Origin of the sequence: Marinimicrobium sp. (assembly GCF_002695945.1) — a bacterium.
Taxonomy (GTDB): Bacteria; Pseudomonadota; Gammaproteobacteria; order Pseudomonadales; family Cellvibrionaceae; genus Marinimicrobium; species Marinimicrobium koreense.
In genome coordinates, this window is sequence record NZ_NZQP01000026.1 from 1 (window position 1) to 57,671 (window position 57,671).

General features: G+C 60.3%; 41 protein-coding genes and 3 pseudogenes (1 of these 44 running past the window's edge). 22 read left to right on the forward strand and 22 right to left on the reverse strand.

Annotated elements, in window-relative coordinates:
- Positions 1-63: 63 nt before the first annotated feature.
- The 3 genes from CMG77_RS06355 to CMG77_RS06365 form a co-directional block, all read right to left on the reverse strand.
- A complete protein-coding gene (locus tag CMG77_RS06355; protein ID WP_286903805.1) occupies positions 64-849 on the reverse strand; it encodes a DUF4062 domain-containing protein in 786 nt (261 codons plus the stop codon).
- A 384-nt stretch (positions 850-1,233) separates the two neighbouring features.
- Complete coding sequence (locus CMG77_RS06360; protein ID WP_286875016.1) at positions 1,234-2,511, reverse strand: ribonucleotide-diphosphate reductase subunit beta; 1,278 nt, start codon at positions 2,509-2,511, stop codon at positions 1,234-1,236.
- A 150-nt stretch (positions 2,512-2,661) separates the two neighbouring features.
- Entirely contained in the window at positions 2,662-5,616 is a 2,955-nt protein-coding gene (locus tag CMG77_RS06365; protein ID WP_286806952.1) for a ribonucleoside-diphosphate reductase subunit alpha, read from the reverse strand.
- A 484-nt stretch (positions 5,617-6,100) separates the two neighbouring features.
- On the opposite strand from CMG77_RS06365, the gene CMG77_RS06370 reads away from it, so the two are divergent.
- On the forward strand, positions 6,101-6,994 hold the full coding sequence (locus CMG77_RS06370; RefSeq protein ID WP_502691769.1) for an AEC family transporter: 894 nt from the start codon (positions 6,101-6,103) through the stop codon (positions 6,992-6,994).
- 86 nt (positions 6,995-7,080) lie between these two features.
- Complete coding sequence (locus CMG77_RS06375; RefSeq protein WP_286903807.1) at positions 7,081-7,941, forward strand: formyltetrahydrofolate deformylase; 861 nt, start codon at positions 7,081-7,083, stop codon at positions 7,939-7,941.
- Positions 7,942-8,002: 61 nt separating this feature from the next.
- Here CMG77_RS06375 and CMG77_RS15815 read toward each other — a convergent pair whose 3' ends face one another.
- Together CMG77_RS15815 and CMG77_RS15820 are read right to left on the reverse strand one after the other, a co-directional pair.
- Entirely contained in the window at positions 8,003-8,614 is a 612-nt protein-coding gene (locus tag CMG77_RS15815; RefSeq protein WP_353743460.1) for a NapC/NirT family cytochrome c, read from the reverse strand.
- A 14-nt stretch (positions 8,615-8,628) separates the two neighbouring features.
- Positions 8,629-9,270 carry a c-type cytochrome gene (locus CMG77_RS15820; protein ID WP_353743461.1) on the reverse strand — a complete coding sequence of 214 codons (642 nt, stop codon included), beginning with the start codon at positions 9,268-9,270 and terminating at the stop codon, positions 8,629-8,631.
- Between the two features lie 319 nt (positions 9,271-9,589).
- Here CMG77_RS15820 and CMG77_RS06380 point away from each other — a divergent pair, with 319 nt between their 5' ends.
- From CMG77_RS06380 to CMG77_RS06430, 11 genes are all read left to right on the forward strand, one after another.
- Positions 9,590-11,749, forward strand: coding sequence for an OmcA/MtrC family decaheme c-type cytochrome (locus tag CMG77_RS06380; RefSeq protein ID WP_414673703.1), 2,160 nt, complete (start codon positions 9,590-9,592; stop codon positions 11,747-11,749).
- 25 nt (positions 11,750-11,774) lie between these two features.
- Complete coding sequence (locus CMG77_RS06385; protein WP_286806958.1) at positions 11,775-12,668, forward strand: DmsE family decaheme c-type cytochrome; 894 nt, start codon at positions 11,775-11,777, stop codon at positions 12,666-12,668.
- A gap of 13 nt (positions 12,669-12,681) precedes the next feature.
- Complete coding sequence (locus CMG77_RS06390) at positions 12,682-14,811, forward strand: MtrB/PioB family decaheme-associated outer membrane protein (protein WP_286806959.1); 2,130 nt, start codon at positions 12,682-12,684, stop codon at positions 14,809-14,811.
- Between the two features lie 96 nt (positions 14,812-14,907).
- A complete protein-coding gene (locus CMG77_RS06395; protein WP_286806960.1) occupies positions 14,908-15,819 on the forward strand; it encodes a transporter substrate-binding domain-containing protein in 912 nt (303 codons plus the stop codon).
- Positions 15,820-15,946: 127 nt separating this feature from the next.
- On the forward strand, positions 15,947-16,540 hold the full coding sequence (locus tag CMG77_RS06400; protein WP_024460739.1) for a TetR/AcrR family transcriptional regulator: 594 nt from the start codon (positions 15,947-15,949) through the stop codon (positions 16,538-16,540).
- 355 nt (positions 16,541-16,895) lie between these two features.
- Positions 16,896-17,924 (forward strand): lipid A deacylase LpxR family protein, encoded by a 1,029-nt coding sequence (locus CMG77_RS06405; protein ID WP_286903808.1) that lies wholly within the window; start codon positions 16,896-16,898, stop codon positions 17,922-17,924.
- Positions 17,925-17,999: 75 nt separating this feature from the next.
- Positions 18,000-18,416, forward strand: a complete 417-nt coding sequence (locus CMG77_RS06410; RefSeq protein WP_286875042.1) for a hypothetical protein — start codon at positions 18,000-18,002, stop codon at positions 18,414-18,416.
- Positions 18,417-18,527: 111 nt separating this feature from the next.
- Positions 18,528-20,468, forward strand: coding sequence for an Lcl domain-containing protein (locus tag CMG77_RS06415; protein WP_286806963.1), 1,941 nt, complete (start codon positions 18,528-18,530; stop codon positions 20,466-20,468).
- A 6-nt stretch (positions 20,469-20,474) separates the two neighbouring features.
- Positions 20,475-21,197, forward strand: coding sequence for an ABC transporter ATP-binding protein (locus CMG77_RS06420; RefSeq protein WP_286806964.1), 723 nt, complete (start codon positions 20,475-20,477; stop codon positions 21,195-21,197).
- An 801-nt stretch (positions 21,198-21,998) separates the two neighbouring features.
- Positions 21,999-23,564, forward strand: coding sequence for an ABC transporter permease (locus CMG77_RS06425; RefSeq protein ID WP_502691770.1), 1,566 nt, complete (start codon positions 21,999-22,001; stop codon positions 23,562-23,564).
- A gap of 60 nt (positions 23,565-23,624) precedes the next feature.
- Positions 23,625-24,815 (forward strand): efflux RND transporter periplasmic adaptor subunit, encoded by a 1,191-nt coding sequence (locus CMG77_RS06430; protein ID WP_286903810.1) that lies wholly within the window; start codon positions 23,625-23,627, stop codon positions 24,813-24,815.
- A 10-nt stretch (positions 24,816-24,825) separates the two neighbouring features.
- Here the strand turns inward: CMG77_RS06430 and glgP are convergent, their stop codons facing one another.
- From glgP to ppsA, 5 genes and pseudogenes are all read right to left on the reverse strand, one after another.
- Complete coding sequence (glgP, locus tag CMG77_RS06435; protein WP_286903811.1) at positions 24,826-27,339, reverse strand: alpha-glucan family phosphorylase; 2,514 nt, start codon at positions 27,337-27,339, stop codon at positions 24,826-24,828.
- Position 27,340: 1 nt separating this feature from the next.
- Positions 27,341-29,689 (reverse strand): annotated as a pseudogene (locus tag CMG77_RS06440) (cation-translocating P-type ATPase).
- A gap of 129 nt (positions 29,690-29,818) precedes the next feature.
- Positions 29,819-29,961 (reverse strand): annotated as a pseudogene (locus CMG77_RS15825) (cation-transporting P-type ATPase); the annotation flags it as partial.
- A gap of 164 nt (positions 29,962-30,125) precedes the next feature.
- Positions 30,126-31,073, reverse strand: a pseudogene (locus tag CMG77_RS06445) (2-hydroxyacid dehydrogenase); the annotation flags it as partial.
- The gene (gene ppsA, locus CMG77_RS06450; RefSeq protein ID WP_286903812.1) at positions 31,070-33,457 is read right to left on the reverse strand and encodes a phosphoenolpyruvate synthase; all 2,388 of its coding nucleotides are present in this window, start codon (positions 33,455-33,457) and stop codon (positions 31,070-31,072) included. The pseudogene CMG77_RS06445 and the gene ppsA, both read right to left, overlap by 4 nt.
- Positions 33,458-33,693: 236 nt before the next feature.
- On the opposite strand from ppsA, the gene CMG77_RS06455 reads away from it, so the two are divergent.
- Positions 33,694-34,860 (forward strand): endo-1,4-beta-xylanase, encoded by a 1,167-nt coding sequence (locus CMG77_RS06455; RefSeq protein ID WP_286903813.1) that lies wholly within the window; start codon positions 33,694-33,696, stop codon positions 34,858-34,860.
- A 67-nt stretch (positions 34,861-34,927) separates the two neighbouring features.
- Here the strand turns inward: CMG77_RS06455 and wrbA are convergent, their stop codons facing one another.
- Complete coding sequence (gene wrbA, locus CMG77_RS06460) at positions 34,928-35,530, reverse strand: NAD(P)H:quinone oxidoreductase (protein WP_286903814.1); 603 nt, start codon at positions 35,528-35,530, stop codon at positions 34,928-34,930.
- Positions 35,531-35,713: 183 nt separating this feature from the next.
- Here wrbA and CMG77_RS06465 point away from each other — a divergent pair, with 183 nt between their 5' ends.
- On the forward strand, positions 35,714-36,709 hold the full coding sequence (locus CMG77_RS06465; RefSeq protein ID WP_286806971.1) for a GGDEF domain-containing protein: 996 nt from the start codon (positions 35,714-35,716) through the stop codon (positions 36,707-36,709).
- A 29-nt stretch (positions 36,710-36,738) separates the two neighbouring features.
- Here CMG77_RS06465 and CMG77_RS06470 read toward each other — a convergent pair whose 3' ends face one another.
- Positions 36,739-37,107 (reverse strand): ElaB/YgaM/YqjD family protein, encoded by a 369-nt coding sequence (locus tag CMG77_RS06470; protein WP_024460726.1) that lies wholly within the window; start codon positions 37,105-37,107, stop codon positions 36,739-36,741.
- Positions 37,108-37,219: 112 nt separating this feature from the next.
- On the reverse strand, positions 37,220-39,646 hold the full coding sequence (locus CMG77_RS06475; protein ID WP_502691766.1) for a heavy metal translocating P-type ATPase: 2,427 nt from the start codon (positions 39,644-39,646) through the stop codon (positions 37,220-37,222).
- On the opposite strand from CMG77_RS06475, the gene CMG77_RS06480 reads away from it, so the two are divergent.
- A complete protein-coding gene (locus CMG77_RS06480) occupies positions 39,609-40,367 on the forward strand; it encodes a substrate-binding periplasmic protein (RefSeq protein WP_286903816.1) in 759 nt (252 codons plus the stop codon). The genes CMG77_RS06475 and CMG77_RS06480 overlap by 38 nt on opposite strands.
- Positions 40,368-40,372: 5 nt before the next feature.
- Here CMG77_RS06480 and CMG77_RS06485 read toward each other — a convergent pair whose 3' ends face one another.
- The 3 genes from CMG77_RS06485 to CMG77_RS06495 all read right to left on the reverse strand — a co-directional run bounded on the left by CMG77_RS06485 (position 40,373) and on the right by CMG77_RS06495 (position 43,149).
- Positions 40,373-40,780 (reverse strand): NIPSNAP family protein, encoded by a 408-nt coding sequence (locus CMG77_RS06485; protein WP_286903817.1) that lies wholly within the window; start codon positions 40,778-40,780, stop codon positions 40,373-40,375.
- An 87-nt stretch (positions 40,781-40,867) separates the two neighbouring features.
- On the reverse strand, positions 40,868-42,559 hold the full coding sequence (locus CMG77_RS06490; RefSeq protein WP_286903818.1) for a GMC oxidoreductase: 1,692 nt from the start codon (positions 42,557-42,559) through the stop codon (positions 40,868-40,870).
- A 2-nt stretch (positions 42,560-42,561) separates the two neighbouring features.
- Positions 42,562-43,149, reverse strand: a complete 588-nt coding sequence (locus tag CMG77_RS06495; RefSeq protein WP_286806977.1) for a gluconate 2-dehydrogenase subunit 3 family protein — start codon at positions 43,147-43,149, stop codon at positions 42,562-42,564.
- A 328-nt stretch (positions 43,150-43,477) separates the two neighbouring features.
- Between CMG77_RS06495 and CMG77_RS06500 the strand changes: the two genes are divergently transcribed.
- The 5 genes from CMG77_RS06500 (at position 43,478) to CMG77_RS06520 (ending at position 48,424) form a co-directional block, all read left to right on the forward strand.
- On the forward strand, positions 43,478-44,833 hold the full coding sequence (locus tag CMG77_RS06500; protein WP_286806978.1) for an MBL fold metallo-hydrolase: 1,356 nt from the start codon (positions 43,478-43,480) through the stop codon (positions 44,831-44,833).
- Between the two features lie 71 nt (positions 44,834-44,904).
- Entirely contained in the window at positions 44,905-46,203 is a 1,299-nt protein-coding gene (locus CMG77_RS06505) for a ferredoxin reductase family protein (protein ID WP_286806979.1), read from the forward strand.
- A gap of 22 nt (positions 46,204-46,225) precedes the next feature.
- Positions 46,226-46,600, forward strand: a complete 375-nt coding sequence (locus CMG77_RS06510; RefSeq protein WP_123637814.1) for a cytochrome b5 domain-containing protein — start codon at positions 46,226-46,228, stop codon at positions 46,598-46,600.
- A gap of 126 nt (positions 46,601-46,726) precedes the next feature.
- Positions 46,727-48,052 (forward strand): sensor domain-containing diguanylate cyclase, encoded by a 1,326-nt coding sequence (locus CMG77_RS06515; protein ID WP_286806980.1) that lies wholly within the window; start codon positions 46,727-46,729, stop codon positions 48,050-48,052.
- A 3-nt stretch (positions 48,053-48,055) separates the two neighbouring features.
- On the forward strand, positions 48,056-48,424 hold the full coding sequence (locus CMG77_RS06520; RefSeq protein WP_286806981.1) for a DUF6164 family protein: 369 nt from the start codon (positions 48,056-48,058) through the stop codon (positions 48,422-48,424).
- A gap of 44 nt (positions 48,425-48,468) precedes the next feature.
- Here CMG77_RS06520 and CMG77_RS06525 read toward each other — a convergent pair whose 3' ends face one another.
- Together CMG77_RS06525 and CMG77_RS06530 are read right to left on the reverse strand one after the other, a co-directional pair.
- Positions 48,469-49,272: a general secretion pathway protein GspB gene (locus tag CMG77_RS06525; protein WP_286806982.1), complete on the reverse strand. Its 804-nt coding sequence runs from the start codon at positions 49,270-49,272 to the stop codon at positions 48,469-48,471.
- Positions 49,272-50,990, reverse strand: a complete 1,719-nt coding sequence (locus CMG77_RS06530; protein WP_123637810.1) for an ExeA family protein — start codon at positions 50,988-50,990, stop codon at positions 49,272-49,274. Before CMG77_RS06530 ends, CMG77_RS06525 begins: the two co-directional genes overlap by 1 nt.
- A 273-nt stretch (positions 50,991-51,263) precedes the next feature.
- Between CMG77_RS06530 and CMG77_RS06535 the strand changes: the two genes are divergently transcribed.
- A complete protein-coding gene (locus CMG77_RS06535) occupies positions 51,264-53,381 on the forward strand; it encodes a methyl-accepting chemotaxis protein (RefSeq protein ID WP_286903819.1) in 2,118 nt (705 codons plus the stop codon).
- A 201-nt stretch (positions 53,382-53,582) separates the two neighbouring features.
- Here CMG77_RS06535 and CMG77_RS06540 read toward each other — a convergent pair whose 3' ends face one another.
- The 4 genes in view from CMG77_RS06540 to CMG77_RS06555 are tightly spaced (at most 39 nt apart) and all read right to left on the reverse strand, a layout consistent with a single transcriptional unit that may run on beyond the window.
- Positions 53,583-53,795 carry a YgaP family membrane protein gene (locus tag CMG77_RS06540; RefSeq protein ID WP_123637808.1) on the reverse strand — a complete coding sequence of 71 codons (213 nt, stop codon included), beginning with the start codon at positions 53,793-53,795 and terminating at the stop codon, positions 53,583-53,585.
- Positions 53,796-53,834: 39 nt separating this feature from the next.
- Positions 53,835-55,127 carry a hypothetical protein gene (locus CMG77_RS06545; protein ID WP_286806985.1) on the reverse strand — a complete coding sequence of 431 codons (1,293 nt, stop codon included), beginning with the start codon at positions 55,125-55,127 and terminating at the stop codon, positions 53,835-53,837.
- A 13-nt stretch (positions 55,128-55,140) separates the two neighbouring features.
- Positions 55,141-55,938 carry an outer membrane lipoprotein-sorting protein gene (locus CMG77_RS06550; protein ID WP_286806987.1) on the reverse strand — a complete coding sequence of 266 codons (798 nt, stop codon included), beginning with the start codon at positions 55,936-55,938 and terminating at the stop codon, positions 55,141-55,143.
- A gap of 20 nt (positions 55,939-55,958) precedes the next feature.
- Positions 55,959-57,671: the 3' portion of an efflux RND transporter permease subunit gene (locus CMG77_RS06555; RefSeq protein WP_286806988.1), read on the reverse strand. Its footprint extends 807 nt past the window's final position; the window shows 1,713 of its 2,520 coding nt (coding positions 808-2,520); its start codon lies off the right edge, out of view — the gene reads right to left on this strand; the stop codon is at positions 55,959-55,961.

A 57,671-nucleotide genomic window follows, 5' to 3' on the forward strand; every position in this document is an offset into this window, starting at 1 on the left:
AACAACAGATCGGGCCTTATACCGCCCGAAAATAGCCGGAAATTCCGATTTTTCGAGTACACATCAAATTGCGCTGCGATTAATCAGAGTTTCCTTAAGCAATAACCGGAGTGCAGACTCCCATTTAGCAACAACCCTCCTGCTCTGGTCGTCAATCAGGTTTTTACCGTTCGTTTGCAGATCTGTACCACCCATGTGACGGAGGTGCATGATCGTTCCATTGTCGTCTAAGCTTGCCTCTTTAAGCAGGGTCTTAGCTTCTTCTGATAGCTCAGGAATCCGAGAATCCGGAGATAGAGAAATCGGACCTACCAACTCTGCGCCATCTATAGAAGTAAACATTTGATGCTCATTCAGCTTCAACTGCAGGTGCCGATAGAAATTTTCCTTGAATTGAGAGTGGCTGTCATACACCTCGTAAAGCCCTCGATCTTTACAGGAAGCTTTAAACCTCTTCAATTCTTGGTATTGCTTGTCATCAACACTATCAAGTCGCGCTGGCTGATCTGAGAAGTACAACATTGCAGGCTTGCCAGATGATATGTGCCGCTCTATTTCCTCCACAGTTCCGCTAGCATAGTCTTCGGTTTGCGTGCCGATGCGAGTCCAGAATACGCCAACTAGAAGGTCACCTTTATCAAGAATCTGGTCATTAATTATTGATTGAGGTGTATTTCCCATTTCTGGAGAAGAGTGCGACTCCCAGCCAGTCGGGAGCATAACTATCCCGCGAGCCGCAGAATGCACAGCATTCCATTCTGCAATAACCTCGCGAACGATAGATCGTTCTGAAGCAACATCCCCCGGTGACGCGATCATCACGTTAAACACGGTGGTTTTATAGCTCATACCGACTCCATCTATTTAAAACATAGCAGCGTATTCAACGTCGAAGCGACGCAATTAATCACGTTACATCGACGTGTTTAAATGCGTCGATGTAACGTATATCCCCGGAAAATGTTAAGACTTCTGCTCTTAACATTGGTAATCCGCTGGTTGTTCTGTTTCTTTCCTGAGTCTGGTCTGGGTGTTCAACAAGGTGTGCGTAATCCATAGCCGTAATTTTCCTGTTACCTATCCTCTGCCTGTATCGCGAGGGGCGTCCAATGCTGGGAGTACTGCGAGCGGGAGGCTCACTCGGGGAGGGCGCCACTGTTGTGGTTCATGTTCATGCTGGGGTGGCCCTCCCTGGCCGGTATTTCGGGGTTGGTTCTTGGAGCTGAACGGGATTTAATCCCAGCTCAACGCACCACCGGTCTGATACTCAATCACGCGCGTCTCAAAGAAGTTCTTCTCCTTACGCAGGTCCATGATCTCGCTCATCCAGGGGAAGGGGTTCTGGGCGCCGGGGTACTGCTCTTTCAGGCCGAGCTGCGCGAGGCGGCGGTTGGCGATGAAGTGCAGGTACTCTTCCATCATGCCGGCGTTCATGCCGAGTACGCCGCGGGGCATGGTGTCGCGGGCGTAGGCGATTTCCAGTTCGGTGCCTTCCAGGATCATCTGGGTAACTTCCTTCTGGAATTCCGGGGTCCAGAGGTGCGGGTTTTCCAGTTTGATCTGGTTGATGACGTCGATGCCGAAGTTCAGGTGCATGGACTCATCGCGCAGGATGTACTGGAACTGCTCGGCCACGCCGGTCATCTTGTTGCGGCGGCCCATGGACAGGATCTGGCTGAAGCCGCAGTAGAAGAAGATGCCTTCGGTGACGGCGTAGAAGGCCACCAGGTTGCGCAGCAGTTCCTGGTCGGCTTCCGGGGTGCCGGTGTTGAAGGTGGGGTCGCCCAGGGTCTGGGTGTGCTTGAGGCTCCAGGCGGCCTTGGCGGCCACGGAGGGCAGCTCGCGGTACATGTTGAACACTTCCGCTTCGTCCATGCCCAGGGATTCGATGCAGTACTGGTAGGCGTGGGTGTGAATGGCTTCTTCAAACGCCTGACGCAGGATGTACTGGCGGCACTCCGGGTTGGTGATCAGGCGGTAGATGGCCAGCACCAGGTTGTTGGCGACCAGGGAGTCGGCAGTGGAAAAGTAGCCCAGGCTGCGCATGATGATGCGACGCTCGTCGTCGGTCAGGCCGTCGCGGCTTTTCCACAGGGAAATGTCCGCGGTCATGTTCACTTCCTGGGGCATCCAGTGGTTGGCGCAGCCGTCCAGGTATTTCTGCCAAGCCCAGTCGTATTTGAAGGGTACGAGCTGGTTGAGGTCGGCGCGGCAGTTGATCATCATTTTGTCGTCAACTTCGATGCGCGAGGCGCCCATTTCGAGTTCTTCGAGGCCGGGGGCGACGTCGAGGTGTTCGAGGGATTCGCGAGCCTCGGCGACGGCGTCGGAGACGTTGCCGTTGCTCTGGGTGGCTTCGGCGGCGGCCGCGGCCTGGGCGGGGGCGCTGTCGTAGCTGGCGGCCGGTTCCTGGACCTTGGGCTCGGGTTCCGGGGCGCGCGCGGGTTGCGGGGCCGGTTTGGCTTTCTGCGGGGTTTCTTCGGCGGCGTCGAAATCGTCCCAACTTAGCATGGCGCTTTCCTCTGTTGTTTGGTTTTGCGTCACGGTTTGGTGGCGCGTTGAGTTTGGGTTACGGCGGATGCGGCCTTTGGCCTTATCCGCCCTACGCGGGGTTTGGGAGCGAGTATCGGTCGGTCCCAAACCCTGCGTCGGTCATTGCCGTTACTGGCAGGCTTCGCAGTCTGGGTCGTCCAGGGAGCAGGCCTTGGGTACTGGTGCGGCTTCGCCATTGGTGGCGGGGGCTGCTGCACTGGCACCTGCGGCGCTGGCGGCTGCTACGCCGCCGCCACTGGAGGACACGGCGTTGTGCGTGCCGGTGGTGATGGTGGATTTTTCGGTGGTGCTGGCGGCCAGGGCACGCAGGTAGTAGGTGGTTTTCAGGCCACGGAACCATGCCATGCGGTAGGTGATGTCCAGCTTTTTGCCGTTGGCGCCGGCGATGTAGAGGTTCAGGCTCTGGGCCTGGTCGATCCACTTCTGGCGGCGGCTGGCGGCGTCCACGATCCACTTGGGTTCCACTTCAAAGGCGGTGGCGTACAGCGCTTTCAGGTCGTCCGGTACACGGTCGATGGGCTGTACGGTGCCTTCGTAGTATTTCAGGTCGTTGACCATCACGTTGTCCCACAGGCCGCGCGCTTTCAGGTCGTGCACCAGGTAGGGGTTCACCACGGTGAATTCGCCGGACAGGTTCGATTTCACGTACAGGTTCTGATACGTGGGTTCGATGGACTGGCTCACGCCGGTGATGTTGGCGATGGTGGCGGTCGGGGCGATGGCCATGACGTTGGAGTTACGCATGCCGTTGGCCTTCACTTCCTCGCGCAGGCTGTCCCAGTCCAGGGTCTGGCTCAGGTCCATTTCGATGTACTTCTCGCCGCGCTCTTCGGCCAGCTTCTGGATGGAGTCGATGGGCATGATGCCCTGGCTCCACAGTGAGCCTTCGAAGGTGGCGTAGCGGCCGCGTTCTTTGGCCAGCTCGCAGGAGGCCTTGATCGCGTGGTAGCTGATCGCTTCCATGGACAGGTCGGCAAACTGCACCGCTTCGTCCGAGCCGTAGGCCAGGCGCTGACGGTACAGGGCGTCCTGGAAGCCCATCAGGCCCAGGCCGATCGGGCGGTGGCGCAGGTTGGAGTTGCGCGCGCTGTCCACGGAGTAGTAGTTGATGTCGATGACGTTATCGAGCATGCGAATGGCGGTTTTGACGGTTTTCGCCAGTTTGTCATGGTCGAGCTTGCCGTCGACGATGTGCTGGGCCAGGTTCACGGAACCCAGGTTGCACACGGCGATTTCTTCATTGGCCTTGGTGTTCAGGGTGATCTCGGTGCACAGGTTGGAGGAGTGCACCACACCGGCGTGCTGCTGCGGGCTGCGCAGGTTGCAGGCGTCCTTGAAGGTGATCCAGGGGTGACCGGTTTCAAACAGCATGCCCAGCATCTTGCGCCACAGGTCCAGCGCGCGTACTTTTTTGTACAGGCGCATCTCGCCGGTTTCGCACATGCGCTCGTATTCGTTGTAGCGCTCCTCGAAGGCTTTGCCGTACAGGTCGTGCAGGTCCGGTACGTCGTTCGGGGAGAAGAGGGTCCACTCGCCGTCGTCGAACACGCGCTTCATGAACAGGTCCGGTACCCAGTTGGCGGTGTTCATGTCGTGGGTGCGGCGACGGTCGTCACCGGTGTTTTTACGCAGCTCGACGAACTCTTCGATGTCCAGGTGCCAGGTTTCCAGGTAGGCACAGACGGCGCCTTTGCGCTTGCCGCCCTGGTTCACCGCCACGGCGGTGTCGTTGGCGACTTTCAGGAAGGGCACCACGCCCTGGGAACGGCCGTTGGTGCCTTTGATGTAGGCGCCCAGAGAGCGTACGGGAGTCCAGTCGTTACCCAGACCGCCGGCGAATTTGCTCAGCATGGCGTTGTCCTGAATCGCGCCGTAAATGCCGTGCAAGTCGTCCGGTACCGTGGTCAGGTAGCAGGAGGACAGCTGCGGGCGCAGGGTGCCGGCGTTGAACAGGGTCGGGGTGGAGCTCATGTAGTCGAAGGAGCTGAGCAGCTTGTAGAACTCGATGGCGCGCTCTTCGCGGTTGTCTTCTTCCACGGCCAGGCCCATGGCCACGCGCATGAAGAACACCTGGGGCAGCTCGATGCGCACATCGTTGCTGTGAATGAAATAGCGGTCATACAGGGTCTGCAGGCCCAGGTAGGTGAACTGCAGGTCGCGCTCGGCGATGATCGCCTTGCCCAGCTTTTCCAGGTCGAAGCTCAGCAGCTCCGGGGCCAGCAGCTCCAGCTCGACGCCTTTCTGAATATAGGCGGGCAGGGCCTGGGCGTAGTAGGTTTCCATTTCCGCCTGGGTGGCGAAGTCGGCCACACCCAGGAAGCTCAGCGCCTCGGCGCGCAGCTTGTCGAGCAGCAGGCGGGCGGTGGCGTAGGTGTAGTTGGGCTCTTTTTCCACCAGGGTGCGGGCGGTGATCACCAGGGAGGTGTTCACATCGCGCAGGCTCACGCCGTTATAGAGGTTGCGCATAGCCTCATCGAGAATGGCCTTTTCGCTCACGTCAGTCAGGCCGGCGCAGGCTTCACGCACGATGGTGCGCAGGCGCTGGGTGTCCAGCGGGGCTTTGCTGCCGTCGTCCAGGGTGACTTCGATGGTGGGGTATTCCGGGTCTTCGGCCTGGGTGTCGGCGCTGGCGGCCGGCTGCTTCTCGGCCCGCAGGCGGGCGTGCTCTTCGCGGTAGAGAACGTAGTCCCGGGCGATTTTGTGCTCGCCGGAGCGCATCAGCACCAGCTCGACCTGATCCTGCACCTCTTCAATATGAATGGTGCCGCCGGAGGGCATGCGCCGCTTGAAGGTGGCGGTGATCTGACCGGTCAGGTTTTCCACGGTCTCGCGCACCCGGCGCGAGGCGGCGGCGGTACCACCTTCCACGGCCAGGAAGGCCTTGGTCATGGCGACAGCGATTTTGCTGGGGTCGTAGGGGACCACGGTGCCGTTGCGCTTGATGACCCGAACCTGGCCAGGCGCGGTGGCCGAGAGGTTGGAGGCACTGCGCTGCTGCGATGAGCCTTCCGTGTGGGGCTGGGAGCCGGTGGTGGTGTTCTGTGAGTCGGTTTCTGTGTGCATGGACGTCTCCGCGAGCGATCTGAATTCCGTGACTGTAAGCGGTCACCCTGGGCAGGTGACGGGTGTTTGGTGAAACTGGATAACCCGGTACCGCGCACAGCGTGAAGCGTTGGGGCGGGGTATCGAAAAACCCTATATATAGGGGTACCGGGTGAATGCGCTACAAGATAATGCGCTTTGGGCGGGAATGCAAGCGGACAAAAACGGGGATGGCCTGTGGATAAAATGTGTGTAAATCGTCATGTCAGTGATCACTATCCTGCGGGCCGCGTCCTCAGGGAGGGGGACCCTGAAAGTGGTGTAAAGTTGGCCAATGTGGGCTGAATAGATTTTTTTATTCTACCGGCTTTGGCTGTTATCGCCAAAAATAACATAGCGGCCTTTTTGCGCTAGTGTGTCGCTCGCATTCCGGTACAATGGGGGTTGACCGTCCTGACCACCACGCGACATTAGGAGCGACATGTTCGCGGAATTAGCGGCCATTATGGCCCCGCTGTTTATCGGAACCGCTATCGGCTACGGCTGGGTGCGCTCCGGTGCCGACTACCCATCCGAGTTTGTCTCCCGCGCGGTGATGAACATCGCCACCCCCTGCCTGATTGTCTCGGTCATGGCGCGGGTCGAGGTGGAGCCGAGCATCATGGGCGGCGTGGCCTTGGCGGCGGCGGTGGTGATTCTGAGCATGGGCGTGATTGGTTACCTGCTGACCCGCTGGCTGAAGCTGCCGCCGGTCCACTATATTCCCTCTCTGATGTTCCCCAACAACGGCAACCTGGGTCTGCCGCTGTGCCTGTTCGCCTTTGGCGATACCGGGCTGGCCCTGGCGCTGGCCGCGTTTATGGTGATGACCCTCAGTACCTTTACCGTGGGCATCATGATGGTGTCCCGCGCCGAGGGGCTGGGCGCACGGCTCAAGGCACTGGGGCGCCAGCCGGTGCTCTACGCCATGGTGCTGGCGGTGGCGCTGTTGCTGACCGATACCACGCTGCCGCTGTGGCTGGCCAATACGGTGGACCTGATGGGGGGCTTTGCCATACCGCTGATGATTCTGACCCTNGGGGTTTCCCTCGCGCGCCTGAAACTGGTGGCCTGGCGGCTCAGTCTGGCCTTCAGTACCTTGCGGGTGTTGGGCGGTCTGGCGCTCGCCTATCTGGCCGCGCGGCTGATCGGGCTGGAGGGTGAGGCGCTCGGGGTCGCGGTGCTCCAGGGCGCCATGCCGGTCGCCATCTTCAATTACCTGCTGGCCCTGCGNTANGACCGGGCCCCTCAGGAAGTGGCCGCCATGGTACTGATGTCCACGCTGCTGGCGTTTGTGGTGCTACCGATTGTGCTGGTGTTTGTNNTGCCNCTGGCNGGNACNACCCNGGTCGCGCCATAAAGCACTTGAGCCCCTTGTCCGCAATCCAGTAGTCTTGCAGCCTTTCATCTATTGTTCANTCTCTATTCGATATCAGGAATTGTTCCATGGCCGGTGTGCGGGAAGTAGTACTTACCTTCAGTTGTCAGGATGCCCANGGCCTTGTGGCGGCGGTGGCCAGTCTGTTCGCCCANCGCGGCTTCAATATCCGCGAGTCCTCCCAGTTTGAGGATGTGACCCAGCGGCGCTTCTTTATGCGCACCGTGTTCGAGTGCCCCCAGGGCTATGAGCTGCCCGCGATCCGCGAGCTGTTCCNGCCGGTGGGCGANAAGTACGGNATGGACTGGGCGATTTACGATGTGGACTGCAAGCCCAAGGTGCTGATTGCGGTGTCCCAGTGGGGCCACTGCNTGAACAGCCTGCTCAANAACTGGAANAACGGCTCNCTGCCCATCGATATCGTCGGGGTGGTGTCCAACCATGANGTGATGCGGGACCTGACCGANTGGTACGAGCTGCCGTTCCACTACNTGCCGGTTACCCCCGATACCAANGCCGAGCAGGAAGCGCAGATCTGGTCCCTGATCGAGGNGCATGAGGTNGAGTGCCTGGTGCTGGCCCGCTACATGCAGATTCTCTCCGATGACCTGTGCCGCAAACTCAACGGCAANGCCATCAATATTCACCATTCCTTCCTGCCCGGNTTCAAGGGNGCCAAGCCTTACCACCAGGCCTACGAGCGCGGGGTCAAGCTGATCGGCGCCACCGCCCACTTCGTGACCGCCGANCTGGATGAAGGCCCGATCATCGAGCAGTCCGTCGAACGCGTCTCCCACGTGAACCTGCCCGAGGAAATGGCGGAAATCGGCCGGGACATCGANGCNGTGGTGCTCAANCGCGCGGTGCGCTGGCANGCCGAGCANCGGGTGNTGCTCAATGGCAGCAAGACGGTGGTTTTCGCACGGTAAAAATCAAAGGGGTCAGAGTCGTTTGATTCTTTGGATCAAACGACTCTGACCCCTTTGATTTTTACGGCAGGCTGTGNGCAATTCCCTGGTGGCANTCGATGCAGGTGCGNCCGGTGGCTTCTCGATACTCCAGCGAGTGACGGCGTACCGCCTGTCGGTTCTGNANCGTCTCGGCCATGGCATCGTAGCTGTGGCAGCTCCGGCATTCGCGTGAATCCGTTGCCCGCATGCGTGCCCANACGCGTTCGGCCATGGCNGGTTTGTGCGCGTTNAANTCCTCNTCGGTNTCAATNCGGCCCATAAAGTGCGAGGGTAGTTCGACCACGGTCGCTTTCATTTTNGCGGCCATCTTNGGGAANAAAGCNTNNGGCACATGGCAATCNGCACAGACGACCCTAACCCCGCTGCGGTTATTGTAATGGCTGCTGTTCTGGTACTCCGTAAACACGAACTGTTGCATGCTGTGGCAGGAAGTACAGAACTCCAGGGTGTTGGTGGCTTTGACGGTGGTGTCAAAACTGATCCAAAAACCGATGCCGATCACAAACGCCAGAAATCCTCCGGCGGGAATTCCGAACAGAAACCAGCGTCGGGGTCGGGCCCATAGCCAGCGGCCAAACCGTCTGCGTTTGCTCTGCTCGGTTGGCGGTGGAGGTTCGTCGNTATCGCTCATGGTGTGACTCCCCGCTATTGGCCCACACTGACGTAGTANTCGGCCAGTGCTTTGATGTCGTCATCCGNAAGNTTGGCCGTTGCGTCGGCCATTTTTTCTTCCTGCCAGCGNTNCCCCGCNCGAAAGCTTTCCAGNGTGCGAATCAGATAGGGCCGCCACTGGCCAGCGAGTATGCCAGCGTCGTCCANNGCCAGGCTGCCTCCNTCGGCGTGGCAGCGATCGCAACTGCGTTCATGGATGGCTTTTCCGATTTGCGCCAATTCGGTATCGAAAGACTGTTCGGCNCTTTGATGAGGTAGCGCGGAAAAGTAACCAGCGATTTTTGCTATGTCGTCATCGGACCAGTCGGCCGCCAGGGCNCAGTGGTCAGGTTTAGGGGGCGACTCCGCCCGTTGNCTGAACAATTCGCCCGCACAGGGNCGNCCTTTATCCCGAAACAGAAAGAGCTGGTTTTCCAGAAAGAANTNNGAGGCNCCGGCAATGATGGGAATATCACCATCCNGGCTTATACCCTTTTCGCCATGACAACTGGCNCAGGCTTCGGNTTCGGNAGGCGCTTCGGCCCACACTGAACTTACGCTTGCCCATAGCAGCGTCGCCAGCANCCAGAATACAANGCGGACGGGTTCGCGTAGGGCAGAATGTGATGTGTGCATGAAGACCTCCCATGAATGAATCCTTGGTCGTTCAGGACAGTGCGGGATAGTTAGGNGTGCTCTTTAACGAATAACACAAACCGGCGGGCGTCATCGGATATTTGCGGCGTTNTTTGCAGAATCGGATTNTGGGTTGATCTGTGTCAATAAACGGGAGGGGCAGAGGGTACATTGTGTAGGGATACGCGGTGCAGGGGTACGCGGTTTCAGTGAGCGCTGGTCAGCCTGTTGTTGAGTTTCACCAGGGTTCCATTNGGATCAACACGGGGGAAGGATCATGANTTCGGACCCATCTCGGCGCGCCCGCTTTTGGAGTGTGATGGTTGGCGCTTTGTTGCTGCTTGGTTTGCTCGGGTGTGACGGCGACTCCGGCCCGACGGGGACGGCTGGCGCTCCCGGGCCATCGGGGCCTCCGGGTGAACCCGGGCCACCGGGCGGTGGCGCGGGCCCAGTCCCCACGGCCCTGAAGGTTGATATTACCGAGGTCAGCATTGAGGACTCGGTCGTGGTCGACTTCCTGGTGCTTGACCAGGACGGCTATCCTTTTTCCTATCTGGAACAGCTCGACTTTACGGTTGCCAAACTGGTGCCGGGCACCGAGGGTAACAGCAGCGCCTGGCAAAGTTACATTAACCGCGAGGAAGTCCCGGGGGAGGGTCCCTGGCCCGGCACCGAGACGGTCATTCAGGCCACCACCGAAAGTAGCAGCGAGGGGGCGTTGGTCAGTAATGGTGATGGCAGCTACCACTATACCTTTGGCCTTGATCTCAATGCCGTGAGTGCGCCGCTGGTGGTCGAGTACGAGCCGGAGTTGACCCACCGGGTGGGCCTGCAGGTGGGCGGTAGTTTTCGGGGTGAATCCCTACCCGCGGCCAATGCGGTGTATACCTTTCAGCCCTCGACCGGTCTGACCCCGGAACAGGATATTGATCATCGTAAAATTGTTTCCCAGGAATCCTGCAGCAGCTGTCACGGGAATGACCTGGCACTGCACGGTGGCGGTCGGGTCGATGTCGATTACTGCGTGACCTGCCACAACCCGGGAAGCGTTGATGCCCAGAGTGGCCACTCCCTGGATTTTCGCGAGATGATTCATAAGATCCATATGGGGGAGCGGCTGCCCAGCGTTCAGAGTGGCGAAGACTACATTCTCTGGGGGTTTCGTAACTCGCCCAGCGATTTTTCCGATGTGGTTCATCCTCAGGATCCACGCAACTGCCTGACCTGTCATGATCCGGACGATGAGGCCACCCCACAGGCGCTCCAAATAGTCGAAAAACCCAGTATGGAAGCCTGCGGTTCCTGCCATGACGATATTGATTTTGTGGCGGGTGTGGGCCATCCGGCCACGAACAACAGTGAGTGCACCATCTGCCATAAGCCGGGCGGGTTTGCGGGGGATGTGCTGGCGAGCCATGCCATACCGGGGCAGGTAGCGGCGCAGCAGTTTCACTTTAACCTGCTGGAGGTGATTGCCACCGGCCAGAATGAAACCCCGACCGTGACCTTCTCGGTTACCGACCCCACCAACGATGACGCGCCCTACGATATTCTGGAAGATCCTCTGTTTGGCCCGGGTGCGAGTCTGTCGATCCGTATCGGCTGGGATACCCGGGATTATGTGCATGGACCGGCGGCAGGATTGTCGGTGGCCAATGTGAATCAGAATGCGACGGACAATAACGATGGTACTTTTACCATTTCGGCAACCGGCGCCTTGCCCGGAGATGCCACCGGTTCCGGTGTGGTGGGTATGGAAGGTCGGGCCGTTGATCCGGACGAGGGCTTCCAGATTCCGATTACCGGGGCGGTGAAGTACTTTGCCATTACCGACTCCGAACCGGTTCCGCGCCGTCAGGTGGTGGAAACGCAAAAGTGCCAGACGTGCCACAGTCGTAATGATGCGTTGGCCTTTCATGGCGGCCAGCGAACCGATGAAGTGCAGCTCTGTGCAATTTGCCACAACCCCAATACCACAGACCTGGCCCGACGCGCGGGGGATACCGTGGTTGAAGGTATTTCCATGCTGGATGGCTTACCCGAACAGTCGGTGCACTTCAAGTATATGATTCATGCCATTCACGGTTCTGAAGTTCGGGATGAGCCCTATGTGGCGTATGGCTTTGGCAATACGGGCTACGACTTCAGCGAGGTGCGCTACCCACGCAGCGCGGGTGATTGCCTGGCCTGCCACACGGACGATGGTTATCAGTTACCACTGCCGGCCACTGTGCTGGGCACCACTGTGCTGACCGAGGGGAATCCCGCCGACCCATCCGTGCACCTGAAAGTATCGGAGGCGAGCGCCGCCTGTGGCTCCTGCCACACGAATGACCTGGCGCAGACCCATATGATTCTCAACGGGGGTGTGTTCGATCAGACTCAGGAGGTGCTGGATGCCGCAGTGACCGAGACCTGTTCGGTGTGCCACGGCCCCGGCCAAATTGCCGATGTAGAACGTGTCCATGGTTTACGCTAAAGCAACGACTGCTCTGGTTGTCTTGGTGGCCCTGCTGACAGGCGGGGCCCTGGCCCAGACTGATGTTCATGAAGCGCTGCCGGCGTTTTCCGATCAGGGGGCGGATACCTGCCTGCGTTGTCATAGTGGCGACACTGTCGAGGGTATCTTCAGTACGCCCCATGCGGTGGCCAGCGATCCGGGAACGCCGTTTGCGCAACAGCAGTGCGAGAGCTGTCACGGCCCGGGAGGCGACCATGCGGGCAGGCTGCGTCCAGGGCAGGAGCGGCCCGCTCCTTTGGCGTTTGCTCATCAGGGACGCGCCAGCCGCGAACAGGAGGTGGCCATTTGCCTGAGCTGTCATCAGTCACAGGAGCGCAACCATTGGCAGGGCAGTGTGCACGAGCGTCAGGGGCTCACCTGCACGAGCTGTCACTCGGTACACTCACCGCACGACCCGGTCATGAACCGGCAGGAGCAGGCGGGTGTGTGTTTTGACTGTCACACCCGGGAGCGGGCGCAGAGCCTCCAGGCCTCGACCCACCCGATGCGTCAGGGGCAGATGGCCTGCACTGAATGTCATCAGCCGCACGGTACGCTGAACGACGCCATGCTGGTGCGTGGGACACTGAATGAAACCTGTTTAGAGTGTCATGCGGAAAAACGCGGGCCTTTTCTTTGGGAGCATGCGCCAGCGGCCGAAGATTGTGCCTCCTGCCATGTCCCTCACGGCTCCAATCACGACTCGCTGTTGCGCCGCCGGGCACCTTTGTTGTGTCAGGAGTGTCACTCGCGGGCCGGCCACCCCAGTATTGCCCAAACGGGGGAACGCTTGCCGGACGGTCGTCCGTCCGCCGCTTTGCTGGGCGGTAGCTGCACCAATTGCCATTCGCAGGTGCATGGCTCCAATCATCCCTCGGGCCGTAACCTGAGTCGTTAGCGGGAGGTTACTGATGGAAACCGTCTGTCTTCGCCACCGCCCCGCGCATGTCTGGATGACGGGCTGCCTTATGGTGGCTGTGGGTCTCGGCAGTCAGAACAGTCTTGCTCAAGGCTATTGGCCGTCTGCGGACACCGCCGAGTGGGCCTGTAGCCTGTGCCCGGAGCAGAGCCAGCGGGAGGGGCGTGTCACCGCCGGGGTGGGGCATGTGTCCGAGAGTTCCGCCAAGTTTGGTGATTACACCGGACTGGATGAAAGCGGCCCTTATTGGTTGGGTGAGCTGGAAGTCAGGACGCGCAATGAGCAGGGCACCTATGCCGAGGCACAGGCCAAAAACCTGGGGCTCGACTCACGTCAAGTGCGGCTTCTGTACGGTGAGCAGGGACGCTATGACATCGGGTTTGAATACCAGCAGATTCCCCACTTTGTGGCGGAGCAGGCGCAGACCCCTTTTCTCGGTGTCGGCACCCAGGTGTTGACCCTGCCCGCCAACTGGGAGCGAGCGTCCACAACGCAGGGGATGAGCCAGCTCGACCCGAGCCTGAAGCGTTTTTCCCCGACGTTGGAGCGCGAGACTTACGGGCTGAACGCGGGTGCCCGGCGCAACGATCGTTGGGATTACGGCGTTGATTTTCGTCGTACCGAACAGCAGGGCACCAGGCTTCAGGGCGCCAGTTTTCTGAATACCGCCGTCGTGTTGCCCATTGGAGTTGATCGGGTGACCGAACGGATGGATGCGCGGCTTTCCTACCGGGAAGACCGCTGGTACCTGCAGGCGGCCTATCACGGTTCGCAGTTCGACAATAACGCCGATTCGGTGACCTGGGATAACCCCTTCAGCGCCCTGGTCGAAGGCGGTGATCGCGGCCGTCTGGCGCAAGAGCCGGGCAATGATTTTCATCAACTGACGCTGTCCGGTCGCTGGCAACCGGGCCGCCTGTTGCAAGCCTCGGGCAGACTCGCCGTGGGCCGCCTGCGGCAGGATGAAGCCTTTCTGCCGGCGACCATCAACCCCTGGGTGGGCGACGTCAATCAGCCCGCTCTCAGCCTGGATGGTCGGGTCGATACGCTCAATGGCCAGGTGCGTGCGCTGATCCAACCTGGGTTGGCGTTGAGTGTGGTGGCTGAACTGTATTATGACGATCGCGACAACCGCACCCCGCGCTCTGAGTTTACCCCGGTGCGCTCGGATCTGGCGGTAGCCCCCACACAGTTCAATCGGCCCTACAGTTTTGAGCGTGCCGGCGGCAAGCTGCGCGCCGATCTCAAGACGGGGGATGGAACCACCGTCTCGGCGGGTTTATCCCGGGAAACCATGGAGCGCAGCTTTCAGGAAACGGAAAAAACCAGTACCACCGACTACTGGGGTGAAGTCCGCGCCGCCTTGACACAGACGCTCGATGTTCGGCTCAAGGGCGGGCAGGAGCGCCGGCGTTTTGTCGAGCACTATCGGCCTCTGGACGACCTCGTACCGGGGGAGAACCCCCTGTTGCGGCGCTATCATCTGGGCGAGCGCGATCGTGATCAGGTTCGCGCCAGTGTCAATTACTTACCACGGGACTGGATGACGCTCAGCGTTTCCCTGGATTACGCCAAGGACGATTATTTCAATACCCGGATTGGTTTGACGGAGGCGCGCGACCGGTCTCACAGCCTGGATGTATCGGTGCGGCCGACAGAGAATCTGTCACTCTATGCCTTCGCGACCCGTCAACGAATCGACTCGGATCAGGCCGGTAGCGATAACTTTTCCACGCCCGACTGGACCGGCCACCAACGAGATCAGTTGGATACCTTTGGGGTCGGCATTGAGCGCGAAGCGCTGCTTAATGGGCTGGATGTGGGCCTGGATTATGGTTACTCCTACGGACGAGGGGTGATTGAAATGGAGACTCGGGCCAATGCAGCGCCTTTTCCGGACCTTAAAACCCACCTGAGCCGGCTGGAGCTGTTCGCCCGATACCAGTGGTCCGAGCCACTCTCTCTGGGCCTGAGTTATGGGGTTGAGCGCTATCGGAGTGCCGACTTTTTCATCGACACGGTGGCGCCGGATACGGTGGCCAACCTGCTTGCCAGCGGCCAGCAAAGCCCTCGCTATTCGGTGCAGTTTGGGCAGGTCAGCCTGACATACCAGTTCTGGTAGTTCGGCCCCGACTTTGAGTCCAGTGCAGAGGGGCTTGTGTCGTCAGGGTCAATCCGTTAAGTTTGCGTGACTAACCTTGCGTTCAGAATGATAATAATGCTTAAGACTCTTCACAAAGCATGGTGGTTGTTTCTCGTTTTCGGCATTGGTACCCATGCCGGCTGGTGTGCAACTGGGGAAAACGCCCCGGCCGTGGAAGTCCGGTTCTGGGACAGCACCGAAGGGCGGCTCAGCTATGAGTACGAACTGCTTCAGCTAGCCCTGGAAAAAACTGCCGATGATTACCCCGCCTATGATCTGAATCGCCACGATGAGGATTTTGGCTCCCTGCGCGGGCGTCGCGCACTTGCCGCGGGGTACCCGATCAATGTCTACGCGGCACCAGCGCGGGATAAAGAGGGGCCGCTGGAAGCGCAGATCATCTCCATCCCGATCCCGATTCTGGGCGGCCTGATGGGCTACCGGCAATTGATCGTCCGCGAGGACAGCTTGCCAACCATGGCCGAGGTGACCTCGGAGGATCAACTGAAGCGATTGACGGTAGGGCAGGGACAGCGCTGGCCGGACGTGGCCATTTTCCGTCTCAATGGCTATCCGGTAAACGACACCGGCCGCTACAGCAATCTGTTCACCATGCTGGAGCAACGCCGCTTTGACTACCTGTCTCTGGGCATCATCGAAGCGCGTCGGGAGTTGGCCAGTCACCAACCGGCGAACGGAGGCTTGGCGCTGGTGCCGGATCTGTACCTCTACTATCCCTTCCCGGTGGTGTTTCATGTCAGCGCCAAAGCGGGTCCCCTGGCCGCTCGCCTGGAGCAGGGGCTGATGCGGGCATTGCAGGATGGTTCCATGGAAGCACTGTTCCAGCGTCATTTCGCCGAGGAGCTGGCGGCCATACATGGTGAGAACCGGAGGCTGATTGTGCTTGAGGCGCCACTTCCCGAACTTGACTGGATACCCCAGTACCAGTTGCCGCCGCTCATGCGGCTCAGAACCTCTGCCCAGTGACGGCCTCCTTTTTGGGGTTTTTGACGAACGAAAAACGGGCTATTATGCCCCGGCCTATGGTGCTTATAGAAAACAACCATAAGCGATCCCCTTGTAAAACCAGACGACCGGTCATATATTGATGGGCATGAGCAAGCGCGAGTTAAAAAAAGACCTCTTACTGGAAGCTGGCCTGGGTGTCATGGCGACCCACGGTTACAACGGTACCAGTATCAAGGACATTGTCGACGCCGCCGAGGTGCCGAAAGGGTCTTTTTATACCTACTTCAAAAGCAAGGAGGATTTTGCACTGGAAGCACTGGAGCGGGCCACCGAGGCGCGCAACCAGGAGAGCCGGGCGCTGCTGGAGGATACCAGTCTGCCGCCGCTGGAGCGTCTGACCCGGTATTTCCGGGACTACACCGGCGCCTGCGATAGCGGGGTCACCGGCGGCTGCTTTATCGGCAACATGTGCCAGGAGATGTCGGACTCCAGCGAGGTCATTCGCCTGAAGGTGCGCCAGCTACTGCGCAATAACACCGAGGCGATCGAAGCGGTGCTGGAAGAGGCCCGCCGGCAGGGTAGCCTTAGCAGCCCGCAGCCCTCATCGGTGCTGGCGGAGTATCTGTTCAATGCCTGGGAGGGCACGGTCATGCGGATGAAGGCCGCCAAATGCCGCGAGCCGCTGGATGCCTTTCTCGCGCTCTTGCCTATCGTCGTCGGACAAGTAAACGCCAACTGACGTGCTGGCCGACCAGAACTCGTCTCTATACCCACAATAATACCCTCTACAGCGCTTCATAAAATGGTCTCCGTCGGTGGCGGGGCTGATAAGTGCTGCGAGGTGTAAGAGTGTGCTTTTGAAGACGACTGGTCATCTATAGTTGATTGGAATCTGAACTTGGGGGAATAAGGTAATGAATTCGGAGCAATCTCGAACAAAAAAAGAACGAACAGAAAAAAGACGACCGGTCACTTTATTCGGGGCGGCAACGCTCTGGATGGTGGTATCACTGTTGATGATGGCGGAGCCCGCTGGCGCGCAGACGCTAGAGACTGAGGCCGTCCCGAGCACTCGCGCCCAAGAACCGTTGCAGGTGGCCTGGCTGATTGAGGATCAAAAACGACCTGCGGCGCCGATTCGATCGCTGCCCTATACGGAGCCGGAGCGTTCGAGCTGGGCGCTGGCCATTGATAATGATTACCTCGCTCTGGGGGGCAAGGATCAGGATTACACCTATGGTTTTAATTTCACCTATACCGGCCGGTCCGCGAAAGACGGTTGGCTCTCTCTGGACGCGCCGCTCGGTTGGCTGGATTCGGCGTTGGGCTTTGAGCATCTCTCCCCCGTGGGGGTCAGCAAGCACAGCCGCGAAGCGGGGCTGTTCGGGTTTACCCCCAGCGAGATCGAGGTGGTCCAACCGCAGTATGGCGATCGCCCCTATGCCGGTCTGGTATACCTGGCGAACTCCCGAGAGCGGCTGGATATCCGCAATCGGGTGGCGTGGAAAAGCACCTTGACCGTGGGAGTTCTCGGGCTGGATCTGGTAGGGGATGTGCAGAATGAATCCCATGCGATTCTCGGCAGTACGCCGGCCCGGGGCTGGGACAATCAGATCAGCGACGGCGGCGAACTGACGGCCCGCTATACCGTGGCGCGGCAACACCATGTCGCCACGCTGTTCGACAACCTGGAAATCAAAAGCACCGTTCAGGGGTCCGTGGGCTACCTCACCGAGGCGAGCTGGAGTTTGTCGGTTCGTGGCGGCGACTATCACACCGCCTGGTCGTCATTTAACCCGGAATTGGTGAGTTATGGCGAGAAATCCTCCTACACCAACAGCGGTATTTCGGTCGATGAGCATTACTTCTGGGGCGGAGTGTCGGTTAAAGCCCGTGCCTACAACGCGTTTCTGCAGGGGCAGTTTCGCGACAGTGAAGTCACCTTTGAGCGGAGTGAACTGCGCTCAGTCATGCTCGAAGCCTGGCTGGGCTATACCGTGGCCTTCGCGGAGGGGTATCGCATCAGTTACGTCGTGCGCGGCCACAGCTCGGAGATCAAACAGGGCCCCGGGGACCGCAATCTGTTGTGGGGTGGCCTGATTCTGGCCCGCACCTTTCGCTGATGATGCCCGTGCAGATGCCGCCGGGATATGTAAAGATGAGGGACACACCGCGACATTAGGTAAAAGGAGCGAGCGATGTATCGACTGATGTTTACCGGCGACCTGGTCACAGGCTTTCAGCGCCAGGAAGTGATCGGCAACCTGGCCAAGCGACTGGAGATGTCCCCGGATAAAGTGCGCGAAACCTTCTTTACCGGTTCGCCGGTCGAGTTCAAAACCGTCGATGACAAAAAAGCCGCCGACCACTGGCGCCGGGATTTCGCGGATGACGGCGCACTGCTGATCGTGCTGCCCGGTGATGAAGACACCCCCGGCGGCTCCCGCTACGCCGGCGCCGACCCCGCCAACACCAACATCGAAGAGCCCACCATTGCCTCAACCACCGCCCGGCTCGATGCCGTGCGCCGGCGCAATGTCGCCTTTATGAAGCTCGGAGGCATTGCCGGCCTGATTGCCCTGGTGATCATCGTGCTCGCGTGGTTGTTTGGCTAAAGGTAAAAAGTTGTTATAAAAGCGTAACCTAGTGTCACCCGGCGGGCGGTGCCTGCCTGATTGCGCTATCATGGAGGAACAATAAATCCAATGGATGAGGAGAGAAAACCCGTGAGAATCAACCTACCTTTTGTATTGACCGCTGTGTTGCTTTTGGCGGCTTGTGGCGGCTCAGAGAATAATGTTCAAAACGCCGTTGACGACTTCAACCAGGAAAAAGAGGATAACGAGCCGGAAATCCCGCCCATTGACTGCAGTGGCCAGCCAGATTTGAGCGATGCGGTCATCACCGGCCTTGAGATGACGTACATTCAGCAGAATGTACTTCCGGCCACCGATGATGCACCGGAGCGCCACTTGATAAGTATTTACATCGGTGTCGAATTCAATGAGCCGGACGACTCCCAGGCATCTCGTGCCAGAGGGTTCTGGCCAGAGTTCTCGCTGTTTCAGCGCGCCCGTGCCACCTCTTGTGAACCTCCGGAGCTTGGCGAGCGAGCCGTGCGGCTGGAGTTGACCAGCGATAGCGATTTCAACGCAGATTATCCGGCGGGTACGGTGCTCAATGATCTTCTGATTGATCCACCCAACATCGGTCCGGACGGTAGAGCGATCAACTCTGGGCTCAGCGGATTGTGGAACATCGTGCTTCTCGAACTGCCCACCGAAGAACTGGTGCATCGGTTTACCGTCACCGTGGAGTTGGATAGCGGCGCCCTCCATGAAATCACGCTTGATCCGTTGTACTTCCCGGCCAATTTACCCGCTGAGGACAATTTCCCGGATGATCCCGTTGCGCCTCCCGGTTTTTCCACCAGTTATCTCAACGATACGGGTATTGAAACCTGTGGTGACAATGAACTCTTTGACTACGAGTGTCCCGTGGCCGGATTTCCGCTTCAGGATGGCGAGGTGGGGCGAGATCGCCTGAACGACACGGATAATCAGGAAGAAGCCGATGATGAACCGCAAAAGTACGATTTCACGAAAATCGATAGCGAGGGCAACGAGCTGCCGGATGATGCCACAGAATGGTTCTGTACACGCGATAACGTGACCGGCCTTCTGTGGGAGGTCAAAACCGAGACCGGGCTGCACGGGGCCAACAACCTCTACAGCTGGTACAGTCCGGACGATACGGTGAACGGGGGCGTTGTCGGAGTGCCCGATGGGGGGCACTGTGAAGGCTCGGCATGTGATACTCATGCCTTTCTGGAAGCGTTGAACGAGAAAACTCTGTGTGGGCGGGACGACTGGCGTCTTCCCGATTGGGGCGACTGGTTTTCCGTCACCAGTTTTGATCCTTTGCCGGGTGATGATCTCGAGACATTTAAATACAGAGAGGTAGAGCATGTAGAGCCCGCAGGTTGGTGGACCGCTAATACAGTGGCGAATTCCGATGAACATGTCTGGGGCTTGTCGGCCGTTCATCACGGGGGTGATAAGACAATGTATCCTTTGCGGGCGGATGAAACTTTGCGGGCGCATGCCGTCAGTGGTCATCGCGGTCCGGAGCCTCTGGATGTACTGGATCGCGATCACTGTCGCCACACGGCAATGAACCCGACCACCCCAACCAGCGCGTTTGATATTATCGAGGGCGGGACGGTTGTCCACCACACCACCACGAATCTGCAGTGGCAGCGCTGTTCCGTGGGCCAACATTGGGATGGTAGCCAGTGCAGCGATTCGGCGGAGGTGTTTACCTGGCAGCAGGCATTGAATCAGATTCATGACCACGACGGTTGGCGCCTGCCCAACATCATCGAACTGTTAAGCCTTTATGAGAGTTGCGGTTCCGAACCCGCGATCAATCCAGAAGTGTTTCCCGCCACGCCGGGCAGGAGCCTGCAGGGAGCGTTGCGGCGCTGGGGGGAGGTCCGGTACTGGAGTGCCAGTCAGTCGGGCCTACTCCTGTTCAGCGGTTACGAGAGTGAGGACGCGCTTGGGGTCAACTTCGGAGCAAGTGGGTTATACTCCGAGCAACCCATACGGATGGATAAGGCCGGCGACCTCGGCTTTGTCCGTCTGGTTCGGGATGTGGAGCCCTAGCCACCGATGCCATCAACCCATTCACCCATTTGCGTTTTCCGCACCCGGGGCCTCACCCGGGTGTTTCGCATGGGCGAGGTGGAAATTCACGCGCTGCGCGGCGTGGATATGGAGCTGTACGCCGGGGAGTTTGTGGTGTTGCTCGGGGCCTCGGGCAGTGGCAAGTCCACCTTGCTCAATATTCTCGGCGGGCTGGACAGCGGTACCGAAGGGGAAGTGTGGTACCGGGATACCGACCTGAGTCATGCGACTGAGCGGGTGCTGACGGACTTTCGTCGTCACCATGTCGGGTTTGTTTTTCAATTCTACAATCTGATTCCCAGCCTGACCGCGCGGGAGAATGTCGCCATCGTTACCGACATTGCCCGCCATCCCATGGACCCGGCCGATGCCCTGGCGCTGGTGGGACTTGAAGAGCGCTTGGATCATTTCCCGGCTCAACTGTCCGGTGGTGAACAGCAACGGGTGGCCATTGCCCGGGCCATCGCCAAAAATCCCGAAGTGTTGTTGTGCGATGAACCCACCGGTGCACTGGATTCAAAAACCGGTATCAAGGTGCTGGAAGTGCTGCGCCGGATCAACCGGGAGTTGGGTACCACCACCGCGGTGATTACCCACAATGCAGTGATTGCGGATATGGCCGAGCGGATGATTCGCCTGAGCGACGGGCGGGTGAGCGAAGTCACGGAAAACCCGCACCCCGTTGATCCCGATCAGTTGCACTGGTAACCCGCCATGCGCGCTCTCAATACCAAACTGCTGCGCAACCTCTGGACCCTGAAAGGGCAGGGCCTTGCCATTGCGGTGGTGATTGCCACCGGCGTGGCCATGTTCGTGATGTCCTTTACCGCTCTGGATGCACTTCGCCTCAGCCAGCAGAGTGTGTATCAGAGCCAGCGCTTTTCCGAGGTGTTTGCCAATCTCAAGCGCGCGCCTGAATCCCTGGCCGATCGTCTGCGCGCCGTGCCCGGCGTGGCCACCCTGGAAACCCGCGTGCAGGCGCCGGTGAAACTGCAGGTGCCCGGGTTCGATCAGCCCGTTACCGGCCTCGCCCAATCCATTCCCGACGGGCGCCAGCCCCAGCTCAATCAGTTGCATCTGCGCACCGGCCAGTTGCCCGAAGCGAGCCGCAACGATCAGGTGTTGTTNAGCGAAGCCTTCGCCGAGGCGCATGAATTGCAGCCCGGTGATCGCCTGTCGGTGGTGATCAATGGTCGCTACCAGACGCTGTGGATCAGCGGCATTGCCCTCTCGCCGGAGTACATCTATCAGATTCGCCCGGGGGATCTGTTTCCGGATTTTTCCCGCTACGCCATTCTCTGGATGAATCGCGATGCCCTGGAATCCGCCTTTGATATGGAAGGGGCCTTCAACAACGTTACGCTGACGCTATACGCGGGGGCCAACCCGCAGACCACCATCGACCATCTGGATGGTTTGCTTGAGCCCTGGGGCGGGCTCGGCGCCTATGGTCGCGACGATCAACTGTCACACCGTTTTATTGAACAGGAGCTGGAACAGATTGCCGCCATGGCGGTGTTTCTGCCGTTGATTTTTATTGGCGTGTCCGCGTTTTTGTTGAACGTGGTGGCGGCCCGATTGATCCGCACCCAGCGCGAGCAGATCGCGGTGCTGAAAGCCTTCGGCTACGACAGCCTGACCGTGGCCGGACACTACCTTATGTTGGTGCTGGTGATTGTTCTGATCGGTTCAATTCTCGGGGTATTGTTGGGCACCTGGCTGGCCAGTGCCCTGGCCGGTCTGTATCAGGACTTTTTCCGCTTCCCTTGGCTGGAGTTCCGGCTGCGGGCCTCGGTGGCGCTGACCGCTATTGTTATCGCCGGCGGCGCGACGGCACTGGGTACCTTGACTGCGGTGTACCGGGCGTTTCGATTACCTCCGGCGGAAGCCATGCGCCCGGAACCGCCCACCCATTTTCGTCGCACCCTGATCGAGCGGTTGGGCATTCGNGGCCTNAGTCAGCCGACCCGAATCATCCTGCGCAACCTGGAACGACAACCGGTCAAGGCGGGGCTGTCGATTCTGGGTATCAGCCTGGCGGTGGGCATGATGATGCTGACCGGGTTTCAGAAGGGCTCCATCGATTACATGATGGATGTGCAGTTTCGCCTTGCCCAGCAACAGGATATGACCGTCAGTTTTATTGAACCCACCCAGCGCGGTGCTCTACACGAGCTGGCTGCGCTCCCCGGTGTTCGTTACGTCGAGGGTTTTCGCAGCGCCTCGGCGATTCTGCACTACGGACATCGTTCTTATCGGGGTGGGGTCCAGGGTTTTTCCGAGCCCCGGCATCTGGTGCAGGTGCTCGATGATCAATTGCAGCCCATCGCCATTCCCTACGAAGGGGTGTTGCTCACCGACCATCTGGCGACCATGCTCGGTATTGGAGTGGGGGACACCCTGCAGGTCAAGGTGCAGGAAGGGCGGCAGCCGGAGCTTGCCATTCCCGTGGCCGGTTTGGTCACCGAATTTATCGGCGTGGGCGCCTATCTGCGGCAGGACACCCTGGCCCGACTGCTGGGTGAGGGCGATACGGTGAGCGGCGCTTTTTTGGGGGTGGACCCGGAGCTGGTGGACGAGGTCAATCGCCGCCTGGAGGCCATGCCCCGGGTGGCGGGAGTGAACCAGCGGGACACCACCATCCGCGCGTTCGACGATATGATGGCGGACAGTATGCTGGTGTTCACCTTTTTCAGTGTGTTTATGGCCGGATCGATTGCCTTTGCCGTGGTGTACAACAACGCACGCATCGCCTTTGCCGAGCGCAGCCGGGAGTTGGCGACCTTGCGGGTATTGGGTTTTACCCGGGCGGAAATTGCTTTTATTTTGTTGGGTGAGCTGTTGTTGCTGACCGTGCTGGCCATGCCGCTCGGCTTCCTGCTGGGGGCCGGTCTGTGTCAGCTGCTCACCCTGGGCATGCAGACCGATCTTTACCGGGTGCCGCTGGTGCTGACCGCGGACACCTATGCCAGCGCGGCCCTGGTGGTGCTGGTCGCGACCCTCTTGTCCGCCTTGATGATGGGGCGGGCACTGGTCAAACTGGATATGGTGTCGGCCCTGAAGTCGGCGGAGTAAGTAAACCTTCTGGCGCCGGAGCGAACCTCCTGGCTCAAGACAGTCCAAGGACTTATGGCTATGAAACGCCCGAACCGTCGTACCCTGATTTTTGCCGCCATCACCTTGCTGGTGATTGTGGTGATGATCATCAGCTTTCGCGATCCGCCCGCGCTGGTGGACTCGGCGCAGGTGATTCGTGGTCCCTTCCGAATTACTGTCGAGGAGGAGGGGCGCACCCGCCTGCCGGATCGCTTCGAGGTCTCGGCGCCGGTGGCGGGTTACCTCAATCGAGTACTGCTTGAGCCCGGCGATAAGGTGGCTCAGGGCGATACTTTATTCACTCTGAACCCGGCGCCGGCCGATGCCCTGGATGCCCGCACCGGCGCCCAGGCCCAAGCGGCTCTGGCGCGGGCCAAGTCGGCTTTGGCCGCCGCAGAATCCGCCGTTGAAGTCCAGCGCGCCCAGGCCGAACTGGCGGACCGGGAGCTGGTGCGGGTACAGCGGCTGGTGGATCAGGGCCATCTGTCCCGGGAAGCATTGGACCGGGCGCTGGCGGAAGCACGCAGTGCCAGTGCGCGTTTGCGCACGGCACAGTTTCAGGTGGATGTGGCGCGGCACGAGCGGGAAAACGCCGAGGCGGCGTTGACCATTGCGGGTGGCGAAGTCCGTTCGGAGCCGCTCAAGGTCACCGCACCTACGGAGGGTGTCGTGCTCACCCGCGAGCGACAGAGTGCCGGGCGGGTTCAACCGGGTGAACCGATACTGACCCTGGGTGATTTGAGCAGCCTGCAAGTGGAAGTGGATCTGCTCTCACCGGACGCCGTGCGTCTGAGCCCGGGAATGCGTGTGGAATTGGAGCGCTGGGGCGGCGACGAGGTGTTGCCGGGACGGGTGCGCCGGATCGAACCGGCGGGCTTTACGCACATTTCCGCGCTGGGAGTGGAAGAGCAGCGCGTCTGGGTCATTGTCGATTTTGATGCGCAGCGCGAACGCTGGAAAGACCTGGGTGACGGTTACCGGGTGGAGGCGCGTTTTATTCTCTGGGAAGGTGACGATGTCTTGCAGGTGCCGGCCAGCGCCCTGTTCCGGGAAGAGGAACGCTGGGCGGTGTATGTGATTGAGGACGGCGAGGCCGTGCGCCGAACCGTGACGCCGGGACGGCGCAGTGGATTGTTGACCGAAATCCAGGACGGACTCGAGCCGGGCGAGCGGGTGATCCTCCATCCCGGCCAGGATATCGAACCGGGCCGGCGCGTAGAGGCTCGCTGAGGGTTCAACGCTACCGCGATTGCCAGATGATTTTCTGGTGCTCCGCCGGAATCATCGCCGCCGGATGTCTGGGAACCACTCGGGCGGTGAAGTCGCCATCCGGGCGCGCGCTGTCCAGCTGCCCTTCATACCGGTAACTGTGAGTGGCGCTCTGCAAGGTACTCGCCGGTGTCAGTGCCAGGGTGATGGCGCTCTCCGCGTCGGTGGGGTCGGCGATCAACTCTACGGTCAGATGCTCTGGGTTCAATCCGCCGAGTTGTACATTCAGCCCGACCCGACGATGCCCATCCCGCTCATCGAACTGCAGCTCACCCAAGTGGATTTCGTGCCAATGTTGGGACAGGCCTGAATGCCATTGAAACAGTTCGGCCGCAAGGGCGCCTTTTTCCTTTGTGCGGTTCGCCAGTAGTTGGGCGGCCGGGAGATAGTAGCCTTCAATGTATTCCTGAAGCATCCGGTTGCAACTGAAAGACGCGGTCAGTTGGGCCATGCTGTGCCGTACTCGTTCCAACCAGTCNGTGGGTATATCGGCGTCGTCTCGATGATAAAAACAGGGCGCGATATCCTGCTCCAGGAGTTCATACAGCGCCGTGGNATCGTCATCGTCCTGCTCCTCGCCGTGGACGTCACCGTCTCCCAGNGCCCAACCCACTTCCGCGTGCCAGGCCTCGGCCCACCAGCCGTCNAGGCTGGACAGGTTCAGGCCACCGTTGACCAGCACTTTCATGCCGCTGGTGCCGCAGGCCTCCCAGGGGCGGCGCGGTGTGTTCAGCCAGACATCGACGCCCTGCACCAGATGTTGTGCCAGCTCGATATCGTAGTCCTCCAGAAAAACCACCCGGTCTTTGACGTCGGCGCGGCGGGCAAACCGGTACCAGGCCTGTAACGCATTCTTTCCCCACTGGTCCGCGGGATGGGCCTTNCCNGCCACAATNAGTTGNACCGGGTGCTGNGGGTGGTTGAGCAGGGCGGCGAGTCGATCCGGGTTGTGCAGCAACAGGTTGGGTCGTTTGTACTCGGCAAACCGTCGGGCGAAGCCCAGGGTAAGGACATTCGGGTCCAGCGGTTGTTCGCTGAATACCGCACACTGACCGGGGTCGCTTTCGCGGCGCCACTGATGGCCCAGACGTCGGCGTACGTAGTCCACCAGTTGTGCCCGGCCCTGACCCTTCATCTGCCAGAGGCGGTGATTGTCCAGTTGCTCAATGGTGTCGGTGGGCATGCGCTCCAGGTCCTGACGCCAGCGGTCCGGACCGAACAGTTGACGCCACTCGTTATCGGCCCGGGATGAATCCCAGGTGGGCACATGGACGCCATTGGTGACNTGNCCNATGGGCACTTCGCGCTCNGGCCAGCGNGGGAAAAGNGGNTGAAAAATGGTTCGGCTGACGGCGCCATGCAAGGCGCTGACGCCGTTGGCAAAAGCGCAGGTGCGCATGGCCAGCCAGGCCATATTGAACCACNCTGTCGAGTCCTCTGGATTGGCTTTGCCCAGTGCCAATAACCGTTCCGCNGGGACGCCGAGTTGTTGGGAGAATTCGTCAATATAGCGACGCAAGACTTCGATGGGATAGCGATCGAAACCGGCTGCCACTGGCGTGTGAGTGGTGAAAATATTTCCCGCACGGGTGGCCCAGAGNGCTTCATCAAAGGAGACTTTGTGTCGCTCGCAATAGGTGCGCATGCGCTCCAGTGTGGCGAATGCCGCATGTCCNTCGTTCAGNTGACAGACGTAGTCTCCACAACCGAGGGTGTCCAGCAANCGCCAGCCGCAAATGCCCAGAGCAATTTCCTGCACCAGACGCAGCTCNCGGTTGCCGCCGTAGAGTTGACTGGTGATGCCCCGGTCGCCCGCCTGGTTGCGCGGATCATTNCTGTCGAGCAGATACAGGGTGATGCGCCCGACCGTGACCTGCCAGACCCGAAAACGCACCCGCCGACANANAAATTCGGTATCAATATGCAGCCAGCTGCCGTCTTTCGCCTGAGCCCGGCGCAGGGGCAGGCTGCCNGGGTCGTTGTACAGATAGGTTTCCCGNTGCCAGCCGGTGTCATCCAGGCTCTGGTGGAAATAGCCCTGCTGATACAGCANNCCCACGGCGACCACCGGTACNCCCAGATCGCTGGCGGTTTTCAGGTANTCCCCGGCGAGCATGCCCAGNCCCCCGGCATACAGCGGNAGGGCATCGCAGAGGCCGTACTCCATACTGAGATAGGCAATGCCTTTGAGCGCCGAGTTGGCGTAGTGCTGTTGATACCAGCTGGTGTCGGTGAGGTAGGCATCCCTCGCCNGGGTCAGAGTGTTCAGNGCGGCGAGGAAGTTTTTGTCCCGGGCNATTTTCTGNAGTTGTTCGTCGCTGGTCAGTTGCANNACNTCCACCGGGTTTTGGGTGTGTTCCCACACCTNCGGGTTCAGTTGTTGCCAGAGCTGGTCGCCATCGTGATTCCAGCTCCAATACAGNTCCANGGACAGCTCNCGNANAATGGCGAGGGCTTCCGGTAACGGGCGAGAGGATAGGGCCATGTCAGTGTCCGCGCAGGTGTCGGGTCAGAAACTTTTCCAACTCGACGATCAATAGAATCGGACTGGTCGACAGCACCAGTACCAGCCAATGACTCACACTCAANGCGCCGACATCAAAAATNCGNTGACTGATCGGCCAATAGGTAAACACCCCCTGAAACAANAGNACCANNGCAATGGCCACCAGTGNCGGGCGTAACCCCTGCCANTAGCGNCGGTGCCACAGGGANTCGTTCAGGGTACGCGCACTCAGTAAATANAATATTTCAAACAGNACCAGNGCATTGACCGCAACGGAGCGNGCCAGAGCCNNGTCNCCCGANNNCGACATCTGCCACTCAAACAGGGTGAANACCGTGAGNGCNCCNAGACCNCCGACCANCAGNATCCGGTAGAGCAGCGTGCCGGTNATCANGCCCTGNTNNCGGGGGCGGGGCGGNCGCTGCATGATGTNGGCTTCGCTCTGCTCNAANGCCATGGCCAGNGCGAGAGTGACNGCNGTGACCATNTTGACCCANAGAATCTGNACCGGTGTNATCGGCANNAGCCAACCGAACANAATGGCNAGCACGATGACGACGGCCTGGGCCAGATTGGTGGGCAGGATGAACGCAATGGCCTTCACAATATTGTCGTACACAGTGCGCCCTTCTGCTACGGCATGCGTAATGNTGGCAAAGTTGTCATCGGTCAGTACGAAGTCGGCGGCCTCCTTGGCGGCATCGGTGCCTTTCTGGCCCATGGCGATGCCAATGTCNGANGANCGCAGGGCNGGGGCGTCGTTGACGCCGTCGCCGGTCATGGCCACGGTATGCCCCCGGGCTTGCAGTGATTCCACCAGTTGCAGTTTGTTGGCCGGACTGGTGCGNGCGAACAGATCGACCTGATCGACCACAGCGATGCGCTCGGCGTCATTCATCCGGTCGAGCTCCGCACCGCTGACCACCCTCTCGCTGTTCAGGCCCAGCTCGCGGCCGATGGCGGCGGCGGTTACCGGATTGTCGCCGGTAATCATCAGAACCCGAATACCGGCTGCGTGACACTGGGCGATTGCCTCGACAGCTTCGGGGCGGGGCGGATCGCTGATGCCGACCAGCGCCACCATGACCAGACCGCTTTCCATATGGTGGTGATGCAGCTCGGTCTGTTCGCTGTCCATCGGTTTGCGAGCCAGAGCCATGACCCGCATCCCTTTCGAGGCGAGCTGCTCCATCTGGCGGTGCCAGTAATTCCGGTCCAGTGGTTCCGGGCCATTCGGACCGAGCTGCTCGCGGCACAGCTCCAACAGCCGATCGGGCGCGCCCTTGATCGCCATTTCCCGGTCGCCGTCGGGGTGGTCATGCAACACGGCCATATAGCGTTTTTCGGTTTCGAACGGGAGACTGTCAATGCGCGGCCATTTGCGTCGACACTGATTGGCCTCCAACCCGTGTTTCATTGCCAATACCAGCAGAGCACCCTCGGTGGGGTCGCCGTGCAACTGCCACTCGCCCTGCTCCTCGGTCAGGTTGGCATCGTTGCACAACAGGGCGATGCGGGAGGCGGTGGNNACGGAGTCANTGCCGGNNCTGTCGCCCGAGGAGTGAGNNTCCGCCTTGATATCGCCTTCCGGCGTGTAGCCCTCNCCGCTNACCGTGTACCGGTGGGTGCTGGTGACCAGCGCACGCGCGGTCATGGCATTGGCGGTGAGNGTGCCGGTTTTATCCGAACAGATCACGTCCACCGAACCGAGCACTTCCACCGCGGGCAGGCGCCGCATCAGTGAGCGTTTGCGGGCCATGCGCTCCACNCCGAGCGCGAGGGTGATGGTGACCACGGCGGGNAGGCCTTCGGGAATNGCCGCAACGGCAATACCGATCGCGCCCTGAAACANCGTGGCCAGGCTCTGGTTATGCAGCAGCGCACCCAGNACAACGGTGGCGNCGGTGATCAACAGAATGNCCAGGGTCAATTGCCCGGCGAAGCGTTGCANNTGNCGCTGNANCGGCGTNGNNCTCANGGNNACNCCCTGNACCATCCGGTTGATGGTGCCAATCTCGGTGTGTGAGCCGGTCTGAGTGACCACACCGCGTCCGCTGCCGTAGGTGATCAGAGTGCCCATATAGGCCATATTGAGCCGTTCCGCCAGGGGCGCNTCGGCGNTTACCGGTGCGGTGACTTTATCAACGGCCTGGGATTCNCCGGTGAGNANCGCTTCNTCACAGCGGATGCTTTTACTTTCCAGCANACGGATATCGGCGGGGACTTTGTCGCCGGCTTGCAGCAGTACCACATCACCCGGNACCAGTGCTTCGCTGTCNAGGGTGAGGGTCGCCCCGTCNCGCAGCACCAGGCACTGGCTTCGGCTCATGGACAGNATNGCGCGCAGGGCNTGNTCGGCTTTGCCCTCCTGCACAAAACCGATGGTGGCATTGATCAATACCACCCCGGTAATNACGCCNGCATCCACCCAATGACCGAGAAACAGACTGATCAACCCGCTGACCAGCAGAACGTAAATGAAGAGATTGTGAAATTGCCGNAGCCAGCGCTTCCAGCCCGGTGTCGGCGGTTGGGTGGGCAGGGCGTTCGGCCCCCACTGNGNCAGTCGNTNTNNNGCATNANCNGNGCTCANTCCGTTNGNGGTGCTGTCNAGNNGTCTCCAGNGTCTGTTNGGCGNTGAGNGCGTGNACNGGCTCTTCCAANTNNGAGNNAGTNGNGGAGGGCGNTGNNNNGTNGNGGGTNTCCATGGCNGTCATNNACGGTGACTCGATCAAGTGCATCAGGGNCCGGTCNTGCTGTTCGAATCCGGTGAGNTTCTTCAGGGTGGTGTCNGCAATGGCGGCNAGTGCCTCGCGGGTGAANAACGCNTGGTGTCCGGTGATCACNACNTTGGGGAATGTCAGCAGTCGGGCAAACACATCATCCTGCANCAGTTGGCTGGAGTGATCTTCAAAAAACAGATCGCTTTCCTCTTCATACACGTCCAGCCCCAGGTAACCCACCTGTCGGGATTTCAGNCCGGCAATNACNGCTTTGGTATCGAGCAGGCCGCCGCGACCGGTATTGATCAGCATCACNCCCGGTTTCATTTTTAGCAGGGCATCGGCGTTGATCAGGTGNTGGTTGTCCGGGGTCANCGGGCAGTGCAGGGANATGATGTCGGANTGCGNCCAGAGGNCGTCGAGTGCNACGTAATCCACGCCGGCGGTNTGCAGNGCNTCGTCGGGANANGGNTCGTAGGCGATCACCCGNCANCCCAGCCCGAGCATGATNCGCGCAAAGGTNGCGCCGATTTTACCGGTGCCGATCACNCCGACNGTTTTGCCGAACAGGTCGAAGCCGAGNAGGCCNTNNAGTGAGTAGTCGTTTTCATGAACGCGGTAGTGCGCCCGATGCAGTTGCCGGTTCAGCATCAGAATCAGGGCGAGNGTGTGTTCGGCAATGGCNTGGGGAGAATACTCCGGCACCCGGGNCAGGGTGATNCCCNGGGCNCGGGCGGCGTNCAGATCAANCTGNTTGTANCCNGCGCAGCGCATGGCAATGAGTTTTACGCCCTGCTTTGCCAGAATCTCCAACACGTCCGCGCCCAACTGGTCGTTGACGAAACANCAGACGGCGGTGCAGTCCTGGGCGAGAANCGCGCTGGNGGNGTTGAGCGCGGNTTCGTGAAANACCAGCTCGTGGCGCCCCTGATTGGCACTGGTCAGAAACGCNTTGTCGTAAGGTTTGCTGCTGAATACGGCAACTTTCATTGTNTCTCCGCTTGGGCAATATGTTGNCTGGCCCGGATGATGGAATCCGGNTTGAGGGAAATGGAATCNATGCCGCANTCCACCAGAAACGCGGCAAAATCGGGATGGTCGGACGGNGCCTGNCCGCAGATGCCNACCTTGCGATGGTGTTCGTGAGCNACCCGAATGACCTGGGCGATCAGTCGTTTGACGGCCTCGTCCCGGGCATCGAACAGCGGNCGCAGGGCTTGTGAATCCCGNTCGATGCCGAGCACCANNTGGGTCAGATCGTTGCTGCCGATAGAGAAGCCGTCGAACCGCTGGGCAAACTGCTCGGCNAGNATGACGTTNGAGGGAATCTCACACATCACGTAAANCTGAAGGCCGTTCTCGCCGCGTTTGAGCCCGGCGTCGGCCATCACCGCCAGCACCTGATCCGCCTCGGCCGGNGTGCGGCAGAAGGGAATCATGGCGATGATATTGTCAAAGCCCATGACCTCCCGGGCGCGNTTCAATGCCTGGCACTCAAGCTGAAAGGCTTCCCGGTAGCGNTCGTGATAGTAGCGCGAGGCNCCGCGCAACCCGAGCATGGGGTTGTCCTCTTCCAGTTCGAAGTCTTCACCACCAATCAGCCCCCGGTATTCGTTCGACTTGAGNTCTGANAAACGCACGATGGCCGGGTGGGGGTAACAGGANGCGGCAATTTTGCCAATGCCGGTGGCCANNTGATCGACAAANTACTCNCTCGGGGTGGCGTAGCGCTGAGTCAAGGCGGCGATGGTGTCCAGGGTTTCAATCGGGGTGACCCGCTCCGGGTGCAAAAGGGCCATGGGGTGAACACCAATCTGGCTGGANATGATGAACTCGATCCGGGCCAGGCCGATNCCCCGGGTCGGCAGCTGCCNCCAGTACAGCGCGCCGTCGGGCATGGCGACATTGATCATCAGGTCGGTGCGGGTGGGAACCACTTCGTCCACCCGAATCTGCTTTACCTCAAAGGCCAGCTTACCTTCGTACACCTTGCCCTGGGCGCCTTGNGAACAGTCCAACGTGACCTCCGCTCCTTCGGTCAGACGCTCCGTGGCGTTNCCGGTACCGACGATGGCGGGCACCTTCAGCTCCCGNCTGACAATGGCGGCATGACTGGTGGCACCGCCGCTGTTGGTNATGACNCCCGCNGCGCGGCGCATGATCGGTACCCAGTCCGGGTCGGTCCGGTCGGTGACCAGAATGGCGCCTTTCGGGAANNGNTCNCTCTGNTCGTGTCGGTCCAGCTTGCANACCGGGCCGGCGGCGATGGCGCTGCCGACNCTNGCGCCTTCCNCCAGCACAGNGCCNTGNTCCTTCAGTTTNTANCTGGAGAAGACNGCGCGGTCTTTTTGNGACTCGATGGTTTCCGGGCGCGCCTGGACAATATAAAGCTNNCCGGTNTCACCGTCCCGNGCCCATTCGATATCCATGGCGCGCTGGTAGTGCTGNTCGATCTGNATNCCCCAGCGNGCCAGGGTGAGAATGTCCTCATCGTTCANCACCAGNCGCTGGCGTTCNGATTCGGTGGTGGCAACCGTGCGCGTGGTTTTNCCGGNTTCGNCGGCCGAGTCGGCATAGAGCATCTTCTCCGCTTTNCTGCCGCAGGTGCGCTCTATGATGGGCTGAAATTCACGTTCCAGCAGCGGCTTGTACACCATAAACCGGTCCGGGTTGACGCTGCCCTTGACCACCGACTCCCCCAGNCCCCAGGCGCCGTTGATCAGCACCACGTCGGGGAAGCCGCTNTCGGTNTCCAGGGTAAACAGNACGCCGGCGCAGCCGAGGTCCGAGCGCACCATCTGNTGCACACCCACCGAAAGCGCCACNTGCTCGTGNGCAAAGCCGTGCTGCTCCCGATAGGCGATGGCGCGGTCGGTGTACAGGGAGGCCAGACAGGCCCGGCTGCTTTCCANTAACCCATCCAGCCCCCGGACGTTGAGAAANCTTTCNTGCTGACCGGCGAAACTGGCNTCCGGCAGGTCCTCNGCCGTNGCGGAGCTGCGCACGGCGACCGGGGCNTCGGGCTGTTGCAGTCGGTCGCANAGCNGNNGNTAGGCGTCCTCAATGGCANTTCGTTGCCCNNTGGTGAACTCNCCGCCGAGAATCAGTGCCCGAATGGCTGCCCCGGTATCGGCCAGACTTTGCTGCTCATGTTTCAGCNCCGCCAGTTGTTCGGCGATCCGCCCGGTCAGTTGGTTCGCCTCGATGAAATCCCGGTACACCTGGGCGGTAATGGCAAACCCCGGGGGAATGGGGACGCCGGCGGACTGAAGCGACCGGGTCATCTCGCCCAGGCTGGCGTTCTTGCCGCCAACCCGGCCAATGTCCTCCAGGGTAATCTGCTCAAACCATAGGATAGATTCTGTGTGNGGCATGGCTCACCTCCTGGCCTGGGGTGTTCCGGAAAGGTCTCTGTTAACAGTCTAGTCGCTGTGGGTGGGCTGGGCCTTGCGCCAGATCAGAAATCGGGCCGACAGGCGNTGNGGAGTTTGATATAGTTGTTGTGACTCTTAGTGGCCTGTCTGGCGGCCTGTCTNGCGGCCTGTCAGGATGCCTGGCCCGCCGGNCGCTCCGGCGCCACTCAACATGATAAAACCAGGGTATGACTGTTATGAAACCTGTTTTGATACTTGCTGCGGCGGTACTGNTGTCCGCCTGCCAGCAATCNCCCTACCAGAGCCAGAATGACGTGAAACCCACCGCNGACACGCTCAAGGCGGCCTATGCCGACGCCTTCAANGTGGGCGTGGCGATCAATNCGGGAATCGCNGCNGGCGATGNCCCCCAGTCCNNGGAGATCGTGTTGAACCACTTCAANACCGTNACNCTGGAAAACGCCATGAAGGCCGAGGAGATCAACCCGGAGCCCGGTGTGTACCGCTTTGGGCCCGCCGATGCGTTTGTTGAATTCGGGCGGGAAAACGACCTGTTTACCGTGGGNCACACCCTGGTCTGGCACAACCAGACACCGGCNTGGTTCTTTCACAATGAAGACGGCGANCCCAACACCNCCGAGNAGCAGAAAGAGCGNATGCGNCAGCACATCGAGGTGGTNGCCGGGCGTTATGCNGGCAAGGTGCACGCCTGGGATGTGGTCAATGAAGTNATTGCGGACGANGGCTCCTATCGTCCCACCACCTGGGTCAACAGTATTGGCAGTGGCGATGAGCTGGTGAAATTGGCCTTTCAGTACGCCAGTGAGTACGCACCGGATACCGAGCTNTATTACAACGANTTCAATGCCTGGCGTCCGGCCAAGCGCGACGGTATTGTGCGTATGGTAAAAATGTTGCAGGACGCCGGTATTCGCATTGACGGCGTCGGCATCCAGGCACACTGGGGCNTGAATTACCCGAAAATGGAATACATCGAGCAGGCCATTGATGCCTACGCCGAGCTGGGNGTGAAAGTGATGATTACCGAGATGGACATCGATGTGCTGCCGCTCACTCGTGAGGGCCAGATCATCGGTACCGGCATGCTTCATCCACAATATCAGAATGAAGANTTTGTGGAGTACCTGAACCCCTACGCGGACGGCNTGCCGGATGATGTACAGCAGCAACTGACCGAGCGTTGGCGGGAACTGTTCGAGCTGNTTTATCGCAAGCGGGATAAAATCGACCGGGTTACGCTCTGGGGNGTGACCGATGATATGTCCTGGAAAAACGGCTATCCCATCGAGAATCGCATCAANTACCCCTTGCTGTTCAACCGGGATTATTCGCCCAAGCCGGCGGTGGATNCGCTGCTGAGNGTGCCAACCAACGCCGAGTAGCACTCAGNNCGACGAGTACAAAAAAGCCCGCGCCAATAGCGCGGGCTTTTTTGTTGGCGCAAGGGTTTTACGCGCTCTGCTTGATGGCNATTTTCGCCACATGNTCNCCNTGNTAGCGGGCNATGGTCAGCTCNTTTTCGGNNGGTTGGCGGCTGCCATCGGCACCGGCCAGNGTGCTGGCGCCGTAGGGCGTGCCGCCGCNGACTTCGTCCATATTGGTCAGTGCGGGTACGGCATAAGGTACACCCACAATGATCATGCCGTGGTGCAACAGGGTGGTGTGGAACGAGGTGATGGTGGTTTCCTGACCGCCGTGCTGGCTGGCAGTGGAGGTAAATACACTGCCCACTTTTCCGACCAGTTTGCCTTGCGCCCAGAGTCCGCCGGTCTGATCCAGGAAGTTGCGCATCTGACCACACATGTTGCCAAAGCGCGTGGGGGTGCCGAAGATGATGGCATCGTACTGATCGAGCTCTTCCGGACTGGCCACTGGCGCATCCTGGTCGAGCTTGGCGCCGGCATTGCGGGCCACATCCTCAGGCATGGTTTCCGGCACACGTTTCAGGGTGACTTCCACACCATCCACCTGCCTGGCTCCCTCGGCGATGGCGTGAGCCAGGGTTTCGATGTGGCCATACATGCTGTAGTAAAGAACAAGAACCTTGGACATCAAACAGACTCCTTTTCGGGTAAGTTAAAGTGGTAGATACGACGCTAACAGGCGAGCGGATGGTTTGTCTTGTTGCGGGGCGGACGGCGCTTACCAATCTTTACGTAAGCCATGCGGGGACGCCGATAGGCCACTTTGGCGCCTGATGCTGCATCTTTGGGCGCTTTGCGCTAGTATCCGGATATGACCGACTTTCACGCTGCTCTGGACCAACAGGCGCTGCTGCAGTTCTTTGAGGCGCTCTGGCATCATGCTCGCGATCCCTTCTGGATTGCGAAGGTGCTTGATGACGACTTTGAAATCGTCAACGCCAATGAGGCGGCCCGAGCTCTGGAGCCCAGACAGGTGCCCGGCGCCCGATTCCGGGACTTGCTGGCCGGTTGGGAGGGCGCCGAGGAAATCATTGAAGGCTACCGGCGCTGTGTGGCCCTGGGCAGCACCGTGGTGACGGAGCAGAAGCCGGTGCTCGACGGCCGTCAGCGGTTGTTTGAGACCATTCTGGTTCCGATGCGCGATGATCGCGGGGTGGTGACCCATATCTGGGGCACGTCCAAGGAGCTTACCCGCTTTGTGGAAACCGAGCGTGAGCTCAAAGAACTGAATGAACAGCTGGAAGAGAAAATCGAGCGGCGCACCGCAGAGCTGCGACAGGCAATGCGGGAGTTGCAGGCGCTTTCACTCACCGACCCCCTGACCGGGCTGGCCAATCGCCGTCGCTTTGATGAGGTGGTGGTCAGCGAACTGGCGCGGATCAAGCGCACCGGCGGCGTGCTGTCGTTGTTGATGGTCGATATCGATCACTTCAAGGAGTACAACGATCGTTATGGTCATCTGGCGGGTGACAAATGCCTGGTGGCCGTGGCCGATGCCATCCGAAGTGCCAGTCACCGTACGATGGATCTGGGGGTTCGCTATGGGGGCGATGAGTTTCTGGTGTTGCTTCCCGAAACCGACAGTGCCGGCGCTCGACGTGTTGCGGAGCGTATTTTGGCGTCCATGCAGGCTTCGGGGATCCCGCACGAACACACCGCTACTGACGGGGTGGTGACACTGAGTGTCGGGGTGGTGACTTCGGACCTGATCAGTGTTGATACCCCGGACGATCTTATCGTGGCCGCCGACGACTGCCTGTACCGGGCCAAGGACCGGGGACGCAACCAGTGGGTCGCCAGTTCGTAGGCAGACCACTGGTGTGCCCGGGCACCGCCTTATTTGCGCTTGAAGATCAACAGCCCGACCGCAACCCCGAGCGCCAGGGTTGCACCGGTGACCGTCCAGGGGTGCGTCCGGGCGTAGTCACCAGCCTGATGCAGGTTTTCCTTGGTGTACTGCGCCAGGCGATTGCCTTTTTCGTCAACCACACCTTTGGCTTTGTGGACGCGCTCCTCCAGCGCCTGGCGGGCGCGGGCCAGTTCTTCCCCCTGCAGCGATGCGCTGTTCTTGAGCATGGCTTCCATATCACCCACAAATGACTTGAATTCATCGGTGAGTTCGGCCGAGCGTTCAGACAGGTGTTCCATCGCGCTGGGGTTGGATTTCTTCCGGGCCTGGCCCGGGATCAAGTCTCGAACTTGCATAACCTACTCCTTAGTAAAACGGTGAATACTCGTCAGCTAAAGGACTCTCGCAAGCCTTTTCGCAAACCAGTGTAGGCTTATGAGCGCCCAATTGAAACGCTTGGCGCTCACTTCATCGTACGGCGTCGGGGCCGGATTGGATGACCGCCTGAAAGCGTTTCAGGCGCAGGGCATTACCCAGCACAAACACGCTCGACAATGCCATGGCGCCCGCCGCGAACACCGGCGACAGCAGCAGACCGAAGGCCGGGTAGAGCAGACCGGCGGCCACCGGAATCAGCGCCGTGTTGTAGGCAAAAGCCCAGAACAGGTTCTGCTTGATGTTGCGCAGGGCGGCGCGGGAGACGGCGATGGCGTTGGCCGCTCCGACCAGATCGCCTTTGACCAGCACCACATCGGCGCTTTCGATGGCGACGTCGGTCCCCGTGCCCATGGCGATACCGATATCGGCTTGTGCGAGAGCGGGGGCGTCGTTGATGCCGTCGCCCACAAAGGCCACCTTCAGGCCCTCGTCCTGCAACTTTTTCAGCGCCTCGACCTTGCCGTCGGGCAGGACATCGGCCACCACTTCATCAATTTTGAGCTGATCGGCGATGGCCCGGGCGGTGTGCTGGTTGTCGCCGGTCATCATCACCACTTTGAAGCCTTCCCGGTGCAGAAAGTCGATGGCCGCCGGCGTTGTGTCTTTTACGGTGTCGGCTACGGCGAGCAGGGCGGCCGGCTTGCGGTCCACCAACAGATACAGCGGGGTTTTTCCGTCGCTGGCCAGGGTGTCGGCCTCGGCTTCAAACGGATTGTCGCCCTGGCTGTACTCCTGCAGAAGCCGCAGCGCGCCGATGGCGACCTCGCGCCCCTCGATGGTGGCCTTCACACCATAGCCGGTCAATGAGTCGAACCCGGTGGCCTCCGGAAGCGTCAGGTCTTCCTGCTCCGCCGCGTCGAGTATCGCCTCGGCGATGGGGTGTTCGGAGCGTTTTTCCAGTGCCGCGGCCCAGGTGAGCAACTGCGAGCGCTCGAAACCCTCGGCGGGAATCAGGTCGGTCAGTTCCGGTTGGCCCCGGGTCAGGGTGCCGGTTTTGTCAAAGGCAATGGCGTCCATATCCCGCAGTGCCTGCAGGGCTTCGCCGTGGCGAAACAGGATGCCCATTTCTGCCGCCCGGCCGGTGGCCACCATGATGGAGGTGGGCGTAGCCAGTCCCATGGCGCAAGGGCAGGCGATGATCAGCACCGCCACCGCGTTGACCAGCGCAAAGGTCAGGGCCGGTTCGGGGCCGAATATCAGCCAGACCACCAGGGTCACCAGGGCTGCGGCCATCACTGCGGGCACAAACCAGAGGGTGATTTTATTGACCAGGGTCTGGATCGGCAGCTTCGAGCCCTGGGCGCTTTCGACCATATGAATGATCTGGGCCAGCAGGGTGTCCTCCCCGGTTTTGGTGACCTTGAAGGAGAAACTGCCGGTTTTATTGAGGGTGCCGCCCACCACTGTATCCCCGGTGGACTTTTCCACGGGAATGGCTTCGCCGGTGAGCATGGATTCGTCCACATAGGAGTGACCGTCAACCAGCTCACCGTCGAGGGGAATTTTCTCACCGGGGCGGACCACAATGGTCTCCCCAAGCTGAATCTCTTCCGGCGCCACCTCGACCTCTTGCCCGTCGCGCAGCACCCGCGCGCTTTTGGCCTGCAGGCTCACCAGGCGGCTGATGGCCTGGTTGGTGCGGCCCTTGGCGCGGGCCTCCATAAACCGGCCGAGCAGAATCAGGGTGACGATGACCGCCGAGGCCTCGTAATAGACGTTGACCGCATTGTCAGGCAGTACCTCGGGCACAAAGGTGGCCACCACCGAGTAGCCCCAGGCAGCGGTGGTGCCCAGGGCCACCAGTGAATTCATATCCGGCGCCAGCCGTGCCAGAGCNGGCACACCNAGCCGGAAAAAGCGCAGGCCGGGNCCGAACAGNACCAGGGTGGCCANGGTGAACTGGATCANCCAGTTGGCCTGCTGACCGATNCTGTCGTTGATGGCGTGGTGNANNGCNGGAAAGAGGTGGCCGCCCATTTCCATCACAAACACCGGCAGCGTCANCGCNGCNGCAAACCACAGAGANCGNTTGAGACGNCGGGCNTCCTGNGCCCGCTCTTCCGCCAANTGATCGGTCTGGTCGGANCGTGCGGGNTCGGCCTGGTAGCCGGCCTGNCGTACGGCGTCGATCANCGTATCGGCCTTNGCGCTGCCCTTCACCTGAGCGGTTTCCGTGGCCAGGTTNACGTTGGCTTCGGTGACGCCTTCCACGGCATTGAGGGCTTTTTCAACNCGGCCGACGCAGGATGCACAGCTCATCCCGCTGATGTGCAGATCAATTTCATTCGAGGATGTCATANACGCCTCCGTANTAGGGAATAGGGCCACTCTAAACCTTCCAATCACTGGAAAGTCAAGGGGCGANTATTCGGTGNTATACTTTTTCTNGCTGTTCNTCCAAAAAGGATGGAGATCCTCCATGAGNCGTATTGTGCTGACGGTTTTGCTGGTGTGCATCAGTTGTGCGGCCAGCGGGACCACGTTGGTGGCGGCGGTAGCCGAAAAGGACTACCCGCCGTTNTATTATTTTGACGATCANNCCNGCCAGTGGCGGGGCATTTCCGTCGATGTGTGCGAACGGGTGGCNCAGCAGTTGGGGTATAAGCTCGAGTACCGGCGCTATCCGTTCAGCCGGCTGTTGCAGCATGTCGGTGACGGACGGGCCGATATTGCCTGNACNCTGTTCAACACCTCCAAGCGCGCCCCGGGCGTCACCTTCACCTCCATTCCCCACGCCTTTGANACCGTATCGGTGTTTCGCCGCGCCGGGGATGAGCCTCTGGATTCGTCCGATATCAACTGGTTGCGCGAGTTTCAGCTCGGGGGAATTCGCGCTTACTACTATGGCGAGGCGCTNGAAGACGATACCGCGTTCAAAAAGCTGCGGGTCAATGATGAGGAGCAGTTGATCAAAGTGCTGCTCGGTGGCCGGGTGGACTATGCCCTGGGCAACAAGCCGGCCATTGANCTGCACGCCGAGCGGCTGGGGGTGCGGAATCAGATCGAGTTCATGGAGCCGCCGGTATTCCGGGGCCCCATTTACATNGCCATTTCACGTCANCGCGAGNATGCCCATAAACTGGCCGCTGANTTTNCCCGGGCCGTGCAGCGCTTTCGGGACACCGACGAGTACGTTTACCTGCTGGCGCGCTACGGCATCGACCCATTGCAGTTTTGATGGGTTTAGCGAATCCGCGAGTAGTCGGTGGGCTTCATGAANGTNGAGTCGATGTGTTTGACCAGTGGNCCATTCTCNCGGGACTTCTGGTAAACCGCCTGCCACTCGGGGTCGTTGGAAAACGCCTTCCAGCTTGCCTCGGCCGCTTCCCGGCTTTCGTGCACCAGGATATAGGTCAGGGTGTTGTCGGCCAGGGCTTCATCGGTGGGTGTCCAGTAGGCGATGTTCNTCANNCCGTGTTTTTCGAACAACCAGCGGGTGTGGTTTTCGAAGCGGGCATGTAAGTCGGGCAGTTTGCCTTCATGGGTGGTGTAGGTCCGCAGCTCGAACACTCGCTCGGAGTCGGCCAGTGNCGGGGCGCTGGNNGCGGTCGCCAGAGTGATCAGGGACAGGGTGCGCAAGANNGNTTTCATGGGTTATTACCTCAAAAAAAATCGGGCAGTCTTCTAGNGGATAACTAGGCTGCCCGGAATGGGTGTGTCGACCANAACCGGGTGAGCTTACAGCTCGCCGGCCTGAATCTGNTTGTGAGCNTAGTCTACNGCNCGGGCGGTCAGNGCCATGTANGTGATGCTCGGGTTCTGGGTGCCGGAGCTGGTCATGCAGGAACCGTCGGTCACAAACACATTGGGGACATCGTGCATCTGGTTCCATTTATTGAGCACGCTGGTTTCCGGGTCGTGGCCCATNCGCGCGGTGCCCATTTCATGGATGCAGGCGCCGGGCGCGGTGGCGCTGTTGTACCAGGTGATGNCGGTACAGCCCGCCGCTTCNAGCATTTGCACCGCGCTTTTCACGCCGTCCTGGCGCAGCTTCATTTCATTGTCCCGNAGTTGGGCATCAAAGGTGATCAGCGGCATNCCGTANTGATCGGTCTTGCTGTGATCCAGGTACATCCGGTTTTCATGNTAGGGCANCATCTCGCCGAAACAGGTCATGCGGATGGTCCAGGTGCCGGGTTTGAACACCGCCTCTTTCAGGGANGANCCNACCGCGCCCACCGGAATATTTTCNGCCCGTTGTGCNGAGCCCTGATAACTGAAACCGCGCACATAATCTTCCCGCCGGGTTTCTTCATCCAGGTTGGTAAANCGNGGAATNTANAANCCNCCNGGTTTGCGACCGGAGTAGTATTCGTTNTCCAGTGCGGGCAGAACGCCGGCGGCGCCCATGCCGTAGTGGTGATCCATGATGTTGTGGCCCAGCTCGCCGCTGCGGTTGCCCAGACCATTGGGGAAGGCGTCGGAGCGGCTGTTGAGCAGGATGGCGGTGGTGCCCACGGTGCTGGCGTTGCAGAAAATGATCCGTGCGGAAATTTCCAGCTCTTCTTTGCTCTGGGCNTCGATCAGNCGCACGCCGGTGGCGCGCCCGGAGTCGGCATCGTACACAATTTCCTTGACGATACTGTGNGGGCGAATGNTCAGGTTGCCGGTCGCTTCGGCCACNGGCAGGGTGGCGGACTGGCTGCTGAAGTAAGCGCCGAAGGGGCAGCCGCGCCAGCAGCGATCCCGGGACATACACTGGCCNCGCTTGCCNAGGTGAACGTCCGGGTTGTACTCGGACAGGTTNGCTACCCGGCCNGGAGTCACCACCCGGAACGGATATTTCTGGGCGACNGTTTCGCGCAGGTGCTGCTCNGCGCAGTTGAGCGGGAAGGGTTTGAGGAATTTGCCATCGGGTACCTGCTTCAGGCCNTCGGCCTGACCGGCGATNCCNACGAAGGGTTCCACATANTCGTACCAGGGCTCGATGTCCTTGTAGCGAATCGGCCAGTCGATGGCGATGCCTTCTTTTTTGTTNGCNTCAAAGTCAATGTCGCTCCAGCGATAGCANTGACGGCCCCACATGATCGAGCGNCCCCCGACGTGATGCCCGCGAATCCAGTCAAAACGCTGGTCTTCCTGATAAGGGTATTCGTCGTCTTTGTTGATCCAGTGCTTGTTGGCCTGGGTGACCCACCAGTTGAGACGGTTCTGCTTGGGGTAGTGCTCGGCAATTTCGTCCCGGGGCACCTTGTCGCGGTGGGGCAGGTCCCACACATCGTCGTGGGCGGTGGGGTATTCGCCGTGTTGCACATCGCGGCCCCGTTCCAGGACCAGTGTTTTGTAGCCTTTTTTGCACAGCTCCATGGCGGCGTAACCGCCGCTGATGCCGGAGCCAATCACAATTGCGTCGAATTCAGTCGTTGCCATGATCAGATTGCCCACTTCTTGTTATCAACGTCGTCCACCGAGATACAGGGTTTGTACTCGCCGGGGATGGGAAGGTAGTTCAGGTACTGCTCGCCAATGGTTTCGCTGGTGAGGTAATAGATCACCACCTGTTGCTTCAGCATCACCATGCCATCGCGGGCGCTGGCCTGAGTGGCGTCCGTGCTGGTTTCCAGTTGGCTGAGCAGTGCTTCGCGTTCGCCCTGGCTCTGGCTGGCAAAGTTGGCCTGGGTGAGGGCGGCCTCCAGGTCGGTCCAGAGTCGTTGGAACTGCTCCACGTACCCCTGTTCGAGCACCTTGCCGAGCATGGTGTCCAGCGTTTGCGGTACCCCGACGTCGCTGGCCGAGGGGCTGTCGGTGCGCGGCAGCAGGGTGTCGGCGATTTCGGTGATCAGGCCGAACGCCTTGGGGCTGAAAAAGTGAAGCAGCTGGCCGTCGGCCGGTGTGGGGGTGGGGGCGGCATCCCCCGGAGGCGTTTCGGAGCAGCCGGTCAGTACCGCCGAGGCCAGCGGTGCGGCCACGGAGGTGCCGGTCAGCCAGGCGGTGTAACGTAAGATTTCTCGTCTGTTCATGCGTGTTTTCATGATCGGAAACCGAGTTTGGGTGAGTGAACTGCGGCAATCGGTTTGGGTTGCTACAGGGCGATTGTTATTGATGTTATGCGCTGGGCACTGGGGCCGGTGGCCCGGGTGCAGGAACCTGTCCCTGAGGAGTGGCGCTTAAATCACTAATTGTTGTGTGGACTATAATGTAAGCAAGTTGCCTCGAGGGCGCAAGCTTTGAGGGGCAATTTCCTTTTTGGGCTCCCGGGTTGATTCAGGTCAATACGGGGTGCCCGGCCTGTGTCTATGCTGGCTGTCAGAACCACTGCAGTGCCACGGCAGAAGCTCGGGGGTGCGTGTGAAGATAGTCTTTCTCGGCGGTACGGAAACGGTGACCGGCTCCAAGTTCCTGCTGGAGACCGGTCGAACCCGGGTGTTGATCGACTGTGGCCTGTTTCAGGGCTACAAGTGGTTGCGTCGGCGCAACTGGCAAAGCCTGCCGGTGGATCTGAACACCCTGGACGCGGTGCTCCTGACCCACGCGCACCTGGACCACTCCGGCTACATTCCGCGGCTGTATCAGCAGGGGTATCGCGGGCCGGTGTACACCCACGCGGCCACCCGGGCGCTGTGCGGCATTCTGCTGCCCGATAGCGGGCACATTCAGGAAGAAGACGCCCGGTTTTTCTCCCGTCACAAGCTGAGCAAGCACGATCATCCCGAGCCCCTGTACGACCAGCGCACCGCTGAAGACAGCCTGAAGCTTTTTGAACCCGTGCATTTCAATCAGTCACTGCAGCTCGGGGACCTGTCCATCACTTTCCAGCCCGCCGGGCATATTCTCGGGGCGGCCAGCATCATCGTGGAGGCGGAAGGTAAACGGGTCGGGTTTTCCGGCGATGTGGGGCGGCCCCACGATATTCTGATGTACCCCCCGAAACCCCTCCCGGCGCTGGACCTGCTGTTGCTTGAATCCACCTATGGTGATCGTCCGCACCCGGACAGCGACCCCTGGAATCAGCTGGCAGACATCGTCAACGCCACGGTCAATCGCGGCGGGGTGCTGATGATTCCCAGCTTTGCCGTGGGGCGGGCCCAGTTGCTGCAGCATATGCTGGCCAGGCTGATGGATGAGCGACGCATCCCCACGCTGCCGGTGTTCCTCGACAGCCCGATGGCCATCGACGTGTCCGCCATTTACCACCAGTACGCTGACCAGCACCGGTTGAGCGATGCCGACTGTGCCCGTATGGCGGAGCTGGTGACTTACACTCACAGTGTTGATGAGTCCAAGGCGCTGGCCGACCTGTCGTACCCGCATATCATCATCGCCGGCAGTGGCATGATGAGCGGCGGTCGCATTCTGCATCACATGAAGCGGCTGCTGCCGAATCACCGCAACACGCTCATGTTGAGCGGCCACCAGGCGGGTGGTACCCGCGGAGCACATCTGATTGCGGGGGGAGAAACGGTCAAGATTCACGGCGCCTATATCCCGCGAAAAGCACAGTTGGCGGTTCTGACCGGACTGTCTGGTCACGCGGATTATCGTGAGCTAGGGCAGTGGCTTAAAGATTCCGGGCTCAAGTCGAAAACGCCCATCCAGTTGATTCACGGTGAGCCGGAAGCGGCCGACTGCCTGCGTCTGTACTTGCAGGATCACGGGGATTACGAGGTTGATGTGGCCGAGTACCGGTCGATCCTCACTGTCTGATGAACGTCGCTGGAACAAACCGGGTTACCGACGCGTAAACGTGCCGGTTTTTACGCTCAAGGGGGGATTACGTGCGTCATCCGAAGGGTTTCAGTCACGTGGCTGTCTGGGTGCTGGCGCTGCTGCCGGGCGTGCTGGCGCTGCCGTTTCTCTGGCCAAGTCTGGATCAGCCTCGGGAAGTTCTGAATGCCCTGGGGCGTATTACCGGCATTTGGGGCCTCTCCCTGTTACTGATGGCCGCCGCCCTGTGTTGCCGTGTGCCTGGCTTTGACCGCCCCTTCGGTGGCCTGACTAAACTGTGGCAGTTGCATCATCGCCTTGGCGCCATCGCATTTCTGTTATTGCTGGCCCATCCGCTGCTGTTGTCGTTTGCCGCGGCAGGTATTTCCCTGGACGCGGCGGTCAGTACGCTGTTTTCTTCGCAGCCGGCCTCGGTCTGGGGTTGGGTGGCGCTGCTGGCGTTGATGGCGTTCATGGCGCCGAGCTTCGGCTTTTTTGGCGAACCCGAATACCAACGCTGGAAGTGGCTGCATCGCTTGAGTGGGGTCACTGTCATTCTGGCGTTGTTGCACACGGGGTTGTTGAGCAGGACCTTGCCCGGATGGTTGGCCTGGGTGTTGTGGTCGACGTTGGCCCTGCTCGCGATTTCCGCACTGAGCTACCGGTGGCTTTACGCACGCTGGCGAGGCCGGAGTTCCTATCGGGTGACCAGAGTCACTCACCCTGCGCGGGATGTGGTGGAGCTGACGCTGGCCCCAGAGCGGCAGCGGTTGAGTTATCGATCCGGGCAGTTCATCTATTTGACGCCGGATCGGGTTGGTCATATCGGGCACCGGGAAGAGCATCCCTACACCCTTTCCTCTGCTCCGGATGAGCCGGATCTGCGGGTGGCGATCAAGGATTTGGGGGATGCCAGTCACGCGATGTTGACCGTTCCCGAGGGAACCCGTCTTTGGGTGGAGGGACCCTACGGCGATTTTTTTGCGTCGAATCCCGCACGGCCCGAGCTGTGGGTCGCGGGGGGAATTGGCATCACTCCCTTTCTCGGGCGGGTACGTGAGGCGGTGCGAGTGGGGCGGCCGCTGCAGGTTCATCTGATCGATTGTGTACAGGACGAGACGCGGTTCCTGTTTGCCGACGAGCTGAAGGGCGCGTTCGAGGGCTGGCCCGACAGCCAACTGACGGTGCACTATTTTTATCGGGAGGGGCCGCTGAATCAGGCCTTCATCAAGCGGGTCTGTCCGGATGTGGCCGACCGGGCGGTGTATGTCTGTGGCCCGTTGCCGCTGCTGGAACGGGCCCGGGAGGCGCTGAGCGCCTGCGGTGTGCCCGCCGGGCGCCTGGTAACCGAAGAATTTGTTTTGCTTTGAACATCTGATCGGGAGGTAACCCATGAAAAAAACCGCCTTTGCGGCGTTTGTCGCATTCTGGTCTTCGGTCGTGACCTTGCTGGTGACCTGGACGCTGGTGCCGGCGGTAACGCTGGCCGAAGAGGAGCCGACCTTTACCCTGGAGGAGGTCGCCAGGCACGACCGGCTGGAGGACTGCTGGATGGCGATCCGGGGTGAGGTGTATGACCTGACCGACTACCTGCCACACCACCCGGCGCCACCGGCGGTGATTCTGCCCTGGTGCGGGCGCGAAGCCACCGAGGGCATGACCACCAAAGGCTATGGTCGGGACCACAGCCCTGCCGCCTGGGGTCAGCTCGAACGCTACCGGATCGGGGTTCTTGAGTCGGCCGCGGATACCTCAACCGGTCAGTGACCGGACGGGAGGCGTCGCTCGTGCTTGCCACGGCTTTCGGGGCTTGCGAAGATAGCGCTAATTGAGGGATGGTTTGAGCGACAACAGCGCCCTCCCGGTAGAGATTGAGGTAACCAGAGGCATGGTGTGTCCCAGGTAAATGCAAGCGAGCAGCTCAACCGGCTGAAGGCCATCATCGAGGGTACCCGAGCTGGCACCTGGGAGTGGAATGCCCACACCGGTGAGCAACGGATCAACGAACGCTGGGCGGAGATGCTCGGTTACAGCTCCCGGGAGCTGGAGCCCATCAGCATCGCCATCTGGCACCGTCTCTGTCATCCCGACGACCTGGCCCGTTCCAACGAAGCCTTCCAGCGCCACTTCGATGGTGAAACCCCCTACTACGAATGCATTGTGCGACTCCGACACAAGGAGGGGCACTGGGTCTGGATTCACGACCGGGGTCGCCTGATGTCCCGCACGGCGGAGGGCGATCCCGAGTGGGTGGTGGGTACCCACATCGACATCAGTCAGCAGCACATCAATGCCCAATTACTCAACAAGTTGGCCGAGACCATCCCCGGGGTCATCTATATTTTCCGGATGTACGCCGATGGACGGGTGGAGTTTCCCTACGTCAGTGAGGGGGTACGGGAATTTTACGGTCGGGAGCCCGACGCTATTTTGCAGGACGCTTCGCTGGTGTTTGACCTGGTGCATCCGGAGGACGCGCAGCGTCTCCAGCAATCCATTCTGGAAAGCTACCGGGCCTTGGGGCAATGGACCTGCGAATACCGGGTGGTGCTGAATGGCCGGGAAATCTGGCTGGAGGGCATTGCCACCCCGGAGCGGGAGTGGCTGGATCAGGAGGTGGTGACCTGGTATGGCATGGTGGTGGACATCAGTCATCGCAAGGCGCTCGAAGCCCGGCTGCTGGAGTTGTCGGTCACCGATGAGTTGACCGGCCTGTATAACCGGCGCTTTCTGTTGCAGCGATTGGCGGAGTTACTGGACGATTATCGACGTCATGAAGTGGTGTTTTCTCTGGTACAGGTGGACCTGGACTGGTTCAAGTCCATCAACGATACCTATGGTCATCTGATGGGCGATGAGGTGCTCAAAGCCTTTGCGGCGACTCTCAAAAACCGTCTGCGCAAAGGGGATATCTCCGGGCGTTCCGGGGGAGAGGAGTTCCTGATTCTGCTGCCCCACACCGACACCAAAGAGGCGCTGGAGCTGATTGATGATATTCGGGCGGTGTTTGCCGGAACCGAATTTTTCAACGATGAGCTGCGGACATTCAATGCGAGCTTCAGCGCGGGTATTACCCAGGTGCAAGCCGAGGATGAACGTTTTGATCAGTTGCTGTCACGGGCGGACAAGGCACTCTATAAAGCCAAGGATGCAGGGCGTAATCGCGTCCACATAGAACCGGATCGCCACTGTTCCAAAGGGGGGAAGCGCACGCGCTGAACAATGGGTCAATTACTGTTTAAACTGAATCAGGTGCCTGACGACGAGGCACAGGAGGTTCGTCAGCTTCTGGCGGATCACGACTTTGCCACCTATGAAACCCACGCCGGTTTTTGGGGGTTGGGGGTGTCCGCGATCTGGCTGACCCACCCGGAGCAGCTGCCCGAAGCCAAGGCCCTGCTGGCGGACTATCAGGCTCGCCGCCTGGATCAGCAGCGGGCGCTGAGAGAGGAGCGGGAGGCCGCCGGGGAGCAACCAACGCTCTGGCAAAGAGCGGTCGCTGCCCCCCTGCGATTTACCGCTCTGGTCATTGCCATCGGGGTCATCCTGACCCTGTCCATCCTGCCTTTCGTGGCGCTGATCGGTCAGTAGGCTGCGGCGCCACTGGATTGTCCTGCCTCTGTTTTTTGTTCTGGCTACATATTGATCCAGCTATTGAGTGCCTGCAATTTGAAGGACTGGCCTTTGAATGTCAGCACCACCCCGTCTTCTTCAATTCGCTCGATGCGCAGGTCCGGCGCTATCCGGTCACCGGCGCGATACTCGCGCTGATTGATGGTCACGGTACTGCCTTGCCCGTCCCGGTATTGGTGGGATTGATAATTCAACGACGGAATGTCCTGTTGCAGGCTCCAGGACAGGTCCCGAATCCCCGGAACAGAAGGCCTCGGTGTGGCGGCCGGTTGTGGCTCTGGTTCGGCTTCCTGGCGAGATGAAGACGGCTCCGCCGGTGTGTCACTGAGCGTGACACTGGCGCTGTCGCGCGGCGGAGCGAGGCGCTCGGTGGCCGCCTCCGATGGGGTCACCTCGGGGCGGGTCGGTTCTGGCGCCTGGGCTCGGCGGTACAGCGAGGCAATGGACTCGTCCGACGGCTCGGGACGAGCGGGGGCCTGGTAGAGACGTTCAACTCCCGGGCGTCGGGGCTCGGTCTCGGCGACGCTCGCCTCCGCTGTACTTTCAGGAACAGGGGCACTTGCCGTTGCTTCCACTGGGGAAATGGGGTCAGGCGGCTCAGCGCTTCTGAATAGCCAGTACGCCAGCAGTCCGGCGGCGGCCAATCCCGCAATGGCCACAGAGAGCCCCCATTTGTGCCAGGCTCCCGCTCGCCGGACCGCGGCGGGCGTTGCCAGCGCGGAGGCTGGGGGCAGCGCTTGCGCCGGTGTTTCGTCCCGGCGCCGCTCCCGGTCGGCCCGTTGCAGGGCGTCCAGAATCATCGACATCAGGGCGCCTCCGCAATGGGCAGTAATCCCGGGTCCAGCCCCAGTCGTCGTGCCAGTTGGTTCAGGGTGTTTTCCCCGAACAGCCCGTCCGGGGTCAGCCCCTCGGCGCGCTGAAAAATCTCTACCCGTGCCTGCAGGGGCTGGTTATAGCGATCCCGGCTCAGGGGCTCCGCTTCACTGTCCAGTTCGGCAAACTGCTCGGCCAGCCAGCGGACGGCGGGACCTCGTTCGCCGGGGCTGAGGCCACCGTCAAAACCGGCCGGGCGGAACCAGAAATGGTGAAACTCACCGGTCCAGAGTTGCGCGACATCGGCCCAGTCAACCGTCTGCGGACGACCTTCCAGCCAGGTCAATGCCTGTTGGTCATTGAGACCCAACAGCGGGATGTAAGCGAGTTTGCGCTCCGGGGTGATCAGGGTCAGCACACCGGGGCGGTCCAGTTCGATCAACTCGTTCCAGGTGGTGAGCATACGTCGTCCACAGGCATGGCCCGGCTCGGGGCTCTCGGTGCAGGGGCTGCCGGTGGTGGGCACACTCAGACTGAAGTGGTCGGCCAGGTGGCGAAGGGCATCATCCAGTTTTCGGGGCCAGGGCCGCTCCGGTAGCGCCGGGGGATCTGTGTTCGGCATCGCCTCGGAATCGGTGTCGACCGATCCGGTCGCGTCCGGGGCGGTTATGTTTGTGGGCGGCACTTCCGATGCAACGGACGGTGAGGCGGCGCTGAGTTTCGGGACGGTCGGTTCCGGCTCCGGTGTCGCTTGCCAGGGCAGCTCGTTGCCGAGGCCGCCAAACAGCAGCGCGCCCAATGTGATACCCGCAAACCCCGCGATGGCACTGGCCAACCACGCTGGCCGTGCCCGCTTTGGTGTCGGCGCTGCTGTTGTACTGGGTCGGTCCGAGGCGGGCTCCCCGGTGATTTCCCGCCGCGCCTGGCGAAACAGCTCCCGGTCGATGACGTTGCGGTTCTGCCCGTAGGCGCCCAGCAACATGCGCTCGCAAATGATATTGATCAGGCGGGGAATGCCGCCGCTGAAGCGGTGCACTTCCGTCTGAATGTCCTCGGGAATCAGGGTGCTGCCGCTGGCCAGGCCCGCCACCTGCAGGCGGTGCTGAATGTAAGCGGCGGTTTCTTCCCGGCTCAGTGGGTTCAGGTGGAAGCGCGCGGTGATGCGTTGAGCGAGCTGGCGCAGGGAGGGCTGAGCGAGCAGATCACACAGTTCCGGCTGGCCCACCAGAATGATGTTGAGCAGTTTCTCGGTGTGGGTTTCCAGGTTGGTCAACAGCCGGATCTGCTCCAGCGCCTCGGCACTGAGAGACTGGGCCTCGTCGATCAGCAGTACGGTTTTACGCCCGCGCCCATGGTTGTCCAGCAGCCGATCATAGAGCGCATCGGTCAGGGTTTTGACGCTGGTGTCGTCGTCCGAGATATAGCGGGCTCCGAGCTCATCGCAGATGGTGCTCAGTAACTCGGGCACGGAGGCCATGGGGTTCAGAATCAGGGCGATGTCGGTGTCGCTCGGAAGCTGTTCCAGAAGGCAGCGGATGATGGTGGTTTTGCCGGTGCCCACTTCGCCGGTCAGTTGCACAAAACCGCCGCCGCGCAGGCCAAACAACAGGTGCGCGAGGGCCTCCCGGTGCTGCTGACTCATATAGAGGTAGCGCGGGTTGACGGCGATGGCGAAGGCCGGCTCCTGAAGGCCGAAAAACGGGTGGTACATGGCGATCCTTGGTCCCGGTGTCAGACCGCCAGAATAGCCGGAAACTCGGGTCGGTTAAAGCCTCCTCTCCGGCTCGGTCTGACTCGGGCGTGACAATTCTCTGCATCACAAAGGTGCGCCGAAGGGGGCGCTGACGCAAGCCTTGCACCGAATTGGTGCAAATTGAAAAGTTTGGCGCCTTATTCGCCGTCTTTCGATTGGCCTGTTTCCTGCTACGGCTTGGGGTATCAACCCGAAAATTGGAATGACTCAATGAGTTTAAGAAGTACTCGTATGAATCTCTCCGGCGCTGAACGGCGCTGGCTGAACTGGTTTGGCGCTACCGGCAAAGTGCGCATGGGCTGGTCCTGCTGGCTCAACCGCAATCGCTATGCACTGATGGAGCAGGCTTTTGAGAGCGTCGCCCAGACGCGAATCACCATTCTCAATCAGTGGGTGGACGGTCAGTGGGAGCAGATGGTTTCCCTGGCGGCCAGCGTAGAGCAGGATCCAGCCCGCTGGGATACGTTATTGCCACAGCAGCTTCAGCGCTGGGTGGATGCATCGGAGCTGTTTGTCGTGGACGACACCGGCAAAGTGCTGGCCTCCAGCTATCGCGCCAGAGTCGGTGCACGTGACCTGGATGCCCGGGCCCTGGAGGAGGGATTGAAAGGGGCGTTTCTGCATGGGCCCTATGTGGATCGGGCCACGTTGGATATTGGTCCCTCTTCGTCGCGCTTTCACGACGAGGTGACCCTGATGTTTTACCAGCCCGTGGAACTGGCGGACGGAGCGATTGGCTGTGTCTGTGCCCGGGTTCCCAATGACGTACTCGGCGATCTGATTCAACGGGAAGCGGGGCATATTTTCACCGAGTCCGGTGACAATTATCTGTTTATGGTGGAGCCGGGTTTTGATCGGCGCATCGTTGCGGGGACGGCCCTGTCACGGTCCCGCTTTGAGGACAGCACTTTCTCCCATGGCGAAAATCTCAAAAGCGGTATTCACACCGATTGGGGCGTGGTGGGGGTCAAGCGGCACACCGAATTCGAGATCCGCTTTACCGACCCGGCCACCGGCCAGTTGCATCCCGGCGTACGCGAAACCATCCGCAACGGCGAGAACCTGTTTGTCACCTATCCGGGCTATTCGGATTACCGCCACATTCCGGTAATCGGTAAAGGGGTAACCTTTACTCTTAAAGGTTCCAAAGACCGCTGGGGCATGATGTGCGAGGGTGACCTGGAGGAGGTGTATCGCTTTCGTTCCATAACCTATCGGTTCATGGGGTTACTGCTGTTGCCTCTGCTACTGGTGTTCGGCGGCAATATGGCACTGCACGCCTGGAGCGACTGGCCCTTGTGGACCATCAACCTCGCGACCGCTGGAGCATTGGCCGTGGGCGCCTGGAGTTTTCTGATGCGTGGGCCCCGACGCCTGGCCCGACGACTCGGAAAGATGACCGAGATCATTCACGCTCTGGGCGAGGGCGGTGGCAACCTCAAACAACGCCTGGATACCCGCAAACTGGTGGCGGATGAAACCGGTGATCTGGGGCGTTGGACCAACAGCTTTATCGACAATCTGGATGGCATTATTGGCTCGGTGATCCGCTCGGCTAACGAGGTCAAGCAGAACAGTGAGCAGATGCTTCAGCGCAATGACAGCGCCAATGCCACCATGACTCAGGTGACCGCCGCCATGGAGCAGATGCTGAGCCTGTTGGAAGAGCAGATCGGTGAAATCAGCAACGCCTCCGGCACCGCCACCGAAATGAAACAGGTCATGGAAACCGTGGTGCGAGAGGCCCGGGCCCAGTTTGAGTCCGCCAGTTCCGGTACCCAGGCGATTCGCAATGCCGTGGAGAATTCCGCGCGCACCATTCATCAGTTGAACGAACGGACGCGGGAAATCGGAGGCATGGTTTCTCTGATCAGCAATATCACCAGTCAGACCAACCTGTTGGCGCTGAACGCGGCCATTGAAGCGGCTCGGGCCGGTGAACACGGCCGAGGCTTTTCCGTGGTGGCCGATGAGGTGCGGGGCCTGGCGGCGCGCACCGCCGATGCGGCCAAAGAGATTGAACATCAGATTGCCACCATTCAGGAAGAGGCGGCGCAAGCGGCCACCTTCATGGAAAGCAGCGTGGCGGATGTCGATCGGGGGCTGCAACTGGCCAGCGATGCGTCGTCCGATAACTCCGAGCTGCACGGGATTGTCGAGCGGATGTTTGAGATCATCCGCCACATTGAAGCCCACAGCCAGGAGCATGGGCAGCAGACCCGCGAGGTGGTGGGGGCCAGCAATGACATGCGGCAGGTGATCCGGGCTCTACACAGCAGCTCGGATCGACTGCGCAGTACCGCGTCGAATCTGCATCACCTGACCAGTGCGTTTCAGGTGAGTGGGTAAGGTGGGGTTACGGCGGATGCGCGCTTCGCGCTTATCCGCCCTACGCATGTTTCGGTCGTTGTGCGTGGGGAACGGCGGATGCGCTTCGCTCCGATACGTCGGACCGATCCGCCCTACGTAAACCACGGCAGCTCGCGTAGGGCGGATAAGGCCGCAGGCCGCATCCGCCGTAACCAAGCCACGCTGTATCCGCCGAAATGTCTATAACCTCGCCAGTTCCGCCTCGGTCTTCAACCCAAACACCTTACGCATAAACGACGCCGCCGGACAGAATCCGGTAAAGGACTGCTGAAACAGATTGGCGCCCACAAAGACCGTCAGCCAGACAAAACCGGGGTGAGCCCAGTAGGTCAGAGCAACGGACAGCAGGATCATAAAACCGGCGAAAGCGGTGACAGCACGTTCAAGACTCATGGTAATTTCCTCGTTTGCTTGCGTTGTTAAAGCCGTTGATTAAAACGCGTATCGAATGCGTGCATACGCGTTGTTGTTGTCTTCGAATTGCCCGAAGAAACTGTGGGTTTCCTCTCCGAAGAATAGGTTAAAACCGGTACTCAGGCTCAGATTGTCGTCAAAGCGATAATCGAACCGCGGACGCACATGGCCATCCTCATCGCTGGGGGAGTAGAACGCGAACAGGGACAGGGTCATCGTGTCCCGGGCATCCCGCCAGGTCAGTCGGGTGGTGACCAGAGTGCGGTTCTGCTCCGCCTCCCATTCGGGATTCGGGCTGTTAAGCACCAACTCGTCATGGTTCTGGGTGTGCTCGAGGTACAGTTGCAGGCTGCCGGTCAGACGGGTCAACAGTTCTTTCTCGTAGCCAACCAGGGCGCGCCACTGACTGTTGGGTGTTCGCGGGTCCGTGCCGCTCGGGTCGTCGAGACTGTCGTGGTGCGACACCTCGGCATTGAACAGTCCCGGGCCCAGGGGCAGGCGAACCGAGCCGCCCAAGGCGCGCAGGCGCGAGAAGGTGGGCTGACCATCCGAACTCAAAGCCGTGGGGCTCTTGTGGAAACCGTCGTAGCCATACAGGGCCCACTCGGTGGAACCGATGTTGCGATAGACGCGCAGGGCGAGTTCATCGTCATCCGGAGTGTCGGCCACAAAGGCCTGGGCTTCGCCGATGATCTGGTCCTCCATGGGATTGAATACCGACAGGCGTTCGCCGCGCGGGTAGACATCGGGTTCGAACTCCGGTGTCCAGGCCAGCTCGATATTGCCGCGGTCAAAGTAGCCGGACAGACGCAGCGCATCCTGCGGCGCCTTGAGGTATTCATCGTCCCGACCGATAAAAAATGCCTGCCAGTCTTTGGCAAACAGATCATTCAGAAACACATAATCCCCGGTGCCCCAGGTCATCACCTGACGGCCCAGCTTCGCATCCAGGTGATCGCCGATGCCGTTACTGACGGTCAGCTCGCGTGCCTGGGCGTCCCATTCGCCGAGCACCTCGTCATAGACCAGGTCACCCTTGACGGTGTACTGAAACCGGCTCGTCGAGCCGTCGGTTTCCAACCGGGCCCGGGCTTCCCCCAGACTCAGCCGGTCGTGATGGGGACTGCGGTCCAGGCGCGAACCCGCGCCCAGCTCGATAAAGCCATAGAGCGGGAACGCCGGGCCGGCCTCTTCTTCCCAGTCGCCGGTTTCCCAGTCATCCCAACCGTCGTCGGTCTGTGCCAGCAACGGACCGCTCAAGAGCAAGGGGCTGACCAGCAGTGACCTGATCGCAAGCGACGTCCAACGCATGAATGAGGCTCCTTCAGTTCAACCAGTCAGTGGGCGGGTTGCGCAGGCTGCGCTCGGAGAAAATGTTCTCCGGAATGCCCAGGTCGTAGCGCACGTTGCGGAACTGCATTTCGGTCTCACCGCCGGTGTCCAGATCGCGCATGATCGAGTGCACCACCGTCGGATAGCCTTCGATGGTTTCAATCTTTTTCACTTCCATCTGGCGATACACCTCGCCCCGGTCGTTGTAGTAGTCGGTGCCCACCGGCAGCAGAGTCTCCCGATCGATGGTGACTTCGTAGTGGCTGAACTCGACCTCGCTCGGGTCCTTGGCGGTGCCGCGCAGGCGGTAGTGTTCGTCGGTGGTTTCCAGCAGCTCATAGTCATCCAGATCGGTGGAGCGGCCGGAGACATCTTCATAGAAGAAATGCGAGCCCACAAAGGAGGTGCGCTTGTCGCCCGCCGAGATGCGCTTGACCAGGTCCAGCCCGGGCAGATACAGCCAGCGATCATCGTCCGTTTCGGTGCGCTTGATCACCCGGAAGACGGTGTTGCGCACGTCCGCCGGGCGGGAGAAGAAAACCATCATGTCCTGGGTCTGATTGTCATCCCGGGTTTTGCGCAGGATAGTGAACTGGCGGACCTGCCGCCGGCCCTGGTTGTCGGTGATCAGCATGCGCGCTTCGCTGCGACCGTCGTCACCGGAGTAAAACGCGACGCGTTCGGCTTTGCGCACAATCTCGCGCGGATCGGTCAAGGCTTCATCGGCCTGAGCGCCTACGGCGAACAGCGTCAGGGCCGCGGTTGCCAATACAGTTTTGATGTTCATCATCAGGTTCTCCATTCAATTGGTTAGGATGCGCGAAACAACCAGCGTTGCAGCAGGGTCATGACCGTGGGCAGCAGGATCAGGGTCACCAGGGCGGACAGCGCCATGATGGTGGCCAGGAAAAAGCCCACGGTGATGTAGGGCACCAGTGGTGCCACCAGCAGCGGGGTAAAGCCCACGGCAATCACAATGGCGTTGCGGGTAATGGCCCGGCCCGGCTCCAGGAACATGAGCTGCATGGTCTTCGACCAGTCGCCGGTTTCGCGGAAATAGGCCCGGGTGCGCTCCACAAAATGAATCGCGAAGTCGATGGACAGCCCCAGGGTCAGCGCCGAGAGCACGGCTATGGGCATGTCGTAATCCTTGCCCACCCAGCCGATCAGGCCGTAGATCCCGGTGATGGTCAGGGTGAGGGGCAGCATGGCGACAATGCCGAAGGCCACGGAGCGGAACAGCAGCATCATGATGATCAGTACGATCACAAAGGCGCTGATCAGACTGCCTACCATGCCCTCGACCATTTCCGCCTGCCAGACCACATTGAGGTAGGACTTGCCGGCCCATTCGAGATTAAGACCTGCGGGCAATGGGTTGTCCTGCAAGTACTGGTCTACCGACTCCACCACCGCGGTCATATCCTGGTTGTCACCGCTGGTCAGTTGCAGCCACACCAGGGATTCGCGGTAATCCGGCGTGACGAAGTGCCACAGATCCTGGGGACGGTGGGAGGACTGATATTGCAGCAGCGTCTGGGCCACGGCATCGGCGGAGTCAGGCAAGCGATAATCCTCCGCTTCGCCGGAGCGCAGCTCGCGGTTCACGGTTTTCACCACGTCGGCCAGACTGTTGCTCTTGCCCACCAGGCCGGTGCTGGCCAGGTGTTGCTCGAGCTGCTGGATATATTCCAGATTCTCCGGCTGCAAAAACGCCTGGCTCTGGCTGTCGAGTTGTTCGAGTTGGTTCATCAGTGCTTCCAGGGCGTCGGCATCTTCACCGCCCACCTCGAACAGACGATCGTCCAGGGCCAGAATCAGGTCGGACAGAGACTCGGGGCTGTCCAGTGTCTGGTCCTTCAACCATGTGCGGGTCGCTTCGCTCAGTGACTCGTTGGTGCTTGCATCGGTCAGCGCGGACTGGGCCTTGTCGACCGCGTCACTGCTGGACTGGAATACCATAAAGGCATCGTAGGTACCCGCGAAGTGATCGTTCAGCACCCGGTCGGCAATGCGCAGCTCGTGGTCGGACTTGAACCAGCGAACCGGATTGTCGTTGATCTGGATCTGGGTGATTCCCCACACCGACACCGCAAAGAGGGCAACAAAGCCGACCGTCCAGAGTTTGGCGTGGGAACGGGCCAGTTTGCCCAGGGGCGGCAGTACACGGGCCACCAGGGAACGATCTTCGGCCGGCAATTTATCCACCATGCGATCCAGGGTGGCGGGGTTCAGACTCACCAGATAGGCCGGAATGAAAATGATGGTGGAAAGAAAGGCCAGCATGATGCCCAGGCCCACAAAAAAGCCGAAAATCTGCACCGGCGGAATGGGGGTCAGCATCAATGACAGGAAACCGATAGATGAAGTGACCGAGGTGAACAGCATCGGCGTGAACAGATGGCCCATCACTTCGGTAACGACCTGGCGCACACTGCTGCCCTTGCGGTAGCGGTCGGCAAACTCGGACATGATGTGCACCGAATCCACCACGGCGATGGGCATCAGGAAAATGGCGATCAT

Coding starts and splice junctions, on each gene's coding strand:
- CMG77_RS06355 (WP_286903805.1), bottom strand. CDS start 849: ATGAGCTATAAAACCACCGTGTTTAACGTGATGATCGCGTCACCGGGG.
- CMG77_RS06360 (WP_286875016.1), bottom strand. CDS start 2,511: ATGCTAAGTTGGGACGATTTCGACGCCGCCGAAGAAACCCCGCAGAAA.
- CMG77_RS06365 (WP_286806952.1), bottom strand. CDS start 5,616: ATGCACACAGAAACCGACTCACAGAACACCACCACCGGCTCCCAGCCC.
- CMG77_RS06380 (WP_414673703.1), top strand. CDS start 9,590: ATGGTTGGCGCTTTGTTGCTGCTTGGTTTGCTCGGGTGTGACGGCGAC.
- CMG77_RS06390 (WP_286806959.1), top strand. CDS start 12,682: ATGGAAACCGTCTGTCTTCGCCACCGCCCCGCGCATGTCTGGATGACG.
- CMG77_RS06395 (WP_286806960.1), top strand. CDS start 14,908: ATGCTTAAGACTCTTCACAAAGCATGGTGGTTGTTTCTCGTTTTCGGC.
- CMG77_RS06400 (WP_024460739.1), top strand. CDS start 15,947: ATGAGCAAGCGCGAGTTAAAAAAAGACCTCTTACTGGAAGCTGGCCTG.
- CMG77_RS06410 (WP_286875042.1), top strand. CDS start 18,000: ATGTATCGACTGATGTTTACCGGCGACCTGGTCACAGGCTTTCAGCGC.
- CMG77_RS06420 (WP_286806964.1), top strand. CDS start 20,475: ATGCCATCAACCCATTCACCCATTTGCGTTTTCCGCACCCGGGGCCTC.
- CMG77_RS06430 (WP_286903810.1), top strand. CDS start 23,625: ATGAAACGCCCGAACCGTCGTACCCTGATTTTTGCCGCCATCACCTTG.
- CMG77_RS06465 (WP_286806971.1), top strand. CDS start 35,714: ATGACCGACTTTCACGCTGCTCTGGACCAACAGGCGCTGCTGCAGTTC.
- CMG77_RS06470 (WP_024460726.1), bottom strand. CDS start 37,107: ATGCAAGTTCGAGACTTGATCCCGGGCCAGGCCCGGAAGAAATCCAAC.
- CMG77_RS06495 (WP_286806977.1), bottom strand. CDS start 43,149: ATGAACAGACGAGAAATCTTACGTTACACCGCCTGGCTGACCGGCACC.
- CMG77_RS06510 (WP_123637814.1), top strand. CDS start 46,226: ATGAAAAAAACCGCCTTTGCGGCGTTTGTCGCATTCTGGTCTTCGGTC.
- CMG77_RS06520 (WP_286806981.1), top strand. CDS start 48,056: ATGGGTCAATTACTGTTTAAACTGAATCAGGTGCCTGACGACGAGGCA.
- CMG77_RS06525 (WP_286806982.1), bottom strand. CDS start 49,272: ATGTCGATGATTCTGGACGCCCTGCAACGGGCCGACCGGGAGCGGCGC.
- CMG77_RS06530 (WP_123637810.1), bottom strand. CDS start 50,990: ATGTACCACCCGTTTTTCGGCCTTCAGGAGCCGGCCTTCGCCATCGCC.
- CMG77_RS06535 (WP_286903819.1), top strand. CDS start 51,264: ATGAATCTCTCCGGCGCTGAACGGCGCTGGCTGAACTGGTTTGGCGCT.
- CMG77_RS06540 (WP_123637808.1), bottom strand. CDS start 53,795: ATGAGTCTTGAACGTGCTGTCACCGCTTTCGCCGGTTTTATGATCCTG.
- CMG77_RS06545 (WP_286806985.1), bottom strand. CDS start 55,127: ATGCGTTGGACGTCGCTTGCGATCAGGTCACTGCTGGTCAGCCCCTTG.
- CMG77_RS06550 (WP_286806987.1), bottom strand. CDS start 55,938: ATGATGAACATCAAAACTGTATTGGCAACCGCGGCCCTGACGCTGTTC.